Below are 57671 nucleotides of genomic sequence, written 5' to 3'. Positions count from 1 at the left end.
CTGATTCTTTTAACTTACTGATGATCAGTTCACTCCCAATCATCACCCCAACAAATGCTTCTAAAAACGCAATCATAACGTGATAACTATTTACGTCCATCACTGATGCATTTACAATGCCAAGGGCATGCGGACCAACAGCCATGCCGGCAATGAGCCAACCAAGAATTTCTGGCAATCCCAGTTTTGCAACAAGTTTCCCTGTCGCAACTGCAATCGCAATGGCTATAATTAATCTTAATATTTCAATAATTCCCATGTCTATTGTCCTCTCTTAACGGTTCCAAACATCATCATGTTAATGACCAATTCGATATCTTTGAAATGTTGATCAACATCTACCGAATCGACTTCATGGAATTTTGCATCGAATGCATCGTTCACTACCAAATAATATTGCAAGACATCTTCAATCGATAAACCATCTTCTAATGTTGCGTGTTCTAATACAGCACGGAAATAATTCAAGTTAAAGTCGAGCAAATTTTGTTTCACACTACGAATTGGCTCCCTTAATTGTTCGGGAACGTTGTAGCGTGTATGAATGAACAATCGCGAATGATCTGGATATTCTTTTCCAAAAGCATACCGAGCGTCTAGATATTGACTCAAACCGTGCTCATAATTAGAAATTTTTGAAGTGTGATCAACAATATATTGCATGAGTAAATTGTACGTTTCTTGAACACTGTCGAGATAGAGTGCTTCTTTACTTTCGAAGTAGTGATAGAGATGTCCTTTACTAATTCCATTGTTCTTGCAGAATTGATTCAATGAGATTTCAGTATAGCTGCCTTGTGAAAATTCAAGAATTGCAGCATCGATGATTTCTTTTTTACTTATCTTTCCTTTTGGTGTTAGTGACATGTGACCTCCATAACCGACCAACTGGTCTGTTATCACTTTATCATGCCGCCCATTGAATTGCAAGTGACACATCTGTGAAAAGATAAATTGCAGTGTTTTCTTCAGGTTTATGACATTAGTGGCACCTTTGGGCAACATAATTACTTCCCAGTTTGGACAGAATTCACCGTGCAAATGAGAACATAAAAACAAGAAAAAAAAACTCGTTTCTTTACTTAAAACGAGTTTTTTGACATCGAATGGATACAATATCGCGGCGTCCTACACCTATAAGTCATCAATATATTTAACTGCTTTTCCATTGTTACATTGTTTCGTTATTAACATTTTGCACGTCACCATCGTTTTAAAAAAAATGTTCGAAAAAAATATTTTTCCTCAAGTCCACTTCATAGTTACAATATTTAACGTCAAAAATAAATATCGGATTTTTAGCTTTGAAAGTGCCTTGACACTTCGTATTTCCTTTGAGAAACTAGGTTTACTTTGAGCGGAGGAACAACCATGAATTACATAGAAGAACAACATTTTACAGATATCGAGATGTGTGATGAATCACTCGATGATCAACGTTACATTGACTGTACGTTTGAGAACTGCAAATTTGAAAATATCGAATTGCATAATACAGTGCTCTTGAACTGCACCTTTAAGAAATGTACAATCATTAATCCGACATCTAACTTTGGCGAGGTAAATAATGCCTCATTTGAAAACTGCAATCTTATCGGTGTCTCGTGGGGGATGTTCACCGGACCAAGCAAACATCGACGTGTTCTAAATACAATCACGAATACCTTTATGAAGTATAATTCGTTCATTAATCTATCTTTGAAAAAACAGAGTTTTGTAAGCAATAGTTTTCAAGGAAGCAGCTTTGAACTTTGCGAACTTTCTGAGGCATCGTTTAAAGCATGTTCATTAGACGCAACAACATTCACGAATTGTGATCTGAAGAAAGCTGACTTTAGAGATGCGCGATACTATGTCATCGATATTACAAGCAATCAACTCAAAGGGTCCAAATTCAGTTTTCCTGAAGCCCTCACATTACTCGAACAAACAGGAATCATCATTGATTAATACGATGCAAAGATAAGGATTGTGGATTCAAATTGGGGTCCCATTGTGAGTTCATCTCTAACTTGTAACACATATACATCAGATGTAATCATCACATTGTGGGCATTGCATTGTTTCAAAAACAAACGAATTGGTTTCTCAAGATTATCTAAATCTGCGGCGATTGTAAGCGCAACAATCGGATGTGGTTCACCTTTTTGGTTTGTTGGTGTGAAGATTTGTGCCGTCTCAGTTTGAAGCTTAACACGGATCCCTATCATCCAGCTGAGTAAGAGTGTCTTTGTCTCGGGTGCTTCCTGCATCTTCGAGAGCACCGTATAGAAATTTTCATCGGTCACAGGTGTATGATGTGAATAAATTTGATTCATATTCCAAGTATCATAAAACAACTTATTCATCGGATTGGTTTCAAGAAATTTCTGAAATTGATCGCGATACTCTAACATAAAACGTGTTTGTTCTAAGTCATGGATGGCTTGATCAATACGTTTTTTTAATGTTATCTTATGATTCTCATATGAGGCATGATCGCGCAGCATCATTTTAATTTCTGCAAGTGAATACCCCATCTCACGATATGCTTGAATCATGATAAAAGTATTTGCTTGAGCGGGTGTATAGATGCGATACCCATTCTCTTGTCGTGATTTAGGGCGAAAGAGATCGATGGCATCGTAATGGATTAATGTATCTTTTGTCGTTTTCATGAGCGTTGCGAATTCTGAAATTGTAAGTTCTTGCTTCATAACTTCTCCTTGACTAAGGGGTTACCCCATACTTTATTATACATGGGAGGTGATATTATGTTAAAGAAAATGAATTTAACTACAGACTCTGTTTTTGAGGTTGCACACTATATTTACACCGCTGACCCCGGCATTTTTGATTTTATTTTTGGTAACACATTGCGTGCATTAACCGCAATATCTAAACTTGTGCGATTGGATGATAATGCGTTTTCTCATAAACACATTTATCTATATTTTGATAAAGGAATACTTCTTGGATGTATTTCTATGTTCCATACCACCGATATTGATTCTCAACGCGAATGGCACGATTTGTCTTCAGTACTGAATTCTTTTGGAAAAATTCGGGTTATTGGCGCTTACATGATCTTACATCGTATTGTTGATATCAAATATCTTGATGGCATCTACATTCAGACTGTTGCTATTAATGCAACTCATCGCGGAGACGGACACGGTTCAAGAATGGTTCAACTTGCGCTTGATACCATCCGTTCTCACTCTAATGACGCAGTTTATTTGGATGCATCGCTCGAAAAGCCACATGTTAAACATTTTTATGAAAAATTGGGCTTTCAAGGAATCGGAACACGAATGGCCCTATTGGGTCCCGATGGTGTTACGCGTATGAAATTTCAATAAGCGTGCTAGTTGAACCAATAAAGAAGCAACCTAAACACCATGGGTGACCGATCCTATCCTTTCTACTGTATAATATATTCAAAAGAGAGGGAGTATCTTGCATGAAACATAAATATTTAGGTGCCGTTCTTGCTGTTATTCTTGGCGATATCATTCTGTTTTTTCTGGATGTATTTGATCCTACAGACGCGATGTCGTACATTCTATATTTTGTTGTTCCAGTTATAGTAGTCTTTTTATCAAATTACAAAACAAATAAGAGCCCGCGGTGATGCGCAGGCTCTTTTATATAGAGATGAATTTTGGCGAATTATTGATCGCGGTCAACAATTCCACCCATTGCAACAATGTGTTGCTTAATTAACGCATAGTCTAATTCATGAGGGTTCAGCGCTTGAGATGCTGCTAGTGCAGCAATGATTCCTGCTGATTGTCCTAATGCCATACACGTTACACTGACACGACTTGCAGCATGTGCCGCATGGGTAGCACTGATTGGGCGACCCACAACAATTAAGTTATCCACATTTTGTGGTAAGCACATGTCCAAATCAATTTCAAAATTTCGAACAATATTTTCCTCAAGAAATTCCATGATTGAAGAATCGGGCGAATGAATATCAATTGGATAACAACCGACAGCAATTGATTTATCCTGTTTTGCGCCACTCAGAACATCGTATTCATTTAACTGTTTTCGACCTACGATATGGGTTGATTCGCGAACACCGATATCCCCCACGTCCTTAATGTATGCATCTTTGAACGCAGGAATTTCTGCCTTTAACCATTTAAACAATGCGAGTACTTGTTGGTGTCCTTCAATTGTTGCTTGTTGTAATTCTTCAGGATTTAAACTTGAAAGATTCATGATTCGGGTTGTATTCATTCCGACTTCACCTTCTTGAACGCCTTCAAAGAATAAGAGGCGATCACGTTGAATTGGGAATGTCTTGCTTGAGCGAACTTCATCAAAGTAACCTGAGATGGCAACATAATTCATTCGTTCTCCATTACGAATCGCATCACTTACCGCAAAGTTATCTGGATTCTTTGCAACGTCATCACGAACACGTTCAAGATCTACATTACCGACATTAAAGCACATTGTCATTGGCTGACTTTTGTGATCAGATTCTCGACCGATGTTGACTGCTTCACCACTCAACCGAGTTACATCGGCATCTCCGCTAGCATCGATAATAACGGAAGCACGATAACGCTTTGCCGTTCCAAACTCATTTAATGTTTGGATTGCTTGGATGCGAGCACCCTCGCGCTCAACTGCAGTAACACTAGTTCCTGTCACTATTTCAAGATTTGATTCAGCGTACAACTTATTAGCTTGAATAATTTGCATTGCCTTAAAATCAACCGGTGTTAAAGAGTAGGCAAAATCGATGGGATCATCGACATGACCTTTACTACCACCAATAGCAATGAGATCATCAATGATCTCTTGAGGAATTCCACCTACGATTGGTGTTTTTGATTCACCAAGAAAAGGTACAAGTGGTCCCACCAATGCATTAGTATTAGTCCCACCAAACGTTGTTTTGGACTCTACTAACAACGTTTTCGCACCACTACGTGCGCTGGAGAGGGCAGCAATAACACCCGCACTTCCACCCCCAACAACAATTACATCATATGTTTTCATAAACTAAATCTCCTTCATTGCCACTTCAAAACTTCGGCCCCACGGTAGATACGCTTGAAACTCAGGTGTATCCAAGAATGAATACTTTCGGGCCTCTGCATTTAATAGCGTCGTTAGATAGTCATTAATGGTGTCGCTATAGTTCTCAGCCCACACATCAAATCCCAAGTCACGCATTTTAGCATTCACCAGTAATCTAATGTCACCCTGGTAGAGTGCATCATCGATAACTCGGTGTTTAATATAAGTAGGGTTCGTATCATAATACATCGCAATCACTAAATCCAGCACTAACGTACCAATCGAATTACTGCCCGTATTCCATGCACTGTATCCTTGCAATGTTGCATTGTTGAGTTTATTCAACAAACGATCAAGGCTACGGATATCACCACCATTACCATATTGAACATCTAAAACAAACAGATTTTTATCATTATACCGTTCGTAATATTCTAGTTGCTCGATTGTGAGCGATGGTGTTGTTTGCTTCGGTTCAAATGCCAAATCAATTGTCTGACCTGTTGCTGGAAGTGTGAGGAACACATACGGTGTTTCTTTTTCTGTTGGTGTCATATTTGCAACTTTAAAAGCTCCTGCAATATTCTCGATGATTGTACGATCTTCAAATTTAGCAATATATTGCGGATCGACGAATTTGACATCAACATTAAAGCCTTTTGTATTCTGATTAAGATCTCGAGCAACTAAGAGTGCTACCATCTCATCCGTTCCATTTTTAATAGAAACGCAATCTTGTAATGCGTATGTTTCAATCATATGAAGCAACACTTCTTGTTCTCGGACATGAAGTCCGAATTCGTGGGTATCTTCTTGAACAAGTGAAACATAGTCAAGAATCCCCTCATTCGCTAAGTCAACACATGCTTTATTAAAGTGATGATTGCGTTGTCGTGCTGCCAAATAATCAGCGAGAACGGTTTCCGGAATACGTTGTGTTACTAATTGAAGTTGCGCTTTAAACTGCGGCTCACGAGTGACTCGATGTACTAACTGGGAGTATTCAAAGAGATCTTCCCAGATTTGAAGTTGACTGGAATCGGTGACAGTTGTGGTAAGACGTACGATGACTGAGTAGGCCAGAATTTTAATGTTTGGATTGAGGTCTTTAACATCACGAAGAGTTTGCAACAGTGCGTCATAATCTTGCTGAGTCTTTGTGGCATCCATTGTCCGGGATTGCACAAGCCCCCCAAAAAGTAACGCATCAATCGAAATAACGAGTGTATCCGCTTCTGCACAATGATCCAATAAATACTTACGAATTGCTATCGTATCCCCTGCATGAGTAAAGTGTCCCAAATACGATTTGGGAACCATATCTACCTTAACATCATGAATATTTCGTGTCGCTTCAAGAATAAAGTCAGTATGACATGGTCGATCATCAATTGGTAAAATTAGAATTTGTTTCATAGTGCATCTATAGCTGCTCTAAACGATTTAATGGTTTCAACAAACCCTTCGTACTCATTACCTGTAACAACTGCTCCAATCATGATTGCTTTGAAACCAAGATCCTTAATGTTGCCAAGTTCTTCAATACGAACTTTCTTTTGAGTTGGCAATGCAGCTGGAATATCAATGGCGTCGATAATTTGCTTATAATGAAGTAAATCACGCATATTTAGTGGTTTTCCATAATCGTCCGGATGAACGATGCTCAATTCGGCAACTTCAGCACCAATTTGTGACCACATTTTGATTTCATCCAACGTGTATGCATAACTACATGCAAACATCCGGGTAAGTTTGTCTTGATTCACTACTTGAGGTGTTGCATCATGAAGGTAAAGTGACAAGAATTCGAAATCGTGTGCTAACACGTTTTTCAAATCGTCATTAACAACTTCTGGGTTACCACCAACTACAACGCCAACTGGTACTGGTGAATTCGTAATTACTTTTTCAATAAATTCACGTTCTTGAGCAGCACTTCCAAAATCTGTTCCGCTCGCATGGTGATGCACATTAAGATGAATTTTCACTGCATCCGCACCATTTTCCCATGCAGCTTTTACATACTCATAGTCATTTTTAGGACAACTGACCACCAATTTTAAACCTTCTTCATTTAGCAAATCGATAAATTTCATAATCTTGAACCCTCTCTTTTAAATACGTAGCTAGTGTTTCTTTTGTATACGAACCTTCACGAATGGCAATAACATACTCGGCAATGCGTGGATGTATCGGACAGCCACTTTGCAGTTGCGAATAATAAATAGCAGATACTTCGGAAATGCGATGACGTTGGCGATACTTTAAAGTATCATACCAAACCCCTTGCATTTCGATTACGTGATACACTTCATGCATAAAATGCAGATTGTACGCTTGCGTTGTATCCATGATTTGTTCGTACTTTTGTATCCATTCGTTGTTAATTGTGATTGTTTGAGTATTTGGATTGTATTGTGCATGAATCGATGCTGGATCTGTATCAACCATTTCAGTTCTAATGTTTTGTGCTTCAAGAAGTGCTGTTGGATCAATTTGCGTTTGCATTTTAACCGCCTCAGCAATTTGATCCATCACACGTTGACTGTTTTGAGTCATGTTCAATTCAAACCAATAAATATAGTCCGTTAAATCCTGAACTTTAACCTCTTCTTGTAACCAAGAATACAATGCGTTCATCATCTTCCAGTCCTTCCAAATCCATCCATGAAATGTCCTCAATTTGTTCTTTATTCATAAGTCCTGAATAGTTAAATGTTCGGAATTTGGCGAACATGTGTAACTCAGGTACTGTTTGTCCAGCATCACTAAAGGTAGAATATTCATCCATGATAAACGACATTACGTCTTTAAATTGTCCTTTAGTACCGTAGACAATTTTTCCATTTGGACGTCGGAACTTAACGACACCATCTTTGGTGAGAATAACTGCAGATGTTGTTTTTTTCTTGAAGATCCCTAATGCACGTTTCTCACTATGGTTAACTTCAACCCCAACGATTCGTTCATTTTCAACGACGATGTTTGCCTCAGCTGTTTCGTAGCCAAGCGATTGAATCGCTATTTTTTTAAGTTCTTCATGCGATTGTACAACGACAGCCGCATCGTTATTTTTTATTTCATTGGTACCTGATGCGTTCGCAATCAAGACATTATTCAAGGTATCCACTTCAATCGAAACTTCAATGGTTTCGCGAAGGGCTCCCATTTCTAACATTTTATCGATGATATCTGCGCGAATTCGCTTAATATCATCTTCATTTGGATTAACCACACTGCGTTCAATCTGTTCCGTAATCATTGCAAGTGCTACACCTATTGTAGAAATATAAGGCGCGTTATTCACAACCTTGCTCTTTAGGTCATATTTCTTACCTAAGTAGTGCGTAATAACGCCTGCACTTCCGCCACCACCGTATAGGGTAATGAACGAACGCTCAAGTTCATAATCTGCAATGAGCTGTTCAATGATTGCCCAAATTTGCTCAGATGCACGGTCCATGCATTGTGTCGCAAGTGTTACTGGATCCATCTTCAAATACTTTGCAAATGCTTCCCATGCCTGGGTATATCCCTTGCTCGTAGCACAGGAGTAATCCTCAGCATGAACACATTGAAGGTAGTTTGCGGCACCTGCAACCGTGAATGCATACGTTTTCCCACTACTATCTTCACAAACAACATAGTCATCAGGATCTTTCGCACGTGGTTGAATCATTTTAATAGTAAAGGTTTCCCCTTCAGGAATATCAAAACACTCATACGGTAAGTGCGCCAAGTGCGCAGACCGTGGTCCAACTACAATGCCTTGATTTGTATGGCGAATCATCGTACCACCGGCAATTGCGGTCGTTTGGACATCTACTGATTTTAAGTATGTCTTATGACCTCCGACACTAGCATTTTTTATCATAACTTGGCCATCTTTAATGACAGAAATATCCGTTGAGGTTCCGCCAATTTCCAAGAAGACGCCATCAGATATTTTCTCATGCATAATGGCTCCTGCAACACCTGCAGCAAGTCCCGACAACATTGTTAAGATCGGACGTTTTCGAACTTCATCAATGGACATAACGCCACCGTCAGCACGCATAATCATCAAATCACGTTTGATTCCTAGGTCTTTAATGACCTTTTCTGTCATGTCTGATGTTTCCATCATTTTTGGAATTAATGATCCATTAACAACTGCTGTTCGTGTGCGCAATTTAAGTCCATAAAGTTGAGAGATTTGGAAACCTCCTGTAGCATAAAAACCTCGTTTTTGTGCAAGTTCGATAACACGAATTTCATGTTCCGGGTGTTCAATTGAGAATGCTTCACTCGCAACAATAACTTCTGCACCTTTCGCAATCAACGTATCAATTGCTTGACCTATCGTCGAATCAGAAACGTCTGAAGACGGGATAAACTCATGAAAGACTTCCAAAAACTTATTGGGTGCAAGTTCAAGTTTTTCTACATTAGTCTCATTGCGAGCAGACGTACCATCACCCATCCCCACGATACCAATCCGCGCAACATCACCTTCTAGTAATGCATTCGTTGCTTGAGTTGTACCGTGCGAGATAAAAACGACATTTTCTGCATCGATGTGATACTCGTCCAAAAGTTCACGCACAATGTTTATAATTCCTTTTGCAACACCTTCTTCACTGTCATGAGTTGTAGGGGTCTTTTTCAATGCGATGACGTCCATTGTTTCGTTATCAATTACGACTGCATCGGTAAAAGTACCACCAACATCAATTCCTATTCTTACTTGTTTCTGATTCATATAAGCCTCTTTTCTAAAAATTTATTAGATTACCAATGGAATATTTGCAACAAACACTGCATAACTTAAGATAAGCAATGACATGAGCATTCCGTAAAGTAATACTTCTTTTAAGATATCGTTAACATCTACGTTGACAAAGTCTGCAACCCAGATATTTTGTGAATTCGTTGGATCTCCAAACCCTTGCATATTTCCATTTGCTCGTAATGCCCAAATGATTGCCATTGGACTGAATCCCGCAGCACCAAATAATGCCGGTAAAGCTCCACCAATACCATATGTATTTAAAGGTCCACGGTACAATGCAAGCAATGATCCTAATGTAAATCCAATGACATATGTTACCGGATTTTGTAGGTATTGAACTAAGAATTTAATGGAAGGTCCTACGACTGTTTGAACTGTTTGGTATTGTACCCCTTTAATTAAGATACCCAAACCAATCATCAACAAGATAACACCAGCAACATCTTGAGTTCCCTCAACAAAACTTTGTGTTACTAATTGGAATACGTTCTTAGCTTTTGTAGTAAGGAGTAAGTAAATGATCCCAATAACAATTGCAATTTCTGCAGGAACTGCATATTTCATCAATTGTGCACCAATTAAAATTACAACTGGAACGACCGGGGCAAACATTGCGAGTGTTGAAACATTGTTGCCTTTACCACCGATGTTTGAGTCGGTTGTCCATGATTTAACGGATTTTGTTCCTTTGATATTTTTAAAGATGTAGATAAGCGGTACACAGAACGCAACAATATAAATTGGTAATGACATTGAAATCAAGGCTTGTTGTGCTTGAGCTGCATTGTCTCCAAATGATGGCGCGAGTAATGGAATAAATGCTGAGTAGTTCATTGGATTAAAGACACCACCGGAACTAAATGAGAATAGGAAAATAGTCGCTGCATGTAATGGCTTAATACCTGCTGAAAGCATAATTGGTAGGATAATTGATCCAACTAAGATAATGCTTCCCAATCCCCCAATAGCCATAAAAATGACCGAAACAACAACGTAGAATACTAATGCGAGTACGAGTGGGCGGTCCCCAGCATATTCTGCTGCAGTTTTAATAATTTTTTCAACAACGTTTTGTTTCATTAACATTTTTGAAAATGCGGATGCAAAGATAACGGTTGCGATAGCCCCAGCCATCATTTTTACACCATCAGTAATAACAAAACTGAAAATACCTGGTGTCATTTTTTCGACGCCGTCGACCATAACGGGATAATCAAATAACCCTGCCATTGGTACCACTCCAATTGATGCAACCAACGCAACAAGGAATCCCATCATTGGCAATGCAATAATTGTAGGGATTTTCTTTTTCATCATCATTGCGATGAAGAACACAATAATTCCGAAAATTAATAAAAGTCTAACTGTATCCATTTTTTCTCCTCCTTAATGGATTAGTGGTAGCGCTTACCATCTACGACAAATATATCAAATATTAATCTTAATAAAACACAGGTCCAAACACTTGATAAAATTTACATCTCTTTTCACCTATTTAGTGCACATTGCATAGGTTGATTTACACATATTTTTATATTCTTGTAAATATTTACACAATTGTATATGATAATACTAACGAAAAGAGGACCCATTATGGACAATCTCATCTCATATTTGGAGTATAACTTATCCGAATTTACACAATCCGAGCAAATTATTGCACGCTTTTTCTTATCAAAAAAAGATTTAGACCACACAGGAATTGTGGATGTATCCGAACGCCTTTTTGTTTCAACAGCAACTATTAGTCGTTTCGTAAATAAAATCGGGTTTGAAAACTATAAATCATTCTTATATGAATTCCAAAAGTCACTCGAATCCAACAAAAGTGATGGAATCGCAATCAATAGTGAAGCACGTGACTTATGGAACGTCCACAACACTTACTATAAGTCGTTATACGAAAGTGTGGCAACAATTGATTTGAATTATCTTGCGAATCGATTTATCAATAGCAAAATGATTTATACCTTTGGTTTTGGTAAAACACAAGAAACGACGAACATGATGATTTATCGGATTGAGAATCTAATCCAAAACATTCGTAGTATTCCCCATTTTGAGCATCTTATGTACACACTTACGAATGTCATGAGTTATGAACACGTATTAGTCATCTTCTATCAACACGAATATTTTCGAGATGATTTAGAGAAAATCATCATGATTGCGAAACAGCGTTTTGTTCCAATTATTGTTGTGACATTGTCAGCTCAAGTCGACAATCAAAATTATGCCGAAGTCATCAAGCTTTATCCACATGAAGATGATACCGTTGTTAAGTATTCCACAACAATGTACACTCCGTACCTACTCTTTATAGATATGATGTACCTCGCAATCCAACGAAAGAAAAACCAACAACAGTTTAATTACGTATAAAAAAATAGCACCTAGCGTGCTATTTTTAGTAACTGGGAATCAGCGTTCCATTAATAATATCTTGTTGAATCTGAGTTACTGCATCTACACTAATTAAAGCGTTCATCACTGCGCCTAACTCTTTCCGATTACGATTTATAACGACTACCGCAATACGGTTATCATTATTCTTAAGATTCAATGGAATTGTATTGAGTGCATTCAATTCAATAGCACGGTCTTCTTCATTCCATACGGTAGCGTCAATGACGCCATTTTGAATGGATTCTATCAATTGATTATACTTAATCTCTACAAATTCAACGCGCTTACCTGCACATATTTCACGTACAAATGACGATTGATCAATCGAATCATGATCAATTCCAATACGCATTCCGTCCTCAATATCACGATACGAATCTTTCGAAAAAAGAATAATATGACCGGATAAATAACTACGGTCCGAGAATTCTTTAATTATTTCAATACTCGTATCGTGTTTTAGGAATGCAAGGGCAGCATATTTTGACATAATTGCGAAATCATAACGCCCATTAAGCATCATTTCAATCCGCTGTTGTGCCCCACGCATATAAGCCATGTTGACCGGAATATTAAGCGTGTTTTCCATCGTTGTTAATAAAGCGGTACTCAGCCCTTCATAGGTTCGAGAATAGGGCAGCGGCATTACCCCAACCAAAAATGAAATTCCAGCAAATTCAAGTAATAACTTCAAATCTTTCTGAGATAAGAATGTTCCTAATTGACCACGAGATTCCACCGCAATTGCACCACTATCGACCAACTGCTTAATTGCATTTTGAATTGTACCTCGGGCAACCTCAATCATTTTTTCGTACTCAGAAATTGTGAGAATTTTAGAACCGATATCTCTACTTATAAAGTCCTTTGCTAGATATTCAATCGCTAAGGCGTTTTTTGTCATCAATTTTCTTCTTGGTGTCATAAAACTTCCTTTCTTTAATATATTATAACAAATATGTATGACGCTTCCTATGTTAAAAAAAGCACTTTCTCAGTGCTTTTCAATCTCAGATAAGAAGGATGTTCCAAACTCAATCTCTGTCCCAAAATAATCAGCAACAGTTTGACCAACATCCGCCATTGTCCGCCGCGTTCCGATATCTATTAGACCTTCATGACCGATTCGTTTGATGAGTAATGGGACACGTTCCCGTGTATGCTTACTGTGTCCTATGGTTGGGTCATTACCATGATCCGCCATTACAACCAGAATATCTTCAGGTGTTAATTTGGACATTAACCCCCCCAGTTGTTCGTCCGCTATGTTTAAGACATCGATATACCGTTCCGGATTTTCACCATGACCCGCCAAATCTGTTTCCTGAATGTTTAAGAAAAAGAAGCCTTCATCATATGTATCCAAATCGTTAATTAAAGCATTAAGTGTATCCGCAGTATCGACACATGGATAGTTTGTACCCAACGGATTGTGAACAATATTTTCGACTTTACCGTAGAAATGGTTCTCAATTCCAATACGTGCCAGAGCAAGCGGTACCTGTTTCGTATGGTCCACTCCATACCCAATATGAACCACATGATAGTTAGCGTCATAGACACCAGATGCTGGTGCATCGACGCCAATAAATCCATCTTTCGTAATGATATTAGCTTTAATGCGCTCAATCGTCACATCAGACCCACCAAAGGCAATAACACGCGGAACTTTAACATGTTTTCGGACAATATGTCCTACTTCCTGGATCATTTCGAATCCACAGGTGTCCATCGCTCCCACAACATTAATCGCTTGTCCTAAATCAGTTTCCATATTATCACCAATAATAATCATATTGTTAACGTTGAGGACTTGTAATCCATCTTGTTCAATGCGACTGACATTAAAACCAGAAGCAATGAGATCTTTTTCAATGTCATCCAAATGAATTTGGATATGTGTAAACAATGGTTTTTTAGGGTTAGTACCAGATATTTCTTGGTGCCCAAAGTAGGAGTCAGCACCAAAGTGTTTCAATTCACTGCTTCCGAAAATAGCATTCGAACTCTTTACAAAGCCAACTACATCTTTATCTAATGCATTCATGAGTCCCAAACTTTGTAAATGAGGCCATATCTTGGTGTGCGGATACTCGAGCAAATGAAGGCATGTATTGGAGCCAATATCATTCGGGCGCACCTTAACAACATCATCCATTGCTCCAATCCCAAAGCTATCCAAGACTACTACGATGAATCGTTTCTTACTCATAAAGTTTCCCCAATCCATCATAAACTGCCATAATGCGGGGAGAATTTGAATGAATGCCTTCGACAAGCGCAACTTTACTACGTGTCACGAACATTTGAAAACGAAAGGCCATGATAACCGTCGCACTCACTTCGTGTTCATGTTCTAGTTCAAAATAATAATCAATACTATCATCATCCACCGGAATCACTGTATCCATAACTTCAAGATCATGATGATAAACAAGCGCATTTTTGACATGTGAACGACGATAATGCCCACCGCCATAAGCATAGGCTTTCTGTCTAAAATTATGCGAAACTTCGCTTAGATAGAGAACTGCTGGCAACTCCTCCAAATCACGATATGCGTGGGCTGGAGTGGTACCGGTCAAACCATGTCCTGGTTCGCCCATTGTGCCTTTACCTTCAGCCATAATTTTTAATGTTGATACCGAGGTTGTAGAAGGAACATTAATTTGCTTAATTTCAAGCCCTTGGGATTCCATCATCTCAGTGGCGGTAATCACGGTTTGATAGTTTGGTGTTGCTTGTGTCTTGTGGGTTTGGGTGTCGTAAAGATAACAGGGAAAAGCAGTAGCACCAACAATACGAATATGCGGCAATTGTCGCGTTGCTGCAATGAATGCATCAAGTTCAGTTAAGTCTACCCCTGACATTTGACCACTGTAATACAAATCATTTTCTGATGCCACTTTTACGATTACATCTTGAATCATTTCTAATTTTTGGGCTGTTTCGTTTATTTCTTTAACTTTATCTAAAGAAAAGACGGTAAAAACCTCAGTTCCGTATGCCATCACACGCTCAAGCATATGGTTGGGTGTTTGCACGAGATGACCAACATTTCCAAGTGGAATATTGTGGCGCATCATAATTTCTGCTTCACGAAAATCTACAACTACCGCCCCGCGATAACCCATCGCGACAAGCTCTTGTCCAATGACGGGATTACGTCCTAGTTGTTTGAGCATGAAGTACAAATCAATATTAGCAGCAGAGGCCTCGGTTAGTATTTTTTGCGCATTTTGGCGTAAGATGTCCATATCAACAACATAGGTATCCGGTTCTAACTGTCCTGCTTGGTGCATCTTTCGTACGGTATCTAAAAATTCTGGATTCCGGCGTTTTAAAACATCTATAAACATGATAACACCTGCTCAACTGCACTTTCTAAAATACGCAATACAGTTTCATGACCGCTACGCATTGGATTAATTCGAATCCAATATGCTTCAAATTGATTATCGGATTGAAGCATCGTTTTGGAAACACGATAAAACATTGGAACCACTTCAAACTTACTTTCAGCACCTACTGGATATGCTGCAGCACCTTGTTTTGCCGCTTCTTCTAAAACTGCCTTAGCGATCGGTTGATCAAAGCGCACACACACTACTTTGGATTGCGCATTCACGATGACCGCTTCCGCAACGCCTTTAACTCCGATTGTGTTGATGTGATTTGCAAGAGCTTCTATTTGTGTTGCCTGTATAGCAAGAGATACAGGGGCGTAAACTAACGAACGCATTGCATCCAAGGCTTCAAATCCTTGAATTTGACTTCCACCTGAATAGTGAAATTTGCGAATCGTTTCAATGTATGCTTGTTTTCCAATCACACATCCAATACCTTGAGGACCTAATAGTTTGAACATTGAGAAACATGATAAGTCAGCACCTAATTGTGCACCTGTAAAGGGAACTTTCATGACTGCATAATTGTCATCGGTGATAACGACGCAATCTGGGCTCACATTCTTGATAGTAGCGATAACTTGCTTCATGTCATAACTATCTGCCAATTGTTGGCGTGTGTACTGAACTAAGACTGCTTGAATCGTTGGGTTCTTTTGCAATGTCAATGCGAGATCCTCTAAATCGTTAAAATTACACGATACGGTTTGAATTCCAAGCATCTCAAAACTTGTTATTGTTGTTGAATAGATTGGAGCCTCATGTACTAAAACTGTATCGTTAGCTTTCACAGCACTTGCAAAAGCTTCTCGGATGGCTGCCGTTCCGGCACCACGAACGAAGCACGCATCTTCAACCCCAAAGAAATCTGCGAGAACACGCTCTACTTTTCGGGTTGTTTCCGGCTGGTTCCCAGATGGATGAACACCCAAATCCCCTTGCTGTAAGATATCGTAGCCGTTAAAATACTTTGTCATACTATCAACGAGTTTAAATTGCATTTTAGTTGCTGCTTCAAGATTCATACTTTGTAGCGGAAAAGCTTTCATATTATTTACCTCCAAATATTCGTTGCGGATTCTCCACTAACATTTTGTGGATTGATGCCTCGGTAATGCCCCTTTGTCGTAATAAAGGTAAGAAGTCTGTAAAGAGATAGGTATAACCAATACCTCCTTGATACTTGAAATTTGATTTACGGGTAATATCTAAAGAGAGCGTAATTGCATCTAACTTTCCGAGCTCTTGGAGTTCAAACAAATAATCTGCCCGTGTTGTATCTGGGAAATAATTATTTTTCCCAATCGTATCGAATGCTACATTGAAACCTTGGTTAATTAACGCTTTGATTTGATCAAGATTTCCGGAAAGGTCTTGATGTCCAATGATGACACGTGATGGATCAATGCCCTTATCAACAAAGAATGATGCTTGTTCAAGAGCAAGCGTTCCCAGCGATGTATGCGTCGAAATGACTGTGTTGGTACGTTTGGCTGCAATCACTGAAGCTTCAAAAACTTTACGTTCCATCGGTTCAAATACGTCTTTACTTGTTCCAATTTCCCCAATTAAAGCTGCGCGTGTTGTTCCCCCGTCGATTCCCGATTCGATTTCAGAAACCATAAAATCAGCCAATTCCTCAATACTCATTGAGTAGACAAAGTCCGGAAGAAATGGTTCTTTGTAAAAACCTGTAGCCTGCAAAATATTAATACCAGTTGCTACTGCAACTTTATTAACATATTCAACATTGCGACCCATTCCATTTGCGGTTACATCAACGATATTACGAACACCCAAATCGTACAGTTCCTTGTACTCTTGAATTGTTTCGTCAAAACAATCGAGGAAGCAATCCGGATTGTTCTTTACCTTCGATAAATCAATTGTTGTGTGTTCATGAATTAGTGTGATGCCATCTTTAAGTAATGTCATATAAATCTCCTTACTCTTGTAGTGTAAAATAGCGGCTTTCAAGCGCCGATCGCTCGAAAGGAATTTGATGTGCAAAACCCATCATCGCCTGAATATAAGTAGGGTCACTTTTGCAAATCATCAAAATGCTGGTGCTGAGTTGCGATGTTGGAATGCTGATTGCACTAAGTCCTAACATGTTAATCACTTTCAGATAATTTTTATGTGACTGTGACTGTTTAGCTGTGGTTAGTGCGTCATAGTGTCCTGATAAAGAATCACCATATTCAATAAAATCAATCGGACCTTCAAAGGTAATTAACACCGAGGTATCAAAGTCAAAATGACGAAGCTCATCGATCATCATTGATCGATCTGTATTGATATAGCGTAGGTTCGTATAATCCGAAACATCCAAATGATGTTGAACAATTCGTAAACACTGTTGATACGGTTCAAAATCTGGTGTACTTACGACAACGTTAATCGATGCTTGGTTATCTGCTGGTAACGTTAGCGCAACCACATCCCGTAATACCTCAAATTCCCGAGCCATAAACCCAATCGATGGTTGAAACGTGATGTTGTCGGTTGATTTTTTTGAATATTTTGACAATGCATCATTACAAATTAAGGGACTGATAAATCCATACAAGTTAAGCGCCGCTGCCGGTGCCAAAACAGAGCCACCGCCATCAGTTCCAATTCCTAAGTCATTAATCCCTTTAAAAACATTAACCGCAGTACCACTTGATGAACCAGTCATATAGCGACCTGTTATAGGATTAACCAGTTCTAAATCTATGGCACGCCCATTCAAGGCCATAGCATCGCGAGTATGCATTAAATAGCCATGTGACTCAAGCATTTCTAAGAATTCAATGGGAATTACGTTGGTGTTTTTCACACCAACGTAATAACATGTTTCTTCACGATTGAGTCGTTGTTCGCAATCTACGATTTTTTGTACATTGACTTCGACAACAGCTTTTTCACCGAGCGCTTGATAGGTACGTAATGCAAATGAAGAAACGTTTCTTGTCATATTACGCTACGACCGGTAATGCCCAAAGTCCGATAAGCAATAAGATATTCAAGAGAATACCGAAGATAATTGCTGCAACCGGTCCAACTGCAAGATCCACAATTGGTTTCTTGGATTGTTTATTTAACAAGTAGAATCCGATAACGAATAAACTACCAATACCTGCAGCCATTTTATCGGCAGCAATAACCCCACCAACAAGTAATGCAACTTCGAGAACACGACTCATTGCTGTACGGATATGCTCTCCCATTTCACGAACACCAGGGAATTTATCCATAGCTTTCGCAAAGATATTAATTAGGAATACTTCAAGAACCATAACAGCTGCACCAACAACAAACGCGAGCAGTGGATTACCATGTAATGCAATACCCACCACGAAGACGAATGTTGCTCCAGCAGGACCATAAACACCAGTAACAATTCCTGTTGTAAAGACGAGCGGGACAAATCCAATCGCACGTGCAAAGGCTGCCATAGCTGCACTGGTCATTTGACCTTCAGACATTAATGCTAAAGAAGTTGGGTCACCAGCAATGATGAGAAGACTTGTTCCAGCGGCAATAAGTCCACCCATGATTCCAAGAATCCACCAGTTTTTTTGAATACGTGCAACTTGACCTGAGAATACGTTGGTTAAGTCTTGATTAGATGTACTGGTATCTTGTTTATTTTGTGTTGCGAAAACAACCATAAGAATTGTTCCGACAAGCATTGAGATTCCTTCAGCATTTAAAGCAACTTTAGCTTCACCAAGTGTGAAGATACCGAATTTTTTGACAACGAACCAAACAAGAACTGTAATAATTCCTGTAATCATTCCTTTTTTGAATCCATGTTGCATCGCAATCGCTACAGCTGGGAACACTGCAAATGCGACTGTGACAGGTGCGCTAACACTTCCAAGTGCTGTTAAGAAGTTAAATGGCATTGCTGCAAAGAGATCAACAACAAACTGTAATCCACCAAGGATTGCTGCACCATAAATAGCACCAACAACACCAGACAGAATTAATCCCGTTAAATCATCTTTAAAAATTGTACCGATAATATCAGTCGCTAATAAAATGGAGTGAATTAAAATAATTGAAGCAGCAATTGATGTTGGAATTCCGAATCCAACAACAAGTCCAAAGCTAATTGCAAAACTGGTTGCCGCTAACTCTTTACGGCTAATTTTACCTTCAAAATATTGTGGCACGACAGGTCTAAATCCGTCGTTAAAGACTGCAATACCCTTATTGGCAAGGATGGATGCCAAAGCACCAATTGCCATGATAATAATATATTCCATAGTTCTTCTCCTTTAGGTTATTTGATGAATTCTCGAATGAGAATTGGCACAACGACTTCCGCGTGTTGTGCAGTAAAACCAAATGCTTTTTTCCCTTTTTCTATTTCTTCAATCATGAATGATTCATCCTTGATTGATCCTGGCATCGAAACTGTTGAACACAGATCGGAACCAAGTAATGCCATTGCCATCGCAAGTGCGCCACCGCCACCGGTGTTGCATGCGCCAATATAATAGTCATATTGTCCACTCTTCATTGCCATCGCAGCATCAAGATCACTTTTTATATCAATCGATACACTGTCTCCTCCTATCTTTTTTGCTAATTCCGCAATTGCCTGTTTGTCTATTTGTCCACCGACTACGATTTTAACCATCTTTAAGTCCTCCTATTGGGTGTTCAACACATTCGTGAGATGTAACCAAATGTATTGCTTTTCTGATTCTGGAAACGGGATTGTTGAGTGATCAAGAATTTTTTCCGTTACTTCAAGTACCGCTTCATAATGTTCACTTGCTTTAATCTCATCAAGGATAAATGCATCCATGGGTGCAACAACATCATCATTTCGAATTCGTTGTGACGCCATTGCGAGATGGGTTAAAAAAACCTCAGTAGCAGTCTCATTCCAGTTATGTTCAAGTGCATACTCTTGAAATATCTTCATTGCGTAAGCATATACTTCAGCGTCAATGACATTATTTTCAAGCAAAATGTTCAATCTCGTTTCCACAAAACCTCCTATGTACAAAATATTGTATATTCATCTGTAATTTCATTATATTCAGTCAAAAAAGCTTTGTCAATTAAAATGTAATCGTTTACTTTATCAATTAAAGCGCTATCATCACTAAAATCACGCTTTTAGCGAGTTTTCTAACATAAAAAAAGAAACAGTGATGAACACTGTTTCTCATAGATTTGATACTTAACTAATTACAATTCCCATTACTTACTGTCAGTGAGACATGATCTTCCATCGCAACGTACTGACTATACTTACTTGCTCCGACCACAGTTCCTTTCGGTTCACACCCACCAGGTTTAACATAGGAAACAGAATAGCTAATGTTTGCGCCTCGGTCTCTAAATGCGTAAAAATAAGCAGCTAATTCATTTTCTTTCATACCAATCAATTCACCTACATATGGTTTACCAATCGAATAATACACTTTTACCGAAGTGTCTTGAGTTCCAGCAATATTTGTTCCAGGAGCGATGCTTTGCTCCAAGAAGGTTCCGTAGGTATAGCCACTGTACCATTCTTTCAATGTTGCGTTCACGCCGGTAGGTGGATTGTCTTTAAATTCTCCCATGGAAATCTGTGAGAAATCTGGAACATAGATTGCCTTCCCTTTTGAAACTACAAATGTTAGGGATTCATCTTTCGATACCTGTGTATCAACAGCAGTTCCCTGGGAAATAATCATACCAACTTCGAGTTTGTCATCGTATCCTTCTTCATAGACGAAATCCGATACGAATTTTTTCTCTTTATGCCACGCTTCAACATCGGCTTTCGTTTTACCTTTGAAATCCGGAACTTTGATATCTTTTGAAAAGACTTCCGCACCTTTGGATACAAAGATTGTCACAGTATCTTTACGTTTCAAGGTTTCGGGTGTTACATCTTTATCCCGGATCTCATGGCGAATGAATTTTCCTTTTTCAACATCAGTGCTGTATTCTTGGACAACCTTGATATTTTCCATTTTATTATCCTTCACCCATTTATTAATTTCGGTTTCATTCATCGATGCAACATCTGGCAATGGTACAACTTGTTGTGGATCAGCGCCTTTGCTGACAACAAGTCCTTGAGTACTTCCCTTCTTAACACGTTTCCCTTCGGAAGTCGCTTGTTTCATAATTACGCCAGTATCATCGACAAGAGAGTACTCTTCAGTTACTTCTGCTTTGATACTATTTCCTTTTGCCCATTGTTGAAATTCTGTCACAGGCTTCCCAACAAAATTGGGATATTTCACGGTCGTCATGAAATGGAAAAGAATAAAACCGATGATTAAGGCGACAGTCACACCCGCTCCAATAAACAGATACTGCTTACGTTTACGGGCTTTATATCCATCATCAATTTCAACTTCCTCATCTTTGGACTCATTTGCATCTTCACGTTTGTACTCATCTAAAGATTTCGTAGGAGCTTCATCTTCTCCCTCTAAATCCACTAAAACATCGGCTTCATTCATAGGCGCATCTGTATCGTTTATTAATGATTCCGTTTCTTGTGATTGTTGTAAAGTATCGTCAACGAGTTGTTCAGGTTCGAGTTGCACAGTTTTCGTTTGGGAAGCATGTGCATCCAATTTCTCTTTTTGCGTCGTTTGTTCATAGTTCTCTTGACTGAACTTTTTTAGAAAATCACTCATCGTTACCTACTTGAATGGGACGCATCGAACCCTTACGAAGGTAATAACCCTCATCCGCTTGAGACGCAACTTCATTCGAGTGTGTAACGACAACCACACACTTATTATGTTCATGAGCTAAAGATTTAAATATATTAATGATTTCAGTCTCCATATCTTCGTCCAAATTACCGGTTGGCTCATCGGCAAGAATCAGATCCACATTCGTCGCTAGTGAGCGGGCAATCGCGACCCGTTGTTGCTCTCCACCAGAAAGTTTCGTGACAAGTCGGTCAGCCTTAGTTTTAGTAATGCCAATATAATCTAAAAGGTTGTAGGCAACCGTACTCTCACCTTCTGGCAATTCATTATCCGTGATCCCCATCGCCAATAAAATATTTTCATGTGCAGTGAGGTGCGGGATTAAATTATAGCTTTGGAAAATTATACCCACTTTATTTCTTCGGTATGATTCATAACCAATTGTTTTTAAATCTTCACCTTCATATAAAATACGTCCGCCTGCCGGTTCTTCCATAGCACTAATGAGTGATAGGAGTGTTGTTTTGCCCGAACCAGATTGACCCAGGATTGCATAGAACTTTCCTTTTTCAAAGCGAACATCAACATCACGTAAAATGTAACGTCGTTGATCCCCATCTTGGTAGTAAAATTCGACTTTATCGACTTCGATTAATGACATACATGTCCCTCCCTACATCATGATTTTCTTTGGATTAAGGCGTGTAATATAAACAGTTGGTACGATTGTACTTGCTGCTGTGACCGATAATCCAATCAAATAGAATAAGCCAACATATTCTGGTGTTAGTTCAACTTTATAAGCTTCAATAACATCTTGTTCATTTAGACCCGATCCATAGTCGTTAAACATTGGCATTCCAAACATTGGGTCTTCCGAAGGTTTCATCAGATTACTGGATAAACCCTTCGCTAAGAAATTACCTGTGACTAACGATAAGGTAAGCCCAACAAATGCAACCAACATGACTTCCATGACAATTTGGCCAACAACACGACCACGTCGATCACCAAGCGATAGGTAGACCCCAAGTTCGTGTTTTCGATCTCGAAGGAATAAAACAATTACCAAGCTCAAAATCAGAATCGTTGCACTGACCGCAACAATTAGGGTAATTTGAGCCATTGAATCCATAGCTTTTACAGGTCCCGCAATGGAGTCGTATGCATCACTTGATGTACTTACTTTATAGAATTTTGGTAACGTCGGGTCTACCGCAGCACGGAATGATTCTACATCCTTAGGATCATTAAGCGCATATACCGGTGTTACATTTTGCATAATACGTTCTTCAATCGTTAATTTATCATCTTCAAATATTTCTGGATATTGTTTCTTGAGTCCTTCCATACTGAAGGTAGCTTCTTCAAGTGCAACTTTGTTTGATGTGATGAGTAAATTATCATATTGACCTTGGAAACCTTGTGCATTGTTATTATTTTCTTTGTCTTTAATTGCTTCCGAATTAAAGGTTCCAATGATTTCAAACGTTACATCACGTTTGTCAATATCCTGTACTTCGCCACTATCACTGCTACCATTAATAATATTACTCAAGGTTACGGAATCACCAACTGACAGATTGTTTTCTTTCATAAATGGTTCTGAAGCCATGATTACCAATTTCCCCGACTTAATCTCATCTTCACTGAAGACACGTCCATTTGCAAGATTTATTTTCCCTTCGGTAATTAAACTGACTTTAGGATTGTGAACACCACGTACCTCAAACATTGATCGTGTAGTCGATCCATCTGATGAACTTTGACGCCAAATTCCTGGACCCTCTGATTCAACACTTTTTAAGGTATCAGACTGAAGCATTGCTGATATTGAATAGTCATAATATTTCACACTATCTGTAGCACCAATTGTCTCTATTTCTTTAACACTGAGACCTTTGATTGAGAAATCAAAATCAGGATTTTCTTCAATTTCTTTCATGATTGCATCATTATCAATTGATATTGTAGCAATTGAACCTAACTGATATTTGATTGTTTTCTCAACATTTTTTGACGCTTGTTGTATCGAGAAGGCACCTGCAATTACGTTCCCCAATACAAAAACGAGAACCAAAAGAATCAGTGATTTACCTTTCCGACGAACGACACTGAGCCATGCTCTTTTAAAATGATTCATTGTATCTCTCCTTTATCGTAATTATCTACAGGAAAGTCATCATCCAATATAATATGTCAGCGTTACATTGCTGACCCCGTTATGAATTATGCCCACCCATACATTCATACATATGTACCGTTATTATAGCATTGAACGTCTGATGCAGAAAACATAATTCACATCTTGAGGCGAGAATTGTATGAAGTTATTGTGTATAAAACGACGAAATATTAAAAAAAGCACCTTATGTGCTTTAACGATTTTTTTGAAGATATTGGGTTACAAGTTCCTGAAGTCCATCAGGATAATCGGATTCTAAGACATCACGATGTTTATGCATCAATTGTGCCATGATAACATCATGATCAAAGGCAGATTGAACCAATTGGACAATGGCCGGATGATGCGTTTCGATTGCACTCGCTTGAAGGCGATGATCCAAACTTCCCACAACAACTTTTTGACCATCACAAAGAATTGAAAAATTACTATGCTCTCCTTCTTTACGGGTGTCTTCATCCACAATTAGATTCTTAAGTGTGGTCGAAACTGATTCAAATGTAGATAAATAAACGGTGACTCCTCGATCTTGGGCTTCTTCAAGAAGTGGCAAAATCATTGCAAGATCTTCCGGCCACAAATCCGCAATAATTTGAGATTGTGCTTTTGATATATTCGTTTTGATTATTGCCATTACAGCGTCAGTCCCTTGCGAGCTGTAAAATCCAAAATTTACCTTTTGTTTCTTTTGAAGTTCGCGTTTTAAAATACTTGCGGAATGCTTAAATTCTTGTTTCAAGCGATCTAAGACATCTTCGATTGGAACGGCACTATAGGTGGTACTTTTGCCTTCTTGGACACGGCAAATCCCTTTATGAGTCAGTGCACTCAATGATGCATAAACATTCGATCGAGAGACACCAATGTGCTTTGAAACTTCATATCCTGTTTGGTTAGGATTATCATTTAAGAAAAGATAACATTTCGATTCAATCTCTGTCAGTCCCAGAGCCATAAGTTCTTTTATCATTACTTACTCCTTATCCCTAAATTGAGATTCATAAATTTGTGCATAACGTGCCGATTTGTTGATAAGTTCATCATGCGTTCCTTCTTCGATAATTATACCACCTTCAAGCACAAGAATCTTATCCGCGTTGCGGATTGTGCTCAATCGATGTGCTATGACTAAACTTGTTTTGTTCACAAGAAGTTCGTCTAGGGATGCTTGAATATACCGTTCTGACTCGTTATCAAGGGATGCTGTTGCTTCATCTAAAATCAGAATGGGAGCTTGTTTCAAGAAAGCCCGAGCAAGCGCAATCCGTTGCTTCTGTCCACCCGATAATTTAAGACCACGTTCACCAACTTGTGTATCGAATCCATCCGGAAGCGATTTAATAAATGACAGAATATTGGCCGAACGCGCTGCGCTCACAACATTACGCATGGATGCACTGTAAGCCCCATAGGTAATATTTTCATAAATGCTTCCATCCATGATATCCACATCCTGAGTAACAATTGCGATATTTTGGCGTAATGAGCCAATTTCGTAATTTCGAATATCCTCATCATTAATCAGAATTTCTCCAGATACGACGTCATAATGACGCATTAAAAGTTTCGTAAGTGTCGTCTTGCCGTTTCCCGACGCACCCACAAGGGCAGTCATCTTACCGTGTGGTATCGTCACATTTAAGCCATTGAGAACCGGCTCACCATCGCAATAATGAAATACTACATTGTTAAATTGAATATCATTACGACGTACCATTGGTAATGCCATGTAGTTGTTCACAATCTTAGGTTGGACCTCAAACAAACGTTGGATACGATCAAAAGAAACCCGAGCTTGTTGAACACGATTCACAATCGAGCTGAACGATCGCATAGGCCGTTGTAGCAAGACAAGGTAGGACATATAGGATACCACAACACCAAGTGTCATCGTTCCATTCATGACTTTGGGTGCACCATAGGCTAAAACTAAGATTGTACCGATAACATCCACCATTGAAAGAGTAGGACCGTAAGCCGATTGGAGCGTTGCCGCAACACCAATATGGTAATCATAATCCGCAGTCAATGCCTCAAATTTTTGAACCTCTCCCTGTTCATTCGCATAATTCTTTATAAGACCCATAGAAGTCAAACTAACATGTAAATGCTGATTGATTTGCGATGACGCATGGCGCACAGCTCGATATGCTACTTTAAGACTCCGCTTAAAGAAACGGTTAATAAAATATAGAAGTGGGAATGTTACAGAAATACAAAGAGCAAGCAACCAATCCTGAATAAAGAGATAGGTTAGGACCCATATAAAAGTGACAATGCTACCAACTAATCCAAAAGAATTGTTGGAAAATAATTCTTGTACATTCGTCACATCTGCTGAAACATGTTCCATGATATCTCCTGTTTTAATCGTCTCGAAGAAACCATAGTCCTGTTTCATAATATGTGCATACAATTCATTTCTTAAATCAGTGATAGCACGCTGACTTACAGTTGCAATTGCATTGTTTGAAATATAATTAATAAGCGCAAGTCCCGCCGTTAACGCGAAAAGAACGCCAAGTTGAACCCACAATTCATTAGCGGTGCCATTTGGAATGATATCATCGATAACGGAACGTGTTACTTGTGGAATAAGAAATTGAAGATATGACATCACCAATAATGCCACCACAATTATCATCACGGTAATCTTTTGATTGCTTAAGCGCTCGATCACGAATTGGGCCATACTTGTTTTATGTTTAGGTTTATTTTTCATACACAACCCCCTAGTAGTACTTATTGCAACCACTAGTATATACCTATCTTTAAAATTGTCAATCTTTGTGCTACATGTTTCAGTATCTATGCTTAATGATTTTCATTTTTAGGGGAGAAATCATGCAATTTTTGACTGGTTAAGCAGCCTACATTTGAATGGATTTTTTTATAAAAAAATTAGCTCACTAATCAACTAAATTCCAAATGAAATTATATTTCTGTTTTTTATATATTTTCGAGAAATTATTTTGCTATTAAACCCACTCATACCGCGGATATCCACTAATTAGTGGATTGTATGCACTTTCATAAATTCCTGTTTTTGATTGACAACCGAAAATATATAGGCTAATCTATGAATGTGGCGTGCCATTAAGTTGCAACTTAAGCAAGAGCCCAGGGATTTTACCTTGGGCTCTTTTTATAATTTTAGAGGAGGAAATTATGAAATATGTAAGTAAAGTAGTGTCGAGCATATTACTCGTTTTCGCAATGCTTTTAACGATTGTAACACCTATAAATGCTGAAACATCAGCACCTGTTGCAAAGCCTGAAATGTTCGAACTTCTTGATCAAATAATTACCGCTGAAACGCGATATGGACTTACGGGAGTCCAAGTTGCCGTAACTAAAGATGGGTCTTTAGTCAAAAACTCAGCCTATGGATTCACGAACAACTACAAAAATGTTTACGACGAAAATGGCGCAAGCATTCTTGACCAAATCGAGGTTTTACCTTTGGCACAACGAACCAAAGTTACACCCGACACACTATTCGACCTTGCAAGTAATACTAAAATGTACGCAACGGTGTATGCAATGCAACGACTTGTAGATCAAGGAAAAATTACGCTTGATACAACCGTCGTATCAATTTTTCCTGAATTTGTAAATGATGGGCGTGGCGTTCAATCGAAACACCTCGTCACTGTTGGTCATTTACTCCGACATGATGCGGGATTCACCCCGGATCCACAATATCACAACCAAAATTATACTGGAAACCTCGAAAGTGATGGATCAAACTATCTCTTCTCGCAAGACCGAGACTTAACTTTAGAGATGATGTTGAAAACGCCTTTACTTTCGGAACCAGGATCTGTTGTTAAATACTCTGATGTTGACTTTATGTTACTTGGCGCTATCGTTGAAGCAGTTAGCGGACAACGCTTAGACACCTATGTGTACGAAAACTTTTATCAACCACTTGGCCTTGATTCATTAGTTTTTAATCCGTTAGACCATGGTTTTACAACAAAAGACACCGTTTCATCCGAACTGCACGGAAATACACGTGATGGGCGAATTTCATTCGAAAATGAGCGCACTGAAGTTGTAACTGGACAAGTGCACGATGAGAAAGCATTCTACTCTATGGGCGGAATTTCAGGACATGCTGGGTTATTTGGAACAGCTCAAGATGTCGCAATCCTTGCAACCGCAATGTTGAACCAAGGAACTGTTGATGGCCAAACATTCTTCTCTCAAGAAACAATCGATAAATTCGTAGCTCCAAGTGCTCTAAATGATACATACGGATACGGATGGCGTCGTCAAGGAAACACGAATGGTTACGGATGGGCATTCTCCGATTTTGCAAGTAAAAATACGATTGGCCATACTGGATGGACCGGTACGTTAACACTAATAGATCCTGACAATAATATTACCTTGGCTTTGATGACCAATTCACGTAATACACCAATCATGGGTCCTGGCGATAACGATTTCTACACCAAGAACTTTAATACGAATGCTTACGGCATGGTTTCTGAACTTACCTATCAAGCGCTTGGATTGGGTGATGATACAACAGCTCACGAATACCTCGTGGGAATGATCCAAAGTGAGTTCTCAACAATGACCGCGACATCTACACCAAGTAAACGAAATGCTTTACGAGCTTTAATTAGTGTTCTTGAAACCCGTGCTCCTCAAGATACCCAAGCCAATGAATATCTACAAAGTGATGAAGTTCAAAATATGATTACAATTTTGGAACCTACATTTGCAGAAGATACTAAGTATCTCATATTTGAAGATACGGTTGATGTAACTGAACTTGAGACAATCTTGGATAAAGCCCGTGCAATCGATACACGTCTTTATACATCGGAAAGTGTTGCTGTCTTAACAGATGCGATAACAGAAGCAACCGAACTTCTTGAAGCAGGAAGCTACACCCAAGAAACGATTGATGCACTTACAGTAAAAATACAAGCAGCACTAGATGGTCTCGTTGAGATCACAGTCACTCCTGTGGTTGATAAAGCAAATTTAAAAGCAACCATTGAAAAGGCAACTGCAATCGATCATACGGTGTATACCAAAGAAAGTATTGCTGCGCTAACCTCAGCTCTTACACAAGCGCAAGAAGTCTACAATGATGACGCCGCTACACAAGAAACTGTGGACCAAACAACCATCACACTGAACAACGCACTCAATAATTTAAAACGCATTCCCGATACTGAAACACCAACGACACCAGGTACACTGCCAGCAACAGGCGTGCAAACAAGTAATCTTATTATCATTGCCGCTGGTTTCATCGTTCTTGGAATTGTTCTAAGAAAATATAGTCTGCGTAAAAGTAATGAATAGATATTAATTGTCATTGATGCATCTAAAAAGGTACTGCTTTAAAAGCAGTACCTTTTTTATTAAATTGTAGAGAGTAAATGTTTTTTAAATAATGCAACATCCACATCAATCGCAACACTCACAGTTCTCGACATCACATCTTCAATCGCACTTAAATTTAAGACTGTACGACCCAAATGCTGTGCATCGGTTAAGACTGTAAGTGGAATTGTAATTGTGCGAACAACATCTTCATGCAGCGCGACAACCGCAGCAAGAGGATCATGCATCGCTGCACCGCCCCATTGAGGATAGATAAGCTCATGTGCCTTAAAGTAATGATCCATGATTTGAAGTAATGTCTGAGTTGTATCACTCTTTGTTTCCCATTGCTTTAAATCATCGCGACTTAGAATGGCTCGCGATGTCACATCAAGACCTATCATTGTTATTGGAATGCCACTTTCAAAAACCACTTTTGCAGCATGTGGATCTTGAAAGATGTTTGCCTCAGCAACCGGACTGACATTGCCCGCAACTGTGAGTGCACCACCCATTAACACGACACGTTTACAACGTTTCATCGCATCTTTATCATGCAAAATTGCTTGCGCAATATTTGTGAGTGGTCCACTCGCAACGATTGTTAGTTCATCACCATGGATCTGAGCCATGTCAACTAGAAAATCAACCGCTGATCTAGATTGAATTGCACGCATGCTATCAGTCAACGCAATCTCGCCAATTCCGTTTAATCCGTGAAAAACTGCCCCTCCGCGTTGTTGAGTAAAGCCATCAGTGTTAAGAGCATGTTCAGCACCACTATAGACACCTACTTCATCCCTGCCCATTAAACTTAACAAGTTTTTCGTATTACGCGTAGCAGCGTCTCGATCAACATTACCATAGACCGTCGTGACACCTAATAAGTCAACATCACGGTGTCCACAAATATACGCAAGTGAGACACAATCATCAATTCCTGTGTCAACATCTAGTATGATTTTTTTCATCACTTACCCAATAATCCATAGGCCTAATTGTGCAATAATTGCTCGACCTAGGTAACTTCCTAAGAAGACGAACAATGCAACAATAATGAATTTCCATGAGTTCTTAGATAAATCACCCAAGTTGTTCGCTACCGAAATTCCCGCAAAAGCTAAGACCGGTGTTGTGATTGACAAGAAGTCGACACCACCAATTGCTGTAATAAAGAACGGTGAAATCAGGCAGAAAATCAAAGATGTAATTGAAACCCAACCAAGGACCGGAAAATCCGCAAGAATTTTGACGCCGGTTTTCTTCATAAGCTCAGTAATAATAAGACCTGCAAATGAGAAAAGCACAAGCACACCCAAGCCCATGAATGTTTCTTTTGTAATAGGTGTGGATGCTGGGTTTTTAATGAGTTTAATGGACTGTGTAAATAGAATTAAAAATGCACCAACAAAAAGCATTTTTAAGCGTGGTAATTGTTCTTTAATAATTGTAATCATGATGGGCCTCCTAGTTTATAGCTCTTTCTTTTTTAAAGATTTTGTACATAAAGTTCATCAGTGGAATCGAAAGGAATACCATAATATAGGTTCCCATAAAACTTGTTACAAGCTGACTTGCACCAGCAAATGATGTAATGGTATCTGCAAATTGTGGATGAAGCCCAACTATTGAACTGGATGCTGCAGTCATCATACTTGCAGATCCTAAACCTGAAGCAATTGCTAATGCACGATAATCAAATCCTACGGCATTTAAAACTGGAGGAATGAAACTAAAGAATAGTGCACCAAAAAGTGTTCCAACCAAATACATAGATAAAACACCACGTCCCTCTTCCCCATTCAATCCAAATTTTTCAGATATATATGCTAATTCCCCTTCACGACCAATACCCAATGTAGCTCCGATGGCCTCACGGTTAAGACCAAGTAATAGTGCAATTGGTAATCCCAGAATTACAGTTCCAATATTTCCGACAGATTGCAAAAGGAATACCCATCCATATTGCATAATTTCATTAATTTTAGGTGCAACATCTGCACCGTAACGAGCCATCAATGGCAACATAATAAAGATTAAATTGCTTCCGGCAAATTTGATGTTAGTATCAGAATAAACTTTTTTAATAATACCTTTACGCCATGCAGGTATTCCCACAATCATCGTAATTAATACTGCAAAGACGAGTGGTAAGATTAGAATTGTAAGATTCCCCACATTTACGAACTGCATTCCGATTAGCTCTGATATCGCAATAACAATCATGATATAAACTATAAATAATACGTTACTGTCCTTTTTCATTGTCTTCTCCCTTTAGACTATATGTTTGATCATTTTGATGTGTGATGTCCCATAGATTTGGAAGTTATTTCCACTCACTTCAAAACCATGTTTCTCATACATCGGACTGACTTGTGTTTGTGCAAAAATTGATATCAACAATGCACTACTTGACTGAATAAATTTAACCGCTTCAATAATGAGCTGTTTCCCTAGCGATTGGTTTCGATAATCCTTTGCCACAGAGACACGTTCAATGTAGGCAACATCGCCCTCATTTCGAATACGACAACTTGCAACAATTTTTCCGGCATCTTCATAAAGGATATGTGTACACGTTTCATCATGAATGTCTTCAATGACGCATTCATCCAAACCTTGCTCCAATACAAAGACTTCTTTTCGAATTGTTTTAAGTGCATGCCATTCGGGCATATTTCTGACATTTTGAATAATCGTTCTCATGCACACCTAATCCTCAACTTATACTATAAATAATGGTTTAATTTCTTTTGAACTTACCGCCACTAAACCCAAGTCTGACATTTTCGCTTCTGGAATCACGATTAACGACAATGTTGTAATTCGCATTAGTGGATTCACAAATTCTGTCATTCCTAAAGTACGATTGGCTTCCTTCATTTTTCGGTTTTCGATGGCAAGTGCTTCAGCTTCAAGCTGAGACATCAAACCAAAAACAGGTAAGTCTAATGTATGCAAGACTTCATTATCTTTAACTGCAGACATACCGCCACCTTGATGCATCAAGGCATTCGCAGCACAGAGGGCATTTTGAGTGTTGTTGTAGACTATCGTGAGGTTATGCGAATCATGAGAAACCGTTGACGCTAATGCTCCGCCTTCCATGCCAAAATTTTTGACAATGCCCAATGCGATGCCATCATTATTTTTATGACGATTCACAACAGCAACAAAATTAAATGACTCTGGTAAAACAATGCGTGAGTCCACAACTTCCATTTCAAACTGAGACACAGTTGTCAGGGAAGAGTGTGGTGAATGGTATTCAATACCATGCATCATGATTGTTCCATTTTCAATTGGAGCGATAATCTCAAAGTCGCTCAGACTTAGTTCATCTACAAAGACTGTATTCTCTAATTCAATTGGATCTACAAGTGCAAGAATTTCAACATCTAATGAACCCTCTGATGCAACCTGTTTTCCTTCATAGAAGACACGCGCTGGATGGATTGCGTCCAAAGTATCCACAACAAGCATGTCCGCAATGTGTCCTGGTGCAATTGCCCCTAGGTTATCTATTTGAACCTCACGCGCTGTATTGAATGATGCACAACGAATCGCATCAATTGGATTCATTCCATAAGAAATGGCTGCGTTCACCACTTCGTTCATATGCCCATGCACTAAAACATCTTCCGCTTCTTTATCATCGGTACACAGGCATAGCGTATCTAAATAACGTGAACCTTTGACTGCTTCCCAAATATCTTTAACATTTTTTGTAATTGAACTTTCGCGTGCATCGACAAATAGACCTGCTCGAAGTTTTTCTAAACCTTCTGCTCCAGAACGAGATTCGTGACAGCTTCGTGGTCCACCACAAATATATGCCGACAAATCACGACCAGATACTGATGGCGCATGACCTTGAATAAAGAGACCACGTTGTTCCGATGCAGCAATAATGTCCATCATACGAGCTTCACCATTAATTACACCCAAGTAGTCCATAACTTCTGCAAGACCAATAACACGATCCAATGATGCAAGTGTTTCAATCTCTTGAACTCCAAACTCTGCACCCGAGTTTTCAAGACCAAGCACTGATGGAACACAACTTGGAATATCAACAAAGTGACGCATCGGAAGTCCTTCTGCACTATCATGCATATATTGAACACCTCGAACTCCAGTGACATTTGCTGCCTCATGTGGATCTGTAATAATGGTCGTTGTCCCATGTGGTAACGCTGCCTTAGTAAAATTGCGCGGTGTGAGCATCGTTGATTCAATGTGCATATGGGCGTCAATCAATCCTGGAATGACGTATCTTTTCTCCACATCAATTATTTCTTTTCCATGTACATTATCGCGATTGTCATATTCAACGTGCGCTATCGCATTATCAGAAACATAGATGTCCCCAAGACGAATTTCTCCTGTAAAGACATTTAGAATTTGTGCATTTGTAAGTACGATATCCGCCTGAACGTCCCCACGCGCAGTCGCAATCAACTTACTTTTATCTGTGTATTTAAGCTTCATAACGAGCCTCCCAACTAAACTTCAGTAAGGGCCGCATTTTTAACACTTGAATCATCAGTTGTTGTTTAATCCCGTAATTTTAAACAAACATACTGGCCTTCAATGCAATGAAAAAAGAACCTCTCGTTATGCTCAGTTCGCATACCGAAGTCGTGCATTACCACGTGCTTCGAAAAAGGTTCTTTGTTTTTCGTTATATTTTGTCATTAAAAGCGATTGTATTGCCACACATGCAACCGTGTTAAAGTTGCTAAAGATCGATGAACGGAATGTCTTATTGCATACACTTAAAAAATCAGAATTTAGAATGAATTCTGTAAACTGACTGTTTTGATGTAAATTTAGTGTTTCACAGTTTGAGAAACAAGAAAAATAAGATATCTGATTCATCAGTATCTCCTTACTCTAATTCCGATATCTCAAACGTAGAATACGTCATAGTACTTAATTTACGGTTAAGTGTAGAGACTGTCCACCAATTTGGACATTATATAACGGAATAAACACAGTATACCACACTCAAAGCGACATACAATATTTATGACAAAGATTCGTCTTCATAATTTGTTAAAGAATAATCAACTACACTTTTATAGAACTTCTATTTGTTCATTTTTAAGTGTTTGTTTAATTTCTTATAAGCCCACTCGTAGTGACTTGTTGTTGAAGAAACACAGTAACTTCCCACTGTTGATGTTGGAGCCCAGTTGAAGTATGCTTTCGAAAACAAAGCGTCATTACTGAGCGTATCGATTAGCGACATTACCTGATCATGACTTTTAATAAGCATTGCTTTTGCTGTTTCTAACGATGTCATTTGGTGCTTTTCAATGAATGTAACGTTCATGGCACCATAACTCTTCCAATTGTATGGATCTGGCAGAAATGGGACGTCATTACCCTCGAGATTATTTTGAATCCAGTGTAGTAGTAGCTCATGCCACTCGTATAAATGAATGAGAACTTCTTTGACGCTCTTGTCACGGCGCCAATGTGCTTCTTTCAGTTTGTCATCATCAAATCGTAGTGGCGTCATTATAACTGCTTCAGGCATATCGTTAATACACGTCATCAATTTCTTAAATGATTTTTCGGACGCTTCTTGAAGATCTATTTTAGTTGTTGGTCTTGCCATACTCTGCTCCTTTTTGAATTAATTACCAGTATATAAATTATACACCAATCACAAAGTGGATGTAATTGACATATTGAAAGAAAGAACTCCAGGAATTGGAGTTCTTTTCGGTTATTCTTTACCTTTTATACTCACAAACAGTGTTAATAAGCCACTAAAAATTACGAGAACCGCTAAAATAAGATTAGTACTTTGATTTAAACCGGTATTCGGCAATATCGCAATTTCCGATACTTCCTTCTTTTCATCTGCATCAATTTTTGGCGTTTCACCGTCATGATTCGTATTCCCTGACTCATCGGTATCAGAATTGATTTTACTCCATTTGGCATGTAATGTGAGATCAGCTTCAATAACTGTATCAAAATCAAATGCTTGTTGAAGGGCACTATCTTGGAACCAACCGTCAAAGGTATAGCCTTCGCGGATAGGTGCTTCAGGTTGTGCTACCCTTTCTTTGTCTAAAATCGATTGGGATGTGGCTTCACTTCCGTCGTTACCATTAAATGTCACTGTATGATAGACATCAATTTTACTCCATTTGGCATGTAACGTGAGATCAGCTTCAATAACTGTATCAAAATCAAATGCTTGTTGAAGAGCACTGTCTTGGAACCAACCGTCAAAGGTATAGCCTTCACGGGTAGGTGCTTCAGGTTGCGCTACTTTTTCTTTATCTAAAATTGATTGGGATGCGATTTCATTTCCATCGTTACTATTAAATGTCACTGTATGATAGACATCGATTTTATTCCATTTGGCATGTAATGTGAGATCAGATTCGATGATCGTATCAAAATCAAAAGCTTGTTGAAGGGCACTATCTTGGAACCAACCATCGAAAGTATAGCCTTCACGGGTAGGTGCTTCAGGTTGCGCTATTTTTTCTTTATCTAAAATTGATTGGGATGTGACTTCACTTCCGTCGTTACTATTAAATGTCACTGTATGATAGACATCGATTTTATTCCATTTGGCATGTAATGTGAGATCTGCTTCGATGATCGTATCAAAATCAAATGCTTGTTGAAGGGCACTATCTTGGAACCAACCGTCAAAGGTATAGCCTTCACGGGTAGGTGCTTCAGGTTGTGCTACTCTTTCTTTGTCTAAAATTAATTGGGATGTGATTTCACTTCCATCGTTACTATTAAATGTCACTGTATGATAGACAAGTTCGGGTAAATCGACAGCGTTTATACGCATCCACATCACACCCTGAGCATCGTAGGATCTATCGGATGATAAGAGAAGAAAGTTTCCTGCAGAAAAGTCGATATGGCCGGAATTAATAATTTCTTCGACATGTTCATTGTCATACACAACACGCCCATCATCAAATGTTCCGTAATAAGGAATATCGTATTCACTTAATTTTAGTGGCTCATAACCTGCTGATGCTGTCGGTGGAACAATGCAATCTAAATCCAAGAAATAGACATCGTTTTCAGTATCATATGACATCGTCAACATTGGTGTTAAGCCATCGATAGATAACTTACGACGAACACCTGTCTCAGAATAAGGATATGTCAAAGCACTAAAGTCAGTTATTTGATTTCGCTCACGACCGCGATCACTCACACTAACATTCAACGTACTTAAGTTGTGCATCGACTCCACACCATCCAAATTCGTTAACTGCGCATCACTCAAGTTTAATGTCTTTAAATCCGTTAAGTTTGCGATTGGGACGATAGTCGTCACAATAGAATGCTTTAAGGTTAGGCTTGTTAGTGATTCAATCTTAGAAAGTGAAACCAAATGTTCATCACTAAACGGAGAAAAAAACGAAGTAAATGTATTCAACTTTAGATTCTCAACAGGAACCAAAAAATTTTCATTCGATGCAATTGCATTATGTGTTATATCTGATTGTTCTGTAAATGTGAGTGACTTAAGATTCATTAGGGACTCAAGCGCAGCAATATCCTCAATCGGTAAATTGGATAGACTCAAAGAGGTTAACGAATTTTGCAACACTTCAATACCATCTAAAGAAGTCCAACCTGTATTAGCAATTGATAATGACTCCAAGTTCTCTAATTTTCCTAGATCGCTATCAAAGGACACATGTCCATCATCTTCATATAAAGAGAGAGATTTCACGGTCCGAAGATCGTTTTCTGTAATGTCATCCGTCTTTTTAAGGACCTGAGCGACAGCCTTGGCTGTTTGTGGACGACTAAAATAGTCATCAATTGATTTACCAGCAGCACTGATATTCATGATTGGCACGAGTAAAAGTACCATGCAAAGTGAAAATCCTAGTTTTATTATTTTTTTCATAATATGTACCTCTTGACAATATATTAATAAAATTTAAGGTTTTCATGTTCAAGATGTATTAAATGTCTCAAATCACGTCACGAACACCACCCTGTATAGCTTAAAAATAACTAAGTCACTTGCCTCATGTGCAATCCAGGACAATTACAGATAATTGTCATAGTATTTTAATTAAAATAGGATTATGATAAAGAATATATGACAACCTGCAATTTCATGGATGCAACACCATTTCTGCATCCACATGATTGCATCGATGAAAAGAGGAACTACCATGGAATTTATGGATAACAAACAAAAGAAAAAGCCAAAATTAAGATACATCATTGGTGCAACCGTACTTTCTGTAATTCTTGCACTCTTCATTGTTAATCAACTTACTCCATGGCCATTCGATATGATGTTTCGGGCATTTAACAGTCAGAATAAAAATGCAATTACTCTCGGCCCTTATGAGAATGACATTGCTCAAGTTGTAGCCCAAGAACCAATATCCATTCCTGTGACCGGATATCCGGACGCAACAATCACAATATATGATATCCCTAACAACCAAACCAAGCCACTTGTTTTCTTTATTCACGGTGGTGGTTGGATACTTGGTGACTCAACACAGCTTGAGTCATTAGGAAAACTTATCGCATCACGAGGATACGTAGTTGCATCTTTAGACTATTCTTTAGCACCCGAGCATACTTATCCGACTCCAGTTCACCAAGCACTTGAAGCACTTAGCTATTTGAACCTCAATGCCAATACCTATAACATTGATACAGAAAACATTTTTATTGGTGGTAATTCTGCCGGCGCACAACTATCAAGTCAAATTGCCTCCATTACTACGCAAACAAATCTTCAAGAACTATTTCCAGTAACATCTTACATTGAACCATCTCAGATTAAAGGATTGCTTCTTTTAAACGGTGTCTATAACTTTGATTCAGTAGGCAAAGCCGGGTTCCCAGGATTTGGAATGTTTGCATGGAGCTATACTGGAAAAAAACAATACACAAGTTATGAACGCATTCGTGAGTTATCAACCGTTTATCACGTTACCAATCAATATCCACCAACATTCATTACTGCCGGGGATGCCGACCCGTTAGAAGCACAGTCTTTCGAGTTCGAACTTAAACTCCGCGAAAATAATGTCCCTGTCACAAGCGTATATTGGACAGGAAGTCACGAAAATCTCAATCATGATTACTTCTTTGATCTAAGTAGAAAACCCTCTCAAGAGATGTTTGAAACAATGATGACATTCATGCAGCAAAACGTTACACAGCCTATTAAAAACTGAAGCACTAATACTATGATGGCATAATAATCCAACGAGATTTAATGTCATCTTTTTTTATGTCATAATCCAATTGATTGCGCCAACAACTATAATAGCGATATAATGATGTAATCGAATTAATAAAAAGAAAGGAGTCTATTCATTAATTCAGAGACACTACCGATAAGGAGATCTTTATGAATATTATTGTTGAACCATATAATGAACAATGGCCAACACGCTTCGAGATAGAAGCACGTAAAATTAGTGATGGATTAGGAGATAATTTAGTACAACTCCATCATATAGGAAGTACTGCAGTCCCAGGTCTCAGTGCTAAACCAGTTATCGACATTCTACTCATCGTTTCAAGTTTAGAAGTACTTGACCAAAGTGATCATCACTTTGACGTTCTTGGCTACGAGGTCATGGGCGAATTTGGAATGGAAGGTAGACGCTACTACCGTAAAGGCGGTGATGACCGAACGCACCAAATCCACGCATTTGAAGTCCATAGTATTTATGACATAGAACGGCACTTAATCTTTAGAGACTACCTGCGCGCTCATCCCACAGACCGACTCGCATATCGTGATCTTAAAGAAAGAATTGCACTTGAATACCCCTTCGATATTGACGGTTATGGGGATGCAAAAGACGCATTAGTAAAAGAACTTGAGCGGAAGGCTCTTCTTTGGTACTACAAAAACAAACGCTAGTTAGAGAATAATAAAAAGCTCCATTATTAGGAGCTTTTTTAGTGGTAGTTTAACTTATAAATTATCGTAATAATGACATCGATTACTGCCTTAATCACAGTTCCATTTCCCATTTTCAAAGTTGCAAGCATTTCCACCTGGTCCTTCTTCAACAAGTTCTAAGTGATGCTCTTGCTCCTTTTCAGCAAGTTTTTTCTTAAGAACCTCAATGAGATAGTTTTCATCGAGCGCGCCATTAATGAGATATTTTCCCTCAACAACAAGACTTGGTACGCTTCGGATTCCATATGTCTTTACACGCTCAAAGTCAGCTTCAACGGCATTCAATGCTTCACCAGACTCAAAATATTTTAACCACAGATCGAAATCAAGATTTACCGTCTTGATAATGTCTTTAACGACTTCAACGTTACTTACATCACGAGTATCCGTAAAGAGTCCTTTTTGTAGTGCATCAAATGCATCCCAATATAAATCATCGCCACCTACTAAATACGCTGCTTTTGCCGCAGTCAATGGAACAAGTGATGTCGGAAATAGAAACGACTCTTGTTTCATTCCTTCAATGTTAAAGCGATGTAAAGTATCATTTTCATTTGCATGTTCCCAATGATTCATGATTTCTTTTTTTGCACCCTCATGCGAGCCAAACATCATTACGAGATCATCCGAGCTTTGTGCAAGCGCAAATGACCGATGAATAATGTTTAACTCAGGCACGGCTTTAGAAATCTCCCTCATTCTATATGACATTGGATAGCAAAAACTACAAATCACGTCATGAAAAAATTCTACATTTAATGTTGCCATAATTTCCCCTCCATCATTAGTTTACTTTTCAACTATATTTCTATTATATCAATCGAACGCAACGGTGACTAGAAGCATGCATTATACTTTTTCATGTAGATTGACTCCGATGCGCTAAGGACACATTAACAAACGACACCCCTTAAATCTTTTTCGACATTTTCGAATCATGTCCGACCTGCAACATAAATCCAGACATCCTATTACTACATAGAGTTTTCTTACTAGTTTTCTAATTCTACATTCCAACTTGCATTATAGTTATAACACAACCGAAATAATTAGGAGGTTACAATCATGGATCAAGCTTCCCTGGACATTTAGAACCTACTAATGTAAAAAAAACGAGTTTAGTAACTGAACTCGAATTAAATTTATATTGGATCGAGCATACATGATTGCCGAACATTTGTGAACTCAAAAGTTCTGTTTAACTTATGTATTTATACATCAAAGTCCATTATTGGTCAACTATTTTAGTGCTTTTTATATAATCTCTCGCTATTTTTAGAATCACAAGCGCATAATCAATCATGAACGATTTTTTATCTTCAGTTAACTTTTCTCTTACACTAAACATTGCTTAATCTCCACGTCTGAAAACATGTAACTTTCCATTGAAACTAGTCACGTCATTAGGGGTAATCAATCCGAACGTCAAATCATGAAAAGGAATTGAATAAAAGCATGCGTGCTTCATTGATACGAACATTCAACCTACACTTGAGGATTAACGATGAAAAGTTCTTAAATGCGATTCAAGAATACATCGATACTAACAAAAGTATCGACATAAAAGTATGTCAAGAAAAATTGAAATATAATTTGAATTAATTAATTGGGAAGAAGGTCTATAAACACCACTTATAAGTGGGTTTAAGATATAAATTCTAAAATAACATAATGAGTATCCTTTGCAGGGATACTCGATTATGAATACTAATGGTATAATATACTCATAGAGTTACATTAGATACTTCTAGTGACTGTGTGAGCAAACTTGCTCACTTTTTTATTTCATGAATAAATATGATAAACTAAAATTAACTTAAATATATCGGGAGGGTTATATGGAAGCGTTAAAAAAATGGATTAGTACAAAGAATGGGAAAATAATTACTGGAGTCGTTGTCGTTACATTGATACTTGGTGGGATTACAATTGCAGCACTCTTACAAAATAAATCAGTGGACTATCAATTGGAGTACGTGGGTAAAGATAACGTAAATATTGTTGTTGAATATGGATCATCAATTAAGAATGAAGATATTACATCGAAATATGTTCTTAAAGCAAATGGAGAACTCGTTGATACAAACAAATTTACAATCTCAGTAGATTCAATTAAATCAGATACAGTATCTTATAAAATGACGGACGAACAAAGATTAACAATGGCAACTGCAGACATTTTTGATTTATATGAGTTCCATCTTGCTCTTATGAATGAAAATGGTGGTGGCAAACCAACTAAATATGAAGTGAAGGCATTTGATGGGGCTAAGGAAATCGCGTCAACATCCTTTGATGTTATTGTGGTTGATACCGTAGCACCAACGATTGAGGGAGAAGCAGAAATAATTCTGAATCATGATGAACCATTTGATGTAACACAATACAAAGCATTTGATCCTGTTGATGGTGAATTACCTGTTACCGTACTTGAAGGTTCAGGAAATGTTGTAGATGGTTCCACAATAATGAAGTTATCTGCAGTCGACCAAAATGACAACCAAACTATTAAAGAAGTGAAAGTAACATTTAAAGCTTAAGAGGATGAATAAGCACTTCCAGAGACTGGAAATGATGGAAACAGTTCATCAAACAGTGGCAGTTCAAACAATGGTGGTGGATCAACAAACAATGGAAATTCATCAAACAGTGGTGGTAATACTACTCAACCTGAAAAACCTAAACCTGTAGAACCAACAAGACCAACATATCAACCTGGAGAGCATGTCGGCGATGGATTGTATTTCTACCATGATTATGGCGTCTTCGAAGGGTGTGACGCGGTTGTGTTTGATGTGTTGATTGAAAACTCTTGGGAGTGGGATTCAAACATCTGCGATTCTGGCGGAAAAATGTTTTATACAAAACGATAAGAGCGAGAAATCGCTCTTTTTTATTGGGAAGGGGTAAAGTCATGTATGTGTGTTGAAAGGGTAGAAGTCCTTAATGTAGTAAATCAATAAACTTGGGTGCCGAAAGGCATCTTTTCTTTTATCAATGAGGAGGAAAATATGAAAAAGAAACTAAGTAAATTGAGTTTATCATTATTAATGATACATAGTAGTTTTGCAGTATTTGCACAACCACTAAGCGCTGATAATTCAGAGGTATATTCAAACGAAGACCATAGTGTAATTGTTGAAACGACACGAACACAGTCAAAAGATGGGGTTGGTCTTGAATTCGCAACGAATACCGATGAAAAAATTGTGGTTGATGATATTCAACACAATCAAGAAAGCATAACGAGTGGTGACTATAAATACTCTTATGTTGTTGGAAAGAACGGTGATTACAAGTTCACTGTAAAATACTCGCAAACATTATAATTGGAAGAAGCCAATAAAGCGCCTAAAAAGCGCGTGTTTGAAACTACAATTTGTGTCTTCTGTTTAATACAGTAAGATGCTGGTTGTGAGTCTTACTCAGGATTGCCGTCTTTTGTAAGATGTAAAATTGAACTTGGGAGTTTAGGAGCCTTAGGGCTCTTTTTTTTTACTCACATTTATATTTTTCGAAAACTTCTTCAATAGTGTATCCTAACTGTGATGCAACTTGATCAGCAGTCTTCAGCGAAATGCCACCCTCGCCTTTTGTTAGTCTTACAATAGATTGCCGACTAATATCAATCATTGTTGATAATTGATTTGCACTTCCGACTTTACGTACTTCGTCATACATCAATTCTTGAAATATCCTGGTTAAACCTTTACTCACGTTCTACACCTCCTAAATACGCAAAAAAGCGAGTTCGTTAAACGAACTCGCATAATGTCCACAATTGGCTGGGCCACCTGGGATCGAACCAGGGAATGTCAGAGTCAAAGTCTGATGCCTTACCGCTTGGCTATGGCCCAATACATTGAGTGCTTTCAAGGCTATTCCCTTGATTGCTTACTCATTATATCATACGACATGTACAATGCAAGCCTAAAATACAAAAATTGTAATAATTTAGATTAGACCCACTTAACACACGATTTTCTACTACATAAAGTATGTTTATTAGGAAGAAAAGTGGTGAATAAGTCACCACTTTTACTATTATTTAATGACGAGTTCTGTCTCTGGATCGAAGAAGTGTGCTTTGTTGATGTTGAATGATAATTCAACTTCTTGATCAGCTTTATAAGTTTGGTTTACACCAACTTTTGCGATAAACTCATGACCACCAACAGATGCGTGAAGCATTGTCTCAGCACCCAATAATTCAGATACAACAACTTTTGCTTTAACAACTGAATCAGGGTTTGATTCAAGAACTAATAACTCATCATGAATATCTTCTGGACGAATTCCAAACACGACAGGTTTTCCTTCATATCCTTTTTCTTTAAGAAGTTTTAGTTTTCCTTCAGGAATGCGGAGGTTTAAGCCATGGCATTCAATATGGTCATTTTCAACAACACAGTGGAAGAAGTTCATTGCAGGAGATCCGATAAAACCAGCAACAAACATGTTAGCAGGTGTGTTATAAACTTCTTTAGGTGTACCGACTTGTTGTACAAATCCAGACTTCATGATTACGATACGGTCAGCCATTGTCATCGCTTCCGTTTGGTCATGGGTAACATAAACTGTTGTTGTTTGAAGACGGTGGTGTAGTTTTGTGATTTCAGCACGCATCGCTACACGTAATTTTGCATCCAAGTTACTCAATGGCTCATCCATCAAGAATACTTGTGCATCACGAACAATTGCACGACCCAACGCAACACGTTGACGCTCTCCACCAGATAATGCTGATGGTTTACGGTCCAAGTATGTATCAAGTCCTAAAATTTCAGCTGCATTTTTAACAGCTTTATCAATTTCGTCTTTTGGAGTCTTACGAATTTTAAGACCGAAAGCCATGTTGTCATAAACTGTCATATGTGGATAAAGTGCGTAGTTTTGGAAAACCATCGCAATATCACGATCTTTTGGTTCAACATCATTTACAAGACGATCTCCAATATAGAGTTCCCCTTCTGTAATATCTTCAAGACCAGCAATCATACGAAGAGTTGTTGATTTACCACATCCTGAAGGTCCAACAAAGACGATAAACTCTTTATCTTCAACCTCTAAATTAAAATCTGTTACTGAATAATTAGGGTTTTTATCATATTTTTTATGAATCCCTTTTAATGAAATACTTGCCATTGGAAAGTCCTCCTAAATTGTAATTCAATTATAATATAGCGGTTACATTTATGATATAGTATTTATGACCAATGATTTTGTGCAATGTGCAAGGAGACGATTATGGACTTCAAACAGTTAAAAACTTTATATCCAATTGGAACAATTCAAAAGCATAAAAGTAATCTTACCTCAGTACTATCCTTATATAATGGTTACGAGTATTTTGTCCTACCGAAAGATTTGCTGAGCAGTAGCGAGATTCAATTATTACAATCACTAACAATTCGACAAGAACGTTCCTCACCATGGTATGATTTTTTGTATCATCAAATCCTGTCATCACAATTTGAATCAAAATACTTTCAAGTGATACACTTCATGGTTGAGAATCTTCACGATAGCTATGACCTTTGGCTTGAATCGTTCACATCATTTATTCCAAATATCGAAGAAGCATTTTTTGTCGATGAACGGTATGGTATCTGCATTGTGAATTCACCGATTGTAAGTTCAGAACGTATTGAAGGGTCTATCGCTACATTGGATGATGATTTTGGTACTAAAACATCCTTATTTATTGGGATCAATGCACCAGCAGATAATTCATTCCCTTATATATATAACGAAGAACGTGCAATTTTCACTTCGAACTATCAGAGTCAAAAAGTTCAATCTTTTAAATCCTTATACATTCGTCACTACTTGAAATCAAGCCTTGTCGATTCCACCTATGTTCAAATTATCAAACACCAAATCTACAGTTTTGAAGATATGGAAACACTCATTCGAACAATGTGGAATGAGCAAGGAAATATAACATCTACAGCACAAGCACTTTTCGTACATCGGAATACACTTAATTACCGCATCGATAAATTCTATGAACTAACAGGACTTCAGCTTCGAAAACTGGACGATTTATTGCTCTGTTACTTAATAATTCATTAAAAGAACATTAATTGTGTTCTTTTTTTGCATATCTTTGGCATAACTATAATATAGAACTTTCATCGTGCTATAATAAAAAGGTTATAGGAGGATTATTGATTCATATGGATTTATTTGAAGGACTTAAATCAAAAATTAAGGGACGCGATATTAAAGTTGTCTTCCCTGAAGGTACAGACGCACGTATCATCGGAGCTGCTGTCCGTTTAGCGTCTGATGGATTACTTCACCCAATTGTATTAGGTGATCCAGCAGAAATTGCAAAAATTGCTGAAGAAAAAGGATTTATGGTAGAGCGTTTGGAGATCATCAACCCTGAAACTTATTCAGAAAAAGATGCAATGGTAGATGCATTAGTAGAGCGTCGTAATGGCAAACTTGCACGCGAAGATGCATTTAACTGGATTAAAGATGTTAACTATTTTGGTACAATGTTAACATATATGGGACTGGCAGATGCTATGGTAAGTGGTGCAGTTCACTCAACAGGTGACACTGTCCGTCCTGCATTACAAATTATCAAAACAAAACCAGGTGTCTCGCGTACAAGTGGAGCATTCATTATGTCAAAACGTAATGAAACATACCTATTCTCTGATTGTGCAATTAACATCAACCCTTCAGCTCAAGAATTAGCTGAAATTGCTGTTGAATCAGCACGCACAGCAGAATTATTCGGAATTGACCCTGTTGTTGCAATGATGAGTTTCTCAACAAAAGGATCAGCATCAAGTCCAGATGTTGAAAAAGTTATCGAAGCAACACGTATCGCTAAAGAACTTGGACCAGAATTCAAGATTGATGGCGAGTTACAATTTGATGCAGCATTCGTTCCAACAGTTGCTGAACTAAAGGCACCTGAATCAGATGTAGCAGGACAAGCAAAAGTATTTGTTTTCCCAGAAATTCAATCTGGAAACATCGGATACAAAATTGCACAACGTCTTGGTGGATTCGAAGCAATTGGACCAATCTTACAAGGTTTAAACAAACCAGTTTCTGACCTTTCACGCGGATGTGTTGAAGAAGATGTTTACAAATTAGCAATCATCACTGCAGCACAAACCTTGCTTTCATAATTCAATCAAATATTACATAAAACTATCTGTATTCAGATAGTTTTTTATTTGCTTAAACGCACTTAAATAGCCGTAATTTTGCATTTTTTAAATTAAATCAAAATAATTCATATTTACTGTTGACTATCCTTAGGGGGTCATGGTATATTATTAAGGCGTTAAGGAAACAAGACGTCATGGAGGATTAGCTCAGTTGGGAGAGCATCTGCCTTACAAGCAGAGGGTCAGCGGTTCGAGCCCGTTATCCTCCACCATGCCGACTTAGCTCAATTGGTAGAGCAACTGATTTGTAATCAGTAGGTTGGGGGTTCAAGTCCTCTAGTCGGCACCAGTTTTTAATAAGATGAATGGGGAGATAGCGAAGTGGCTAAACGCGGGTGACTGTAAATCATCTCCTTAGGGTTCGGCGGTTCGAATCCGTCTCTCCCCACCATTCGTGTCCCGTTAGCTCAGTCGGTAGAGCAACTGACTTTTAATCAGTGGGTCGTAGGTTCGAATCCTACACGGGACACCATTTCTTATTATAACAACAAATATGCGGGTGTAGTTTAATGGTAAAACTCCAGCCTTCCAAGCTGGCTACGGGAGTTCGATTCTCCTCACCCGCTCCAATATAAAATCAACACATCGATAAGATGTTTTTTTTTGCTTAAATCGATCTCAAATGTAAAAAAATAACAGAATTTCGAAATAGTTATTTACTCTGAATTCAATTAGAAGTATAATTACTATACGCAAACGGAGGATTAGCTCAGTTGGGAGAGCATCTGCCTTACAAGCAGAGGGTCAGCGGTTCGAGCCCGTTATCCTCCACCATGCGGGTGTAGTTTAATGGTAAAACTCCAGCCTTCCAAGCTGGCTACGGGAGTTCGATTCTCCTCACCCGCTCCAATATGAAAACAAAACCACGTAAACGTGGTTTTTATTTTGATTATCATCGATGTTTTACATGACTTTGCCATCAATTTCTATATGTAATACTGACGCATTAATACTTTTCACTCACTGTAAAAACAACACTTGATTGTATTGTCCCGCTTTTATACTTTTTTTATCTTTTAGGCTTTACATGTGTACTGATTCGGTGTATTATAGGTAAGCGTTACGGAGGATTAGCTCAGTTGGGAGAGCATCTGCCTTACAAGCAGAGGGTCAGCGGTTCGAGCCCGTTATCCTCCACCATGCCGACTTAGCTCAATTGGTAGAGCAACTGATTTGTAATCAGTAGGTTGGGGGTTCAAGTCCTCTAGTCGGCACCATGTTGTCCCGTTAGCTCAGTCGGTAGAGCAACTGACTTTTAATCAGTGGGTCGTAGGTTCGAATCCTACACGGGACACCATTTCATATTATAAAAATGCGGGTGTAGTTTAATGGTAAAACTCCAGCCTTCCAAGCTGGCTACGGGAGTTCGATTCTCCTCACCCGCTCCAATATAAATTTCGATAAACGTCTTAAAGAGATTGCATACTCTTGAGACGTTTTTTTATTGTTATAGGATATTCAATTGTTAGTATCACTACTAAAATCTTAATTAAAAAAGACAGCCACTGAATGACGAATGCATTCGGTGTCTGCCTTTGAATCTATTGTTGAGCCACTAAAATAGCTTCAATAAAATCGAGTATCGCTTCTGAGTTATTGTCTTTTTCTAATACCACATCTGAGATATCTTTTACTCCTGGTCTTGCATTACCAACCGCAACCCCTATTCCTGCTTTTTTAAGCATTTCGATATCATTATCGTTATCTCCAAATGCAAGAATTTCTGAATCTTTAACATTCAATATTTTTTGGATTTTTTCTATCCCTTTAGCTTTGTGAACTCCAGGTTGGATCAAATCTATTGCAGTGTTTCCGCTCGTGACTGGCGTGATACCATCTCCCAAGACACGATGAAAATCTTCAAGCATTACCTCTAAATCTTGAGGCTCCACAATAAGTGCAAATTTGAGAATATCATCCGCAACATTTTCCAGTGAGTCAACCCACTGAATTCGATGATTATAGTTAATAGCAAGGTCATAGAACGCTTGTGTTTGTTCTTTCGTTAGATATGCAGACTGTTTACCACATACCAAAATATTTACACCTTCGTATCCCCCAACGATATCGAATACTTTATGTACGGTATCCCACGGTATCACTTCATGATCAACGTCTTGGTAATGGTGAATCACGTTAGCACCATTATCCGACACAAAGGACATTTCTTTATGGCGGTGAAAGAATGAACGAAGTTGGTAGTATTGATTCCCACTCGCTACTACGAATTCGACATTTTGTGTTTTCATCATATCAAATAATAAATCAAAGCGTTGTCGATTGTATTCTTTCACATCACTTAAAAAAGTTCCATCCATATCAACAGCAATCAATTTTATCATATTTTAGTCACCCTTCTTATGGCCAAACTCAGTGTTCTGTAACCCAAATCTTCGAGACCCCTTCTTTTTCTTTAACGTTCTCAAAGATGTGGCGCAACAATCGCCCGTCCAGTTCTCATGAGTTTCCAATCTACTGATTACATTTATTATACAGACCTCAAGTATTGTTGAACAGTTAGAAGAAACTCTATGGTTTTTTTCACACGAACTCCAGATTCAAAAGCTCACCCAAAGTTACTCATTATCTAAAAACATCTCTTACAAATAGGGATTATAGAAAATTCCTTTCTTGTTATTACAGCAGAAAGCCACCTTCAGAAGAAGGCAGCTTTCTATTGTTTTAAATGCTTCTTACGTAACCGAATATTCAAAGGCGTCACTTCAACAAGTTCATCATCATTAATATAATCTAGAGCATACTCTAAAGTAAGTGCGATGGGCTCTTCAAGTTTCAACGCCTCTTCTTTACCACCGCGTCCATTACCACGGTAACTATTCAATCGTTTATTACGGATTACGTTGACCCACATATCGTTTTCTTTGTTCGTAACCCCCACTATCATTCCCGGATAGACTTCGGTTTGGGCTCCGATAAAAAAACTTCCTCGGTCTTGAATATGAAACATAGGGAAAGCCATCGAATTACCTGCAGCATTGGAAATTAGTGAACCTCGTTTGGGAACCTTCATCGTACCAGCTTGCACATCATACTTATAATGCTGACGCATCATGATCGCATTACCACGCGTCATATTAATAAGATCTGTTCTAAATCCTAAAATGAGACGTGCAGGGATGTACCAGTATTGTCGAACCGTATCATTGTGTTGTTCGACATCATATAGGTTTCCGTGACGCAAGCTCATTTGTTCAATAATTTTTCCACTATACTTCTCTGGAGTCTCGATAATCACCCGATCAATTGGTTCATACGTTACACCGCTACGTTCTTCAAGAATTACGTGTGGTTTTCCAATAGAAAGTTCATACCCTTCACGGCGCATTGTTTCAATCAAAATCGAGAGATGTAACTCTCCTCGGCCCGAAACAGTGAAGTAATCTGACGATGACCCTGGCTCTACTTTAAGACCCACATTAACCTCCAATTCGCGATTGAGTCGCTCTTTAATATTCCGACTGGTGATTAACTTACCTTCTTTTCCTTGTAACGGCGAGGTATTCACATAAAAGTTCATGGACAGCGTGGGTTGTTCTACCATAATTGCTTCCATAGGCAATGGTGACTCAAGAGAACAGAGTGTATCTCCAACAGTGATGTTCGATATTCCCGATATTACAACGATATCTCCGCTATTGGCCTTCGTCACTTCTTTATGTGTGATACCATTATAAACGAACATTTTTTTGATTCGTGCATGAGAAAGCTTTCCAGAGTTATCAATGACACTGAGAGCTTGCCCTTGTTCTAAAACACCTTGGTGGATCCGCCCAATCCCAAGACGTCCTAAATATGCGTCATAGCCTAGTGTTGATACTTGCATCTGTAGTGGTAGATTATCTTTATTCGGATAAATTTCTGTATGTTCCAGGATTGTATCAAAGAGTACATCCATCGAGGCATCCCGTACATCTTGATGACGACTTACCTTGAAATCTCGGGTTATGCCATAAAGTATCGGAAAGAATAACTGTGATTCATCTGCATCAAGTTCCAGGAACAAATCATATATTTCTTCAAGGACCGCATCTGGACGGCATTCAGTCTTGTCCATCTTATTAATCAGTACGATTGGTTTAAGATTTTGTTCCAATGCTTTACGCAGTACGAATCGTGTTTGAGGCATTGGCCCTTCAACCGAGTCTACTAACAAAATCACAGTATCCACTGTTTTAATAATGCGCTCCACTTCTCCTGCAAAATCTGCGTGACCTGGTGTATCAACTATATTAATTTTCGTATCTTTATACATAACCGAGCAATTTTTGGAGTAAATTGTAATCCCGCGTTCTTTTTCGAGATCATTACTATCCATCACACGCTCTACTGACTTTTGCGCATGATTGAAAACACCTGACGCGGATAAGATTCCGTCAACAAGTGTACTCTTACCAGCATCGACATGGGCGATGATGGCAATATTTATTATTTTTTTCATTATTTATTTTCTTCGCTTCCTATTTATCTTTTCATTATGGTACAGGAAGGCACACTAAAAAGAGCTGTTTTTTTGTATAATCTTTTAGTACCTTCAATACACTCTATTTATTTCGATAATATAGGTATTGGAGGCGTCATGACTAGAATTTGTTCGTTAGTTGACATGATATAACCTCGCTTTCGCACATTATATCATAGTTTAGAAAAAAAATGAAAAGTAGCAAATTATGATTGACCTGTGATATAGTATACGACGTTAGGAGATTAATTATGATTTTTACATCTATAATTAAAAAAATAGCTCCCCTACCCGATTTTGATGTTTTTATTCAAGGTATCTAATCGTTAGGAGGATTATTTTTTGATTAAAAACATCGAATTTAGAAAACCAAGTTTTATACTTATAATTATTTTATTGGGCTTTCCTCAACTTCAAGAGGCAATGTTTGCCCCTTCATTACAAACTATTGCACTTAATTTTGACATTTCTATCGCTAGTGCTCAATCAACCCTGAGCATTTATTTTGTAGCGTTTGCGATTGGTGTCTTATTTTGGGGCTTTTTCTCAGATAAGTTTGGCCGTCGTCCCGCATTACTATGGGGATTTGTTATATACTGCCTGGGAACGGGCGTAATGCTTACGAGTTCATCGTTCAATTTTTTCCTAGTAGGGCGCTTTGTTGTCGCATTCGGTTTAGCAACCGGTTCAGTCACGACACAAACTATATTAAGAGAGAGTTTTGACACACAAATTCGGAGCAAACTGTTTTCACAAGTATCCATTGCACTCGCAATTGTTCCAGGAATTGGGCCCTTGCTCGGAGGTTATCTGATTGAGTCATACAGTTTACGATTACTCTTAATAGTATTCTTAGTCTGTGGACTTAGTATTGTAGCTTTAACGTATTTACGTCTTCCCGAGACAAACGTCGTCGCAACGACACGCAATGCCAATTTTTTTGATGTCCTTATGCGAATGTTACGTTCGAAACGAGTATGGATGTATGGTTTTTTCATTGCATCCATGAACGTGATTATGTCTATTTACTATCTTGAAGCACCTTTATTATTCCCAAAATGGTTTGGAATATCGCTTGCAACAACAGGTAGTCTCGGTATTAGTCTTGCGATTGCAACGATTCTTGGTGCATCAATTGCACAATTACTTCTTAGAAACCATGCACCAAAACAAGTGCTTCAGTTTGGAAACTATGTACTCATATTAGGAGCTATTTTAATGTTCTTCTTTGGATATACCGCAACGAACACACTTTTATCACTGATATTGTATATGGGAGGAATGTTCTTTGTTCGTGTCGGAACTGCCATTTCCTTATCAAACGCCATAAGTTTAGCACTGGAGGATTTTCAAGATGTTTATGGTACCGCCGGGTCCATTCTTAGTCTCGGATATTATCTCGCAATAAGTGTGTTGTTACACATTATGTCTGTAATCCACACTGGCTCATTATTAGTCATGCCGCTGTACTTTATCATTTTAGCACTCTTAATGATCGCTATGACTGCTATGTCCGCACGTAACGACTAAAAAAACTCTGCTATGCAGAGTTTTTCTTTTTATATGTTCTATATCTTCGATTAATTTGAATAAAACACCAACTTGTTAGGTGCGTCAACACAAGCGTAACGAGCGTCAGTAGTAATGCTCCTAATAGCGTTGTCTGCGGTTTAATTGTCTCTAACACACCATATATGATGAGCGGATGAATTAAGTAGTAATATTTATAGTATTCACGTATCGACTCCTTGAACGGCATCCTAATTGTAAATGGCAACTGTAACGCAGTTGTAAACATATAGAAAACGGTCGGAATCGTCATGAACATCAAGTTACTATCCAAACGATCTACTTTTTGAAGCAACATCACTTCAACTAAGAACAATAGAAAACTAACTACAAGTTTGGTCAATGATGCTTTTGCAAACACGATGTTCTTTGCTTCTATCGCATATCCCATAGCAACAAAGAAGGTTCCAAAGAATAAGAAGTTACGTGTTGTAATGAAAATATTGTAGTAATATGTGTTTAAAATTGTTTGGATTGCATTTGGTAGCAGCCCAAAATAGGTCTCGGTAGCTCCCAACGCAAATAGAAGAAACGACACAACCAGTAAAGAACTCAGTTTGAAGCGTTTTAACCACGCATTCGTGAATAATAGCGCAACAATCAAGGCGGGGTAATACCAAAGATGATAATATGTACCGGAATAGAGAAGCCCGACAATAAGGCCCACTGGGTACAACATCGGCGAAAGACCCATTTCTTTAATATATTGGAGACCAAACGGCAAATAAATCAGGCACCAAATTAAATACGATGGAATCAATCCTTTAATATAGCGTTTGAAGTATGATGGGTTTTGCTTTTGTTTTTTCGCTACAAAATATCCTGACGTTATGAAAAAGAACGGTACAAACAACCGCGAAATCATATTATTAAACAATAAGTCGAGCGGATATGAAATATCTTTGAATGGTCTCAAGTGTAAGATAACAATTAACACCGCACCAAAATACCGCAGAAAATCTAAGTTCTCAAACTTGGGCTTCTCTGCACAATCATTGTGTATATCATATTGATCAATTGCATGAAAAAAGAGTCCAATTGAAATGGCAATTGGAATGAGATACGTCAAACTATTTTCATAGCCAGTCAACACTTCATAATTTCTGAGCAAGACTGCAAGAATAAATACTACTACACTGATAACCGTCGCTTTTTTAGTCATTATAATTCACTTTCTCTTATTTCTATTATACATGAAATTACTTCTCGTTTATCAACCTTACAGAAATGTACTAAAAAGAGGCTTACGCCTCTATCTCGTGATCCAACCAGGATGCTATTCGTGCAACAATCGCTGTTGCCTCGCGAATTCTCAGTAAATCATGTTCTTTATCAGGGAGTACTTCGATCGTTTTATCACTACTTCCAATGGCATCAAAGAATTTTTTACTTCCTTGCCATGGTAAGATTGGATCGTTTTCACCATGCAGTATCAGCACCGGATGAGTGTACATACTTGTATGTTCCCAAATAAACTCTTGAGCTTCAACTAATGATTCTACAATAAACGTTCTACTTGCTCGTTTCAGTACATACGGCGAATCCATCGCCACCAATTGTTTGATACCTGCATCACCTGATGTTCCCATAAGTTCTAAGAACTCATGAATCGAAATTGAAGATTCTGTAATCTCACGAAATTGTGGTTGCGGCAATAGTCCAGGACCTAATAATATTTGCCCCGATATTGCATAAGGATACATGATTCCATAGACTGCAGTAATCATGCCTCCCAGACTAAATCCCATTGTGTAAACCGGAAGACTTGAGTCACGATCTTGAACCCATGTTACACATACATTCAAGTCATCCGCAAAGTCTTGAAAATGCTTCAGTTCGCCAAGAGGGGGTGTCGTTCTGCCGTGACCACGGACGTCATATTTAAAGACATTGTATCCATGAGCGTTGAACATTGGTGCTAACCGTGAATAGTGAGCACTGTATTCCACAAATCCATGGCTAAATACAATTGTTGCTTTCGCATTTTCTACTTCATGATATTGGTAGTAGACATCATAATTATCATATGTTTTTAGTGTGCCATCCATACAAAAAAGACCTCATTTCTAACTTCTGTATCTTATCATAATAATCCTTCATGCTCCACTGTAGCGCCATAAGAAAAGCAAGGATCCCCACCCTTGCTTTTCTCTGCTCTGCATGTCTGCAAGTGATTAAATATCACTTACATCCCCGTCTTTCTAAATACCCCACCGTATTTAGAAGACTTATTAACACAAGGATTATGTCTTGTGTACTTTTAATTTACCATATTTATGATGTTAATGTTATAATATTACCCCATTTTTAGTCCCATTAACCATATTTTTGTTCAAATTGTATAAAATTGATAGGTTTTACATGAAAAAAGATAGGGTTTCCCTATCTCTCAGCAAGTCGAACACCAACGCCCCATACAGTTTGAATGTATTCAACACTTGGATCGATGCGACGCAATTTTTTACGAATACTGCTGATGTGTACATTCACGGTATTCTCATCCAAGTTTTCACTGTCGCCCCACACACTGGCATACAGTTGTTCCTTTGACACAGTACTATTTGGATTCGACAAGAGCAGTTTCATAATTTCTGTTTCTTTCTTCGAAAAGTCTACGACTTCTCCACCCAACTCGAAACGATATTCGTTTGGGAAGAATCGGATATTTTTGAAACGTATTCCTCGATTTCCACTCAACTCATGATCCAATGAAAGCTGTTCTTCAATTCTTTTGATGAGAACTGGACTTTCGATTGGATAAACATAATAATCATTAGCCCCCGCTAAAAGCATCCCCATTACCCGACTCGGATCTAACCCGTCAGTCAAAACAATTATAGGAACAGGACTCTCGTCTCGAACCATTTCCAAAATCTTTGCACTTGGCAAATCAGGAAGACTCATATCGAGTAAAATCAAATCTGCAGTATGCGCTTCAAGAATATTGATTGCTTCATAGCCGCTGAATGCGTTAATCGTATGATAGTGGTCTCGTAAAGTTTGTGATAATTCTACGCCTAACATACGATTGTCTTCGACAATAAGTATTGTTTTCATGCTTTCCCCCTTTGCACTAGTATATCACGTAAATTTAATTAAGTGATTATTAAGCTCCTATATTGGGGTTTTTGACGTTTATATGGTAAAATATCTACGTTTGTTGGAGGAAAAGTCTGTGAAAATTGTATCTCAATTTCTAATTATCGCTGGTTTCACGTTTATTGGCGATAGCATTACAGCGTTTTTCAAACTTCCGATTCCAGGTAGTATTATCGGATTATGTTTGTTATTTGCTGCACTGCAATTTAAACTCATTAAAGTCTCATCTGTCGAAATGGTCGGCACTTGGCTCAAAGATAATCTTGCTTTCTTCTTTGTTCCTGTTACTGTAGGCATCATGATTTATTTTGATGTCTTACAAGCAACATGGGTAGAGTTCGTGATTATCTTAATTATCTCAACCCTCGTGACCTATGTTGTGAGCGCCTATGCAGCAACCCGGGTTCAAGGAGATCAATAGATGGATAAAATATTTACAAGCCCACTGTTTGGATTAGTTTTATCGATGGGAGTATATGTACTGATGACAAAAGTACAAAAAATTCTAAAGTCAGACTTGTTCAACCCCCTACTCATGTCCAGCATTTTTATTATTGCTTTCCTCATGATTTTTAATATTTCGTATGAATCATACAATATTGGTGGCCAATTTATCTCTGCACTCATTGGCCCTGCGACAGTCGCCCTCGCAATTCCACTTTATATGAACCTTGGAATGCTCGCAAAGTATAAACGCGTCATCCTCGTTTCAATCAGCGCAGGAGTATTGGCTCACGCCATTACAATCGGCGTCCTAGCATCGATCTTAAAGTTATCGCCTCAGATGATTGCAACAGTAATCCCCAAATCTGTAACAACGGCGATTGCTGCTGATGTTGCAGTTTCACTGGGGGGCATTTCAACACTTACTGTCTGCATTGTTATTATCACCGGAATCTTTGGAGCTGCACTTGCACCATTGCTTAATAAAATATTCCGCATTGATAGCCCAATTGCTCAAGGCTTAGCGCTCGGAACTGCAGCACATGCAGTTGGAACGTCAAAGGCTATTGAAATGGGAAAAGAGCAGGGAATTATGTCTACCCTCGCTTTAATTTTGACGGGAATTTTTACAGTTATTATTTCTCCGATTACCAAAATTATAATTTTTGGACTACTTGGTATCTAAAAGGTCGACTTCTGTCGACCTTTTTTATTGTTTGTTTTTATGGATAAAATTGATACTTTCAGCTAAATCAGCAAGAATGCCACCAGCATATATATATTTTTCATCATCCTGAGTTGCTTTCTGAATCGAGGATTGTTTGTTCGCAGCGAATAAGTCTTTTAAATCCCACTTTGCGTGCAAAGTTACATCTTCAATAACAATATCACTTTCAAAGTTCCAAGGATATTTCAGTGCTTCATCGTGGAACCATCCCTTGAAGATAGCGTCGTTACGTGTCGGACGTTGTGGTTCTTGAAGATAACTTCCGTCTGTAACAAGGACGCTCGATATTTGCGTTACAGCATCACCAGCATCAAATTTAACTTTGTAATCATTCATAGTTTATCCTCCATCTGTTCTTGGTGATTTTACTATCTCACGAAGTAGTTCTTT

52 protein-coding genes, 12 tRNA genes and 1 riboswitch (1 of these 65 cut by a window edge) are annotated in these 57671 nt (G+C 38.3%); of the genes, 24 read left to right on the top strand and 40 right to left on the bottom strand.

From position 1 onward, the window contains the following. Both G7061_RS02455 and G7061_RS02450 read right to left on the bottom strand, forming a co-directional pair. Window positions 1-259, bottom strand: partial view of a cation:proton antiporter gene (locus tag G7061_RS02455; RefSeq protein ID WP_166118413.1) — the 5' end (the start) only. The gene continues 968 nt to the left of window position 1, outside the view; 259 of the gene's 1227 nt are visible here — the first part of the coding sequence; it begins with the start codon at window positions 257-259; its stop codon lies off the left edge, out of view. A gap of 2 nt (window positions 260-261) precedes the next feature. After that, a complete protein-coding gene (locus G7061_RS02450) occupies window positions 262-867 on the bottom strand; it encodes a TetR/AcrR family transcriptional regulator (RefSeq protein WP_159645432.1) in 606 nt (201 codons plus the stop codon). A 504-nt stretch (window positions 868-1371) separates the two neighbouring features. Here G7061_RS02450 and G7061_RS02445 point away from each other — a divergent pair. Further along, on the top strand, window positions 1372-1950 hold the full coding sequence (locus G7061_RS02445) for a pentapeptide repeat-containing protein (RefSeq protein WP_159645435.1): 579 nt from the start codon (window positions 1372-1374) through the stop codon (window positions 1948-1950). Here the strand turns inward: G7061_RS02445 and G7061_RS02440 are convergent. Then, on the bottom strand, window positions 1947-2696 hold the full coding sequence (locus G7061_RS02440) for a MerR family transcriptional regulator (protein WP_166118396.1): 750 nt from the start codon (window positions 2694-2696) through the stop codon (window positions 1947-1949). The genes G7061_RS02445 and G7061_RS02440 overlap by 4 nt on opposite strands. Before the next feature lie 57 nt (window positions 2697-2753). Between G7061_RS02440 and G7061_RS02435 the strand changes: the two genes are divergently transcribed. Further along, window positions 2754-3341, top strand: a complete 588-nt coding sequence (locus G7061_RS02435) for a GNAT family N-acetyltransferase (RefSeq protein ID WP_166118393.1) — start codon at window positions 2754-2756, stop codon at window positions 3339-3341. 310 nt (window positions 3342-3651) lie between these two features. On the opposite strand, the gene G7061_RS02430 is transcribed toward G7061_RS02435, so the two are convergent. Genes G7061_RS02430 through G7061_RS02405 form a run of 6 tightly spaced genes read right to left on the bottom strand, consistent with a single transcriptional unit; the run spans window position 3652 to window position 11167 of the window. Next, window positions 3652-5001 (bottom strand): FAD-dependent oxidoreductase, encoded by a 1350-nt coding sequence (locus G7061_RS02430; RefSeq protein ID WP_159639604.1) that lies wholly within the window; start codon window positions 4999-5001, stop codon window positions 3652-3654. A 3-nt stretch (window positions 5002-5004) separates the two neighbouring features. Next, window positions 5005-6438, bottom strand: a complete 1434-nt coding sequence (locus G7061_RS02425) for a DUF4127 family protein (protein WP_166118390.1) — start codon at window positions 6436-6438, stop codon at window positions 5005-5007. Beyond that, window positions 6435-7118 carry a hypothetical protein gene (locus tag G7061_RS02420; RefSeq protein WP_159639606.1) on the bottom strand — a complete coding sequence of 228 codons (684 nt, stop codon included), beginning with the start codon at window positions 7116-7118 and terminating at the stop codon, window positions 6435-6437. The genes G7061_RS02425 and G7061_RS02420 overlap by 4 nt, the downstream gene beginning before the upstream one ends. Then, window positions 7093-7665: a hypothetical protein gene (locus G7061_RS02415; protein WP_159645453.1), complete on the bottom strand. Its 573-nt coding sequence runs from the start codon at window positions 7663-7665 to the stop codon at window positions 7093-7095. The genes G7061_RS02420 and G7061_RS02415 overlap by 26 nt, the downstream gene beginning before the upstream one ends. Then, complete coding sequence (locus G7061_RS02410; RefSeq protein WP_166118387.1) at window positions 7625-9763, bottom strand: hydantoinase/oxoprolinase family protein; 2139 nt, start codon at window positions 9761-9763, stop codon at window positions 7625-7627. The genes G7061_RS02415 and G7061_RS02410 overlap by 41 nt, the downstream gene beginning before the upstream one ends. Window positions 9764-9787: 24 nt before the next feature. Then, the gene (locus G7061_RS02405; RefSeq protein WP_166118384.1) at window positions 9788-11167 is read right to left on the bottom strand and encodes a Na+/H+ antiporter NhaC family protein; all 1380 of its coding nucleotides are present in this window, start codon (window positions 11165-11167) and stop codon (window positions 9788-9790) included. Window positions 11168-11386: 219 nt separating this feature from the next. Between G7061_RS02405 and G7061_RS02400 the strand changes: the two genes are divergently transcribed. Next, window positions 11387-12175, top strand: coding sequence for a MurR/RpiR family transcriptional regulator (locus G7061_RS02400; RefSeq protein ID WP_159639610.1), 789 nt, complete (start codon window positions 11387-11389; stop codon window positions 12173-12175). A gap of 25 nt (window positions 12176-12200) precedes the next feature. Here the strand turns inward: G7061_RS02400 and yhfZ are convergent, their stop codons facing one another. The 14 genes from yhfZ to G7061_RS02330 form a co-directional block, all read right to left on the bottom strand. After that, on the bottom strand, window positions 12201-13124 hold the full coding sequence (gene yhfZ / locus G7061_RS02395) for a GntR family transcriptional regulator YhfZ (protein ID WP_159639611.1): 924 nt from the start codon (window positions 13122-13124) through the stop codon (window positions 12201-12203). A 69-nt stretch (window positions 13125-13193) separates the two neighbouring features. Then, window positions 13194-14411, bottom strand: coding sequence for a phosphopentomutase (locus G7061_RS02390; protein WP_166118381.1), 1218 nt, complete (start codon window positions 14409-14411; stop codon window positions 13194-13196). Continuing rightward, on the bottom strand, window positions 14404-15558 hold the full coding sequence (locus G7061_RS02385) for an alanine racemase (protein ID WP_166118378.1): 1155 nt from the start codon (window positions 15556-15558) through the stop codon (window positions 14404-14406). The genes G7061_RS02390 and G7061_RS02385 overlap by 8 nt, the downstream gene beginning before the upstream one ends. After that, window positions 15549-16655 carry an aminotransferase class V-fold PLP-dependent enzyme gene (locus tag G7061_RS02380; protein WP_166118375.1) on the bottom strand — a complete coding sequence of 369 codons (1107 nt, stop codon included), beginning with the start codon at window positions 16653-16655 and terminating at the stop codon, window positions 15549-15551. The genes G7061_RS02385 and G7061_RS02380 overlap by 10 nt, the downstream gene beginning before the upstream one ends. Window position 16656: 1 nt before the next feature. Then, on the bottom strand, window positions 16657-17541 hold the full coding sequence (locus G7061_RS02375) for a phosphotriesterase (RefSeq protein ID WP_166118372.1): 885 nt from the start codon (window positions 17539-17541) through the stop codon (window positions 16657-16659). Between the two features lie 10 nt (window positions 17542-17551). Beyond that, a complete protein-coding gene (locus G7061_RS02370; protein ID WP_166118369.1) occupies window positions 17552-18565 on the bottom strand; it encodes an amidase family protein in 1014 nt (337 codons plus the stop codon). A 1-nt stretch (window position 18566) separates the two neighbouring features. Then, window positions 18567-19862 (bottom strand): YhfT family protein, encoded by a 1296-nt coding sequence (locus G7061_RS02365; RefSeq protein ID WP_159635997.1) that lies wholly within the window; start codon window positions 19860-19862, stop codon window positions 18567-18569. 17 nt (window positions 19863-19879) lie between these two features. After that, a complete protein-coding gene (locus G7061_RS02360; protein ID WP_159639617.1) occupies window positions 19880-20239 on the bottom strand; it encodes a DUF2620 domain-containing protein in 360 nt (119 codons plus the stop codon). A 12-nt stretch (window positions 20240-20251) separates the two neighbouring features. Continuing rightward, complete coding sequence (locus tag G7061_RS02355) at window positions 20252-20596, bottom strand: PRD domain-containing protein (RefSeq protein WP_159636002.1); 345 nt, start codon at window positions 20594-20596, stop codon at window positions 20252-20254. A 199-nt stretch (window positions 20597-20795) separates the two neighbouring features. Beyond that, window positions 20796-22253, bottom strand: a complete 1458-nt coding sequence (locus tag G7061_RS02350; protein WP_166118366.1) for a PASTA domain-containing protein — start codon at window positions 22251-22253, stop codon at window positions 20796-20798. After that, window positions 22246-22935 (bottom strand): ABC transporter ATP-binding protein, encoded by a 690-nt coding sequence (locus tag G7061_RS02345; RefSeq protein WP_159645480.1) that lies wholly within the window; start codon window positions 22933-22935, stop codon window positions 22246-22248. Before G7061_RS02345 ends, G7061_RS02350 begins: the two co-directional genes overlap by 8 nt. A 12-nt stretch (window positions 22936-22947) precedes the next feature. Further along, complete coding sequence (locus G7061_RS02340) at window positions 22948-24417, bottom strand: ABC transporter permease (RefSeq protein WP_159639620.1); 1470 nt, start codon at window positions 24415-24417, stop codon at window positions 22948-22950. Window positions 24418-24652: 235 nt separating this feature from the next. Continuing rightward, on the bottom strand, window positions 24653-25429 hold the full coding sequence (locus G7061_RS02335; RefSeq protein WP_159639621.1) for a TrmB family transcriptional regulator: 777 nt from the start codon (window positions 25427-25429) through the stop codon (window positions 24653-24655). A gap of 3 nt (window positions 25430-25432) precedes the next feature. Continuing rightward, the gene (locus G7061_RS02330) at window positions 25433-27181 is read right to left on the bottom strand and encodes an ABC transporter ATP-binding protein (RefSeq protein ID WP_166118363.1); all 1749 of its coding nucleotides are present in this window, start codon (window positions 27179-27181) and stop codon (window positions 25433-25435) included. Between the two features lie 446 nt (window positions 27182-27627). On the opposite strand from G7061_RS02330, the gene pbp4b reads away from it, so the two are divergent. Beyond that, window positions 27628-29787 carry a penicillin binding protein PBP4B gene (gene pbp4b, locus G7061_RS02325; protein WP_166118360.1) on the top strand — a complete coding sequence of 720 codons (2160 nt, stop codon included), beginning with the start codon at window positions 27628-27630 and terminating at the stop codon, window positions 29785-29787. Window positions 29788-29846: 59 nt separating this feature from the next. Here the strand turns inward: pbp4b and G7061_RS02320 are convergent, their stop codons facing one another. The 7 genes from G7061_RS02320 to G7061_RS02290 all read right to left on the bottom strand — a co-directional run bounded on the left by G7061_RS02320 (window position 29847) and on the right by G7061_RS02290 (window position 37726). Beyond that, a complete protein-coding gene (locus tag G7061_RS02320) occupies window positions 29847-30779 on the bottom strand; it encodes a nucleoside hydrolase (protein WP_159639624.1) in 933 nt (310 codons plus the stop codon). Between the two features lie 3 nt (window positions 30780-30782). Next, window positions 30783-31265, bottom strand: coding sequence for a hypothetical protein (locus tag G7061_RS02315; protein WP_159639625.1), 483 nt, complete (start codon window positions 31263-31265; stop codon window positions 30783-30785). 10 nt (window positions 31266-31275) lie between these two features. Next, complete coding sequence (locus G7061_RS02310; RefSeq protein ID WP_159639626.1) at window positions 31276-32073, bottom strand: DUF3100 domain-containing protein; 798 nt, start codon at window positions 32071-32073, stop codon at window positions 31276-31278. A gap of 12 nt (window positions 32074-32085) precedes the next feature. After that, complete coding sequence (locus G7061_RS02305; RefSeq protein ID WP_159639627.1) at window positions 32086-32517, bottom strand: GNAT family N-acetyltransferase; 432 nt, start codon at window positions 32515-32517, stop codon at window positions 32086-32088. A gap of 18 nt (window positions 32518-32535) precedes the next feature. Beyond that, window positions 32536-34302 (bottom strand): adenine deaminase, encoded by a 1767-nt coding sequence (gene ade, locus G7061_RS02300; protein ID WP_166118357.1) that lies wholly within the window; start codon window positions 34300-34302, stop codon window positions 32536-32538. Between the two features lie 418 nt (window positions 34303-34720). Beyond that, window positions 34721-34817, bottom strand: a riboswitch (purine riboswitch). Between the two features lie 86 nt (window positions 34818-34903). Beyond that, window positions 34904-35437, bottom strand: coding sequence for a ClbS/DfsB family four-helix bundle protein (locus G7061_RS02295; RefSeq protein ID WP_166118355.1), 534 nt, complete (start codon window positions 35435-35437; stop codon window positions 34904-34906). A 111-nt stretch (window positions 35438-35548) separates the two neighbouring features. Then, window positions 35549-37726 carry an InlB B-repeat-containing protein gene (locus G7061_RS02290; RefSeq protein WP_166118340.1) on the bottom strand — a complete coding sequence of 726 codons (2178 nt, stop codon included), beginning with the start codon at window positions 37724-37726 and terminating at the stop codon, window positions 35549-35551. Window positions 37727-38000: 274 nt separating this feature from the next. On the opposite strand from G7061_RS02290, the gene G7061_RS02285 reads away from it, so the two are divergent. Together G7061_RS02285 and G7061_RS02280 are read left to right on the top strand one after the other, a co-directional pair. Then, a complete protein-coding gene (locus G7061_RS02285) occupies window positions 38001-39026 on the top strand; it encodes an alpha/beta hydrolase (protein ID WP_166118338.1) in 1026 nt (341 codons plus the stop codon). A gap of 176 nt (window positions 39027-39202) precedes the next feature. Beyond that, window positions 39203-39724, top strand: a complete 522-nt coding sequence (locus G7061_RS02280; RefSeq protein WP_166118335.1) for a GrpB family protein — start codon at window positions 39203-39205, stop codon at window positions 39722-39724. Window positions 39725-39814: 90 nt separating this feature from the next. Here the strand turns inward: G7061_RS02280 and G7061_RS02275 are convergent, their stop codons facing one another. Beyond that, window positions 39815-40534: a DsbA family protein gene (locus G7061_RS02275; RefSeq protein ID WP_159639634.1), complete on the bottom strand. Its 720-nt coding sequence runs from the start codon at window positions 40532-40534 to the stop codon at window positions 39815-39817. A 1070-nt stretch (window positions 40535-41604) separates the two neighbouring features. On the opposite strand from G7061_RS02275, the gene G7061_RS02270 reads away from it, so the two are divergent. Both G7061_RS02270 and G7061_RS02265 read left to right on the top strand, forming a co-directional pair. Further along, the gene (locus tag G7061_RS02270; protein ID WP_166118332.1) at window positions 41605-42306 is read left to right on the top strand and encodes a hypothetical protein; all 702 of its coding nucleotides are present in this window, start codon (window positions 41605-41607) and stop codon (window positions 42304-42306) included. 471 nt (window positions 42307-42777) lie between these two features. Beyond that, window positions 42778-43095, top strand: a complete 318-nt coding sequence (locus tag G7061_RS02265) for a hypothetical protein (RefSeq protein WP_166118329.1) — start codon at window positions 42778-42780, stop codon at window positions 43093-43095. Between the two features lie 166 nt (window positions 43096-43261). Here the strand turns inward: G7061_RS02265 and G7061_RS02260 are convergent, their stop codons facing one another. The 3 genes from G7061_RS02260 to G7061_RS02250 form a co-directional block, all read right to left on the bottom strand. After that, complete coding sequence (locus G7061_RS02260) at window positions 43262-43483, bottom strand: helix-turn-helix domain-containing protein (RefSeq protein WP_166118326.1); 222 nt, start codon at window positions 43481-43483, stop codon at window positions 43262-43264. A 65-nt stretch (window positions 43484-43548) separates the two neighbouring features. After that, a tRNA-Gln gene (locus G7061_RS02255) sits at window positions 43549-43623 on the bottom strand. 187 nt (window positions 43624-43810) lie between these two features. Then, window positions 43811-44911 (bottom strand): ABC transporter ATP-binding protein, encoded by a 1101-nt coding sequence (locus tag G7061_RS02250; protein WP_159639636.1) that lies wholly within the window; start codon window positions 44909-44911, stop codon window positions 43811-43813. Between the two features lie 102 nt (window positions 44912-45013). Between G7061_RS02250 and G7061_RS02245 the strand changes: the two genes are divergently transcribed. The 13 genes from G7061_RS02245 (at window position 45014) to G7061_RS02185 (ending at window position 48350) form a co-directional block, all read left to right on the top strand. Beyond that, window positions 45014-45841, top strand: coding sequence for a helix-turn-helix domain-containing protein (locus G7061_RS02245; protein ID WP_159645510.1), 828 nt, complete (start codon window positions 45014-45016; stop codon window positions 45839-45841). 104 nt (window positions 45842-45945) lie between these two features. Further along, window positions 45946-46920, top strand: a complete 975-nt coding sequence (gene pta / locus G7061_RS02240) for a phosphate acetyltransferase (RefSeq protein ID WP_159636056.1) — start codon at window positions 45946-45948, stop codon at window positions 46918-46920. Between the two features lie 178 nt (window positions 46921-47098). Further along, window positions 47099-47174, top strand: a tRNA-Val gene (locus tag G7061_RS02235). A gap of 1 nt (window position 47175) precedes the next feature. Beyond that, window positions 47176-47251 (top strand) — tRNA-Thr (locus G7061_RS02230). An 18-nt stretch (window positions 47252-47269) separates the two neighbouring features. Then, a tRNA-Tyr gene (locus tag G7061_RS02225) sits at window positions 47270-47353 on the top strand. A 5-nt stretch (window positions 47354-47358) separates the two neighbouring features. Next, window positions 47359-47434 (top strand) — tRNA-Lys (locus tag G7061_RS02220). 23 nt (window positions 47435-47457) lie between these two features. Continuing rightward, window positions 47458-47531 (top strand) — tRNA-Gly (locus G7061_RS02215). 129 nt (window positions 47532-47660) lie between these two features. Further along, window positions 47661-47736, top strand: a tRNA-Val gene (locus tag G7061_RS02210). A gap of 1 nt (window position 47737) precedes the next feature. Continuing rightward, a tRNA-Gly gene (locus G7061_RS02205) sits at window positions 47738-47811 on the top strand. Window positions 47812-48026: 215 nt separating this feature from the next. After that, window positions 48027-48102: transfer RNA gene (locus tag G7061_RS02200), tRNA-Val, on the top strand. A 1-nt stretch (window position 48103) separates the two neighbouring features. Beyond that, window positions 48104-48179 (top strand) — tRNA-Thr (locus tag G7061_RS02195). 4 nt (window positions 48180-48183) lie between these two features. Beyond that, window positions 48184-48259: transfer RNA gene (locus G7061_RS02190), tRNA-Lys, on the top strand. A gap of 17 nt (window positions 48260-48276) precedes the next feature. Further along, a tRNA-Gly gene (locus G7061_RS02185) sits at window positions 48277-48350 on the top strand. 153 nt (window positions 48351-48503) lie between these two features. On the opposite strand, the gene G7061_RS02180 is transcribed toward G7061_RS02185, so the two are convergent. Next, on the bottom strand, window positions 48504-49304 hold the full coding sequence (locus tag G7061_RS02180) for a Cof-type HAD-IIB family hydrolase (protein ID WP_166118323.1): 801 nt from the start codon (window positions 49302-49304) through the stop codon (window positions 48504-48506). A gap of 332 nt (window positions 49305-49636) precedes the next feature. Beyond that, window positions 49637-51421, bottom strand: a complete 1785-nt coding sequence (typA, locus tag G7061_RS02175; RefSeq protein ID WP_166118320.1) for a translational GTPase TypA — start codon at window positions 51419-51421, stop codon at window positions 49637-49639. 363 nt (window positions 51422-51784) lie between these two features. Between typA and G7061_RS02170 the strand changes: the two genes are divergently transcribed. Beyond that, the gene (locus tag G7061_RS02170) at window positions 51785-52972 is read left to right on the top strand and encodes an MFS transporter (protein ID WP_166118317.1); all 1188 of its coding nucleotides are present in this window, start codon (window positions 51785-51787) and stop codon (window positions 52970-52972) included. Window positions 52973-52982: 10 nt separating this feature from the next. Here the strand turns inward: G7061_RS02170 and G7061_RS02165 are convergent, their stop codons facing one another. The 3 genes from G7061_RS02165 to G7061_RS02155 form a co-directional block, all read right to left on the bottom strand. Further along, window positions 52983-54173, bottom strand: a complete 1191-nt coding sequence (locus G7061_RS02165; protein ID WP_166118314.1) for an acyltransferase — start codon at window positions 54171-54173, stop codon at window positions 52983-52985. 82 nt (window positions 54174-54255) lie between these two features. Then, window positions 54256-55059 (bottom strand): alpha/beta fold hydrolase, encoded by an 804-nt coding sequence (locus G7061_RS02160; RefSeq protein WP_166118311.1) that lies wholly within the window; start codon window positions 55057-55059, stop codon window positions 54256-54258. Between the two features lie 334 nt (window positions 55060-55393). Then, entirely contained in the window at window positions 55394-56068 is a 675-nt protein-coding gene (locus G7061_RS02155; protein WP_159636074.1) for a response regulator transcription factor, read from the bottom strand. 118 nt (window positions 56069-56186) lie between these two features. On the opposite strand from G7061_RS02155, the gene G7061_RS02150 reads away from it, so the two are divergent. Then, window positions 56187-56531, top strand: a complete 345-nt coding sequence (locus G7061_RS02150; RefSeq protein ID WP_159639643.1) for a CidA/LrgA family protein — start codon at window positions 56187-56189, stop codon at window positions 56529-56531. After that, complete coding sequence (locus tag G7061_RS02145; protein WP_159636080.1) at window positions 56532-57239, top strand: LrgB family protein; 708 nt, start codon at window positions 56532-56534, stop codon at window positions 57237-57239. It begins immediately after the preceding gene. A gap of 24 nt (window positions 57240-57263) precedes the next feature. Here G7061_RS02145 and G7061_RS02140 read toward each other — a convergent pair whose 3' ends face one another. After that, window positions 57264-57617 carry an InlB B-repeat-containing protein gene (locus G7061_RS02140; protein ID WP_159639645.1) on the bottom strand — a complete coding sequence of 118 codons (354 nt, stop codon included), beginning with the start codon at window positions 57615-57617 and terminating at the stop codon, window positions 57264-57266. Between the last annotated feature and the right edge of the window lie 54 nt (window positions 57618-57671).

The organism is Erysipelothrix sp. HDW6B, assembly GCF_011301115.1.
Classification (GTDB): domain Bacteria; phylum Bacillota_I; class Bacilli_A; order Erysipelotrichales; family Erysipelotrichaceae; genus Erysipelothrix; species Erysipelothrix anatis.
Note: the sequence above shows the minus strand (reverse complement) of the source record. Positions and strands in the feature narration are given on the sequence as shown.

Excerpts from the sequence above, each read along its gene's own strand:
- G7061_RS02295 (WP_166118355.1), bottom strand. The coding sequence starts at position 35,437 with ATGGCAAGACCAACAACTAAAATAGATCTTCAAGAAGCGTCCGAAAAA.
- G7061_RS02345 (WP_159645480.1), bottom strand. The coding sequence starts at position 22,935 with ATGTCATTAATCGAAGTCGATAAAGTCGAATTTTACTACCAAGATGGG.
- G7061_RS02165 (WP_166118314.1), bottom strand. The coding sequence starts at position 54,173 with ATGACTAAAAAAGCGACGGTTATCAGTGTAGTAGTATTTATTCTTGCA.
- G7061_RS02280 (WP_166118335.1), top strand. The coding sequence starts at position 39,203 with ATGAATATTATTGTTGAACCATATAATGAACAATGGCCAACACGCTTC.
- G7061_RS02305 (WP_159639627.1), bottom strand. The coding sequence starts at position 32,517 with ATGAGAACGATTATTCAAAATGTCAGAAATATGCCCGAATGGCATGCA.
- G7061_RS02160 (WP_166118311.1), bottom strand. The coding sequence starts at position 55,059 with ATGGATGGCACACTAAAAACATATGATAATTATGATGTCTACTACCAA.
- G7061_RS02400 (WP_159639610.1), top strand. The coding sequence starts at position 11,387 with ATGGACAATCTCATCTCATATTTGGAGTATAACTTATCCGAATTTACA.
- G7061_RS02390 (WP_166118381.1), bottom strand. The coding sequence starts at position 14,411 with ATGAGTAAGAAACGATTCATCGTAGTAGTCTTGGATAGCTTTGGGATT.
- G7061_RS02365 (WP_159635997.1), bottom strand. The coding sequence starts at position 19,862 with ATGGAATATATTATTATCATGGCAATTGGTGCTTTGGCATCCATCCTT.
- G7061_RS02245 (WP_159645510.1), top strand. The coding sequence starts at position 45,014 with ATGGACTTCAAACAGTTAAAAACTTTATATCCAATTGGAACAATTCAA.
- G7061_RS02370 (WP_166118369.1), bottom strand. The coding sequence starts at position 18,565 with ATGACAAGAAACGTTTCTTCATTTGCATTACGTACCTATCAAGCGCTC.
- G7061_RS02380 (WP_166118375.1), bottom strand. The coding sequence starts at position 16,655 with ATGAAAGCTTTTCCGCTACAAAGTATGAATCTTGAAGCAGCAACTAAA.
- G7061_RS02435 (WP_166118393.1), top strand. The coding sequence starts at position 2,754 with ATGTTAAAGAAAATGAATTTAACTACAGACTCTGTTTTTGAGGTTGCA.
- G7061_RS02405 (WP_166118384.1), bottom strand. The coding sequence starts at position 11,167 with ATGGATACAGTTAGACTTTTATTAATTTTCGGAATTATTGTGTTCTTC.
- G7061_RS02155 (WP_159636074.1), bottom strand. The coding sequence starts at position 56,068 with ATGAAAACAATACTTATTGTCGAAGACAATCGTATGTTAGGCGTAGAA.
- G7061_RS02320 (WP_159639624.1), bottom strand. The coding sequence starts at position 30,779 with ATGAAAAAAATCATACTAGATGTTGACACAGGAATTGATGATTGTGTC.
- G7061_RS02275 (WP_159639634.1), bottom strand. The coding sequence starts at position 40,534 with ATGGCAACATTAAATGTAGAATTTTTTCATGACGTGATTTGTAGTTTT.
- G7061_RS02420 (WP_159639606.1), bottom strand. The coding sequence starts at position 7,118 with ATGAAATTTATCGATTTGCTAAATGAAGAAGGTTTAAAATTGGTGGTC.
- G7061_RS02330 (WP_166118363.1), bottom strand. The coding sequence starts at position 27,181 with ATGAAAAATAAACCTAAACATAAAACAAGTATGGCCCAATTCGTGATC.
- G7061_RS02140 (WP_159639645.1), bottom strand. The coding sequence starts at position 57,617 with ATGAATGATTACAAAGTTAAATTTGATGCTGGTGATGCTGTAACGCAA.
- G7061_RS02440 (WP_166118396.1), bottom strand. The coding sequence starts at position 2,696 with ATGAAGCAAGAACTTACAATTTCAGAATTCGCAACGCTCATGAAAACG.
- G7061_RS02350 (WP_166118366.1), bottom strand. The coding sequence starts at position 22,253 with ATGAGTGATTTTCTAAAAAAGTTCAGTCAAGAGAACTATGAACAAACG.
- G7061_RS02180 (WP_166118323.1), bottom strand. The coding sequence starts at position 49,304 with ATGATAAAATTGATTGCTGTTGATATGGATGGAACTTTTTTAAGTGAT.
- G7061_RS02265 (WP_166118329.1), top strand. The coding sequence starts at position 42,778 with ATGAAAAAGAAACTAAGTAAATTGAGTTTATCATTATTAATGATACAT.
- G7061_RS02385 (WP_166118378.1), bottom strand. The coding sequence starts at position 15,558 with ATGTTTATAGATGTTTTAAAACGCCGGAATCCAGAATTTTTAGATACC.
- G7061_RS02315 (WP_159639625.1), bottom strand. The coding sequence starts at position 31,265 with ATGATTACAATTATTAAAGAACAATTACCACGCTTAAAAATGCTTTTT.
- G7061_RS02250 (WP_159639636.1), bottom strand. The coding sequence starts at position 44,911 with ATGGCAAGTATTTCATTAAAAGGGATTCATAAAAAATATGATAAAAAC.
- G7061_RS02425 (WP_166118390.1), bottom strand. The coding sequence starts at position 6,438 with ATGAAACAAATTCTAATTTTACCAATTGATGATCGACCATGTCATACT.
- G7061_RS02375 (WP_166118372.1), bottom strand. The coding sequence starts at position 17,541 with ATGACATTACTTAAAGATGGCATCACACTAATTCATGAACACACAACA.
- G7061_RS02310 (WP_159639626.1), bottom strand. The coding sequence starts at position 32,073 with ATGAAAAAGGACAGTAACGTATTATTTATAGTTTATATCATGATTGTT.
- G7061_RS02410 (WP_166118387.1), bottom strand. The coding sequence starts at position 9,763 with ATGAATCAGAAACAAGTAAGAATAGGAATTGATGTTGGTGGTACTTTT.
- G7061_RS02270 (WP_166118332.1), top strand. The coding sequence starts at position 41,605 with ATGGAAGCGTTAAAAAAATGGATTAGTACAAAGAATGGGAAAATAATT.
- G7061_RS02145 (WP_159636080.1), top strand. The coding sequence starts at position 56,532 with ATGGATAAAATATTTACAAGCCCACTGTTTGGATTAGTTTTATCGATG.
- yhfZ (WP_159639611.1), bottom strand. The coding sequence starts at position 13,124 with ATGACACCAAGAAGAAAATTGATGACAAAAAACGCCTTAGCGATTGAA.
- G7061_RS02430 (WP_159639604.1), bottom strand. The coding sequence starts at position 5,001 with ATGAAAACATATGATGTAATTGTTGTTGGGGGTGGAAGTGCGGGTGTT.
- G7061_RS02450 (WP_159645432.1), bottom strand. The coding sequence starts at position 867 with ATGTCACTAACACCAAAAGGAAAGATAAGTAAAAAAGAAATCATCGAT.
- typA (WP_166118320.1), bottom strand. The coding sequence starts at position 51,421 with ATGAAAAAAATAATAAATATTGCCATCATCGCCCATGTCGATGCTGGT.
- G7061_RS02340 (WP_159639620.1), bottom strand. The coding sequence starts at position 24,417 with ATGAATCATTTTAAAAGAGCATGGCTCAGTGTCGTTCGTCGGAAAGGT.
- pbp4b (WP_166118360.1), top strand. The coding sequence starts at position 27,628 with ATGAAATATGTAAGTAAAGTAGTGTCGAGCATATTACTCGTTTTCGCA.
- pta (WP_159636056.1), top strand. The coding sequence starts at position 45,946 with ATGGATTTATTTGAAGGACTTAAATCAAAAATTAAGGGACGCGATATT.
- G7061_RS02335 (WP_159639621.1), bottom strand. The coding sequence starts at position 25,429 with ATGATAAAAGAACTTATGGCTCTGGGACTGACAGAGATTGAATCGAAA.
- G7061_RS02415 (WP_159645453.1), bottom strand. The coding sequence starts at position 7,665 with ATGATGAACGCATTGTATTCTTGGTTACAAGAAGAGGTTAAAGTTCAG.
- G7061_RS02445 (WP_159645435.1), top strand. The coding sequence starts at position 1,372 with ATGAATTACATAGAAGAACAACATTTTACAGATATCGAGATGTGTGAT.
- G7061_RS02285 (WP_166118338.1), top strand. The coding sequence starts at position 38,001 with ATGGAATTTATGGATAACAAACAAAAGAAAAAGCCAAAATTAAGATAC.
- G7061_RS02290 (WP_166118340.1), bottom strand. The coding sequence starts at position 37,726 with ATGAAAAAAATAATAAAACTAGGATTTTCACTTTGCATGGTACTTTTA.
- ade (WP_166118357.1), bottom strand. The coding sequence starts at position 34,302 with ATGAAGCTTAAATACACAGATAAAAGTAAGTTGATTGCGACTGCGCGT.
- G7061_RS02360 (WP_159639617.1), bottom strand. The coding sequence starts at position 20,239 with ATGGTTAAAATCGTAGTCGGTGGACAAATAGACAAACAGGCAATTGCG.